Origin of the sequence: Lactobacillus sp. UMNPBX12 (assembly GCF_002553955.1) — a bacterium.
Classification (GTDB): Bacteria; Bacillota; Bacilli; order Lactobacillales; family Lactobacillaceae; genus Lactobacillus; species Lactobacillus crispatus.
On record NZ_PCYY01000004.1, the window covers coordinates 1 to 57,671 of the forward strand.

General features: G+C 36.6%; 49 protein-coding genes and 2 pseudogenes (1 of these 51 running past the window's edge). 37 read left to right on the forward strand and 14 right to left on the reverse strand.

The genetic code is table 11. The features are described from left to right. The first annotated feature begins 98 nt into the window (after window positions 1-98). The 6 genes and pseudogenes from CP363_RS02495 (at window position 99) to CP363_RS02520 (ending at window position 4,701) form a co-directional block, all read left to right on the forward strand. Complete coding sequence (locus tag CP363_RS02495) at window positions 99-692, forward strand: hypothetical protein (RefSeq protein WP_098035778.1); 594 nt, start codon at window positions 99-101, stop codon at window positions 690-692. A 115-nt stretch (window positions 693-807) separates the two neighbouring features. Next, the gene (locus CP363_RS02500) at window positions 808-1,407 is read left to right on the forward strand and encodes a hypothetical protein (protein ID WP_089147363.1); all 600 of its coding nucleotides are present in this window, start codon (window positions 808-810) and stop codon (window positions 1,405-1,407) included. After that, a complete protein-coding gene (locus CP363_RS02505; protein ID WP_089147362.1) occupies window positions 1,407-2,126 on the forward strand; it encodes an NEAT domain-containing protein in 720 nt (239 codons plus the stop codon). Before CP363_RS02500 ends, CP363_RS02505 begins: the two co-directional genes overlap by 1 nt. Next, the gene (gene isdE / locus CP363_RS02510) at window positions 2,123-3,004 is read left to right on the forward strand and encodes a heme ABC transporter substrate-binding protein IsdE (RefSeq protein ID WP_065989602.1); all 882 of its coding nucleotides are present in this window, start codon (window positions 2,123-2,125) and stop codon (window positions 3,002-3,004) included. Before CP363_RS02505 ends, isdE begins: the two co-directional genes overlap by 4 nt. Before the next feature lie 5 nt (window positions 3,005-3,009). Next, a pseudogene (locus CP363_RS02515) lies at window positions 3,010-3,935 on the forward strand (FecCD family ABC transporter permease). Beyond that, window positions 3,928-4,701: an ABC transporter ATP-binding protein gene (locus tag CP363_RS02520; RefSeq protein ID WP_089147361.1), complete on the forward strand. Its 774-nt coding sequence runs from the start codon at window positions 3,928-3,930 to the stop codon at window positions 4,699-4,701. The pseudogene CP363_RS02515 and the gene CP363_RS02520 overlap by 8 nt, the downstream one beginning before the upstream one ends. A gap of 45 nt (window positions 4,702-4,746) precedes the next feature. Here CP363_RS02520 and CP363_RS02525 read toward each other — a convergent pair whose 3' ends face one another. Continuing rightward, a complete protein-coding gene (locus CP363_RS02525) occupies window positions 4,747-5,031 on the reverse strand; it encodes an HU family DNA-binding protein (RefSeq protein ID WP_005719832.1) in 285 nt (94 codons plus the stop codon). A 523-nt stretch (window positions 5,032-5,554) separates the two neighbouring features. Between CP363_RS02525 and CP363_RS11120 the strand changes: the two genes are divergently transcribed. Further along, window positions 5,555-5,689 (forward strand): hypothetical protein, encoded by a 135-nt coding sequence (locus CP363_RS11120; protein ID WP_005719831.1) that lies wholly within the window; start codon window positions 5,555-5,557, stop codon window positions 5,687-5,689. 89 nt (window positions 5,690-5,778) lie between these two features. Here the strand turns inward: CP363_RS11120 and CP363_RS02530 are convergent, their stop codons facing one another. The 4 genes from CP363_RS02530 to CP363_RS02545 form a co-directional block, all read right to left on the reverse strand. Continuing rightward, complete coding sequence (locus CP363_RS02530) at window positions 5,779-6,072, reverse strand: type II toxin-antitoxin system YafQ family toxin (RefSeq protein ID WP_013086638.1); 294 nt, start codon at window positions 6,070-6,072, stop codon at window positions 5,779-5,781. 2 nt (window positions 6,073-6,074) lie between these two features. Then, window positions 6,075-6,323, reverse strand: a complete 249-nt coding sequence (locus CP363_RS02535; RefSeq protein ID WP_005719828.1) for a type II toxin-antitoxin system RelB/DinJ family antitoxin — start codon at window positions 6,321-6,323, stop codon at window positions 6,075-6,077. Window positions 6,324-6,579: 256 nt separating this feature from the next. Next, window positions 6,580-7,503 (reverse strand): N-acetylglucosamine kinase, encoded by a 924-nt coding sequence (locus CP363_RS02540; RefSeq protein WP_005719826.1) that lies wholly within the window; start codon window positions 7,501-7,503, stop codon window positions 6,580-6,582. Window positions 7,504-7,565: 62 nt separating this feature from the next. After that, window positions 7,566-10,202 carry a YfhO family protein gene (locus CP363_RS02545; protein WP_198995775.1) on the reverse strand — a complete coding sequence of 879 codons (2,637 nt, stop codon included), beginning with the start codon at window positions 10,200-10,202 and terminating at the stop codon, window positions 7,566-7,568. 90 nt (window positions 10,203-10,292) lie between these two features. Here CP363_RS02545 and CP363_RS02550 point away from each other — a divergent pair, with 90 nt between their 5' ends. From CP363_RS02550 to CP363_RS02600, 11 genes are all read left to right on the forward strand, one after another. After that, window positions 10,293-12,401, forward strand: coding sequence for a penicillin-binding protein 2 (locus CP363_RS02550; protein ID WP_098035780.1), 2,109 nt, complete (start codon window positions 10,293-10,295; stop codon window positions 12,399-12,401). 75 nt (window positions 12,402-12,476) lie between these two features. Beyond that, on the forward strand, window positions 12,477-12,626 hold the full coding sequence (rpmG, locus tag CP363_RS02555; RefSeq protein ID WP_003548272.1) for a 50S ribosomal protein L33: 150 nt from the start codon (window positions 12,477-12,479) through the stop codon (window positions 12,624-12,626). A gap of 54 nt (window positions 12,627-12,680) precedes the next feature. Next, window positions 12,681-13,244, forward strand: a complete 564-nt coding sequence (locus CP363_RS02560) for a 5-formyltetrahydrofolate cyclo-ligase (RefSeq protein WP_089147092.1) — start codon at window positions 12,681-12,683, stop codon at window positions 13,242-13,244. 33 nt (window positions 13,245-13,277) lie between these two features. Further along, a complete protein-coding gene (locus tag CP363_RS02565) occupies window positions 13,278-13,964 on the forward strand; it encodes a rhomboid family intramembrane serine protease (protein ID WP_089145494.1) in 687 nt (228 codons plus the stop codon). Beyond that, on the forward strand, window positions 13,964-14,203 hold the full coding sequence (locus tag CP363_RS02570; RefSeq protein WP_005719816.1) for a YqgQ family protein: 240 nt from the start codon (window positions 13,964-13,966) through the stop codon (window positions 14,201-14,203). Before CP363_RS02565 ends, CP363_RS02570 begins: the two co-directional genes overlap by 1 nt. Window positions 14,204-14,261: 58 nt before the next feature. After that, the gene (locus CP363_RS02575; RefSeq protein ID WP_005719815.1) at window positions 14,262-14,663 is read left to right on the forward strand and encodes a rhodanese-like domain-containing protein; all 402 of its coding nucleotides are present in this window, start codon (window positions 14,262-14,264) and stop codon (window positions 14,661-14,663) included. Between the two features lie 77 nt (window positions 14,664-14,740). Continuing rightward, the gene (gene miaA, locus CP363_RS02580; RefSeq protein ID WP_060462038.1) at window positions 14,741-15,661 is read left to right on the forward strand and encodes a tRNA (adenosine(37)-N6)-dimethylallyltransferase MiaA; all 921 of its coding nucleotides are present in this window, start codon (window positions 14,741-14,743) and stop codon (window positions 15,659-15,661) included. After that, window positions 15,654-16,904: an aminotransferase class V-fold PLP-dependent enzyme gene (locus CP363_RS02585; RefSeq protein ID WP_098035781.1), complete on the forward strand. Its 1,251-nt coding sequence runs from the start codon at window positions 15,654-15,656 to the stop codon at window positions 16,902-16,904. The genes miaA and CP363_RS02585 overlap by 8 nt, the downstream gene beginning before the upstream one ends. A gap of 135 nt (window positions 16,905-17,039) precedes the next feature. After that, window positions 17,040-18,377: a type I glutamate--ammonia ligase gene (gene glnA / locus CP363_RS02590; RefSeq protein WP_005719812.1), complete on the forward strand. Its 1,338-nt coding sequence runs from the start codon at window positions 17,040-17,042 to the stop codon at window positions 18,375-18,377. A 289-nt stretch (window positions 18,378-18,666) separates the two neighbouring features. After that, window positions 18,667-19,581 (forward strand): ABC transporter, encoded by a 915-nt coding sequence (locus CP363_RS02595; RefSeq protein ID WP_089147084.1) that lies wholly within the window; start codon window positions 18,667-18,669, stop codon window positions 19,579-19,581. A 144-nt stretch (window positions 19,582-19,725) separates the two neighbouring features. Then, window positions 19,726-20,715: a hypothetical protein gene (locus tag CP363_RS02600; protein WP_089147083.1), complete on the forward strand. Its 990-nt coding sequence runs from the start codon at window positions 19,726-19,728 to the stop codon at window positions 20,713-20,715. A 74-nt stretch (window positions 20,716-20,789) separates the two neighbouring features. On the opposite strand, the gene CP363_RS02605 is transcribed toward CP363_RS02600, so the two are convergent. The 3 genes from CP363_RS02605 to CP363_RS02615 form a co-directional block, all read right to left on the reverse strand. After that, window positions 20,790-22,070, reverse strand: coding sequence for an ISL3 family transposase (locus CP363_RS02605; protein WP_098035782.1), 1,281 nt, complete (start codon window positions 22,068-22,070; stop codon window positions 20,790-20,792). A 241-nt stretch (window positions 22,071-22,311) separates the two neighbouring features. Then, window positions 22,312-22,680: a hypothetical protein gene (locus CP363_RS02610; RefSeq protein WP_054833006.1), complete on the reverse strand. Its 369-nt coding sequence runs from the start codon at window positions 22,678-22,680 to the stop codon at window positions 22,312-22,314. Next, window positions 22,673-23,992, reverse strand: coding sequence for a nucleotidyltransferase (locus CP363_RS02615; protein WP_089146185.1), 1,320 nt, complete (start codon window positions 23,990-23,992; stop codon window positions 22,673-22,675). The genes CP363_RS02610 and CP363_RS02615 overlap by 8 nt, the downstream gene beginning before the upstream one ends. 269 nt (window positions 23,993-24,261) lie before the next feature. Between CP363_RS02615 and CP363_RS02620 the strand changes: the two are divergent. Further along, window positions 24,262-28,969 (forward strand): annotated as a pseudogene (locus CP363_RS02620) (S8 family serine peptidase). A gap of 302 nt (window positions 28,970-29,271) precedes the next feature. On the opposite strand, the gene CP363_RS02625 reads toward CP363_RS02620, so the two are convergent. The 3 genes from CP363_RS02625 to CP363_RS02635 are packed head-to-tail and all read right to left on the reverse strand — an operon-like array spanning window position 29,272 to window position 32,506. After that, window positions 29,272-30,723: a glycerol kinase gene (locus CP363_RS02625; protein WP_098035783.1), complete on the reverse strand. Its 1,452-nt coding sequence runs from the start codon at window positions 30,721-30,723 to the stop codon at window positions 29,272-29,274. 15 nt (window positions 30,724-30,738) lie between these two features. Beyond that, a complete protein-coding gene (locus tag CP363_RS02630; protein WP_098035784.1) occupies window positions 30,739-31,680 on the reverse strand; it encodes a transketolase family protein in 942 nt (313 codons plus the stop codon). Beyond that, window positions 31,673-32,506 carry a transketolase gene (locus CP363_RS02635; RefSeq protein WP_098035785.1) on the reverse strand — a complete coding sequence of 278 codons (834 nt, stop codon included), beginning with the start codon at window positions 32,504-32,506 and terminating at the stop codon, window positions 31,673-31,675. Before CP363_RS02635 ends, CP363_RS02630 begins: the two co-directional genes overlap by 8 nt. Window positions 32,507-32,639: 133 nt before the next feature. On the opposite strand from CP363_RS02635, the gene CP363_RS02640 reads away from it, so the two are divergent. The 9 genes from CP363_RS02640 to CP363_RS02680 all read left to right on the forward strand — a co-directional run bounded on the left by CP363_RS02640 (window position 32,640) and on the right by CP363_RS02680 (window position 42,220). Further along, window positions 32,640-33,647 carry a LacI family DNA-binding transcriptional regulator gene (locus CP363_RS02640; RefSeq protein WP_098035786.1) on the forward strand — a complete coding sequence of 336 codons (1,008 nt, stop codon included), beginning with the start codon at window positions 32,640-32,642 and terminating at the stop codon, window positions 33,645-33,647. A 115-nt stretch (window positions 33,648-33,762) separates the two neighbouring features. Next, window positions 33,763-35,217 carry an L-fucose/L-arabinose isomerase family protein gene (locus CP363_RS02645; RefSeq protein WP_098035787.1) on the forward strand — a complete coding sequence of 485 codons (1,455 nt, stop codon included), beginning with the start codon at window positions 33,763-33,765 and terminating at the stop codon, window positions 35,215-35,217. A gap of 161 nt (window positions 35,218-35,378) precedes the next feature. After that, the gene (locus tag CP363_RS02650) at window positions 35,379-36,665 is read left to right on the forward strand and encodes a PTS sugar transporter subunit IIC (RefSeq protein ID WP_098035788.1); all 1,287 of its coding nucleotides are present in this window, start codon (window positions 35,379-35,381) and stop codon (window positions 36,663-36,665) included. A 37-nt stretch (window positions 36,666-36,702) separates the two neighbouring features. Beyond that, the gene (locus CP363_RS02655; protein ID WP_098035789.1) at window positions 36,703-37,611 is read left to right on the forward strand and encodes an alpha/beta hydrolase; all 909 of its coding nucleotides are present in this window, start codon (window positions 36,703-36,705) and stop codon (window positions 37,609-37,611) included. Between the two features lie 80 nt (window positions 37,612-37,691). Continuing rightward, on the forward strand, window positions 37,692-38,981 hold the full coding sequence (locus tag CP363_RS02660) for a DUF4038 domain-containing protein (protein ID WP_098035790.1): 1,290 nt from the start codon (window positions 37,692-37,694) through the stop codon (window positions 38,979-38,981). A 13-nt stretch (window positions 38,982-38,994) separates the two neighbouring features. After that, complete coding sequence (locus CP363_RS02665) at window positions 38,995-40,284, forward strand: prolyl oligopeptidase family serine peptidase (RefSeq protein ID WP_098035791.1); 1,290 nt, start codon at window positions 38,995-38,997, stop codon at window positions 40,282-40,284. Between the two features lie 59 nt (window positions 40,285-40,343). Continuing rightward, on the forward strand, window positions 40,344-40,682 hold the full coding sequence (locus CP363_RS02670; protein WP_098035792.1) for a PTS sugar transporter subunit IIB: 339 nt from the start codon (window positions 40,344-40,346) through the stop codon (window positions 40,680-40,682). A gap of 40 nt (window positions 40,683-40,722) precedes the next feature. Continuing rightward, window positions 40,723-41,091 carry a PTS lactose/cellobiose transporter subunit IIA gene (locus CP363_RS02675; protein ID WP_098035793.1) on the forward strand — a complete coding sequence of 123 codons (369 nt, stop codon included), beginning with the start codon at window positions 40,723-40,725 and terminating at the stop codon, window positions 41,089-41,091. A gap of 253 nt (window positions 41,092-41,344) precedes the next feature. After that, window positions 41,345-42,220 carry an Rpn family recombination-promoting nuclease/putative transposase gene (locus CP363_RS02680; RefSeq protein ID WP_098035794.1) on the forward strand — a complete coding sequence of 292 codons (876 nt, stop codon included), beginning with the start codon at window positions 41,345-41,347 and terminating at the stop codon, window positions 42,218-42,220. Window positions 42,221-42,314: 94 nt separating this feature from the next. Here the strand turns inward: CP363_RS02680 and CP363_RS02685 are convergent, their stop codons facing one another. Genes CP363_RS02685 through CP363_RS02695 form a run of 3 tightly spaced genes read right to left on the reverse strand, consistent with a single transcriptional unit; the run spans window position 42,315 to window position 46,616 of the window. Next, a complete protein-coding gene (locus tag CP363_RS02685) occupies window positions 42,315-43,427 on the reverse strand; it encodes an ABC transporter ATP-binding protein (RefSeq protein ID WP_098035795.1) in 1,113 nt (370 codons plus the stop codon). 23 nt (window positions 43,428-43,450) lie between these two features. Next, a complete protein-coding gene (locus CP363_RS02690; protein ID WP_233187125.1) occupies window positions 43,451-45,679 on the reverse strand; it encodes an alpha-galactosidase in 2,229 nt (742 codons plus the stop codon). After that, window positions 45,672-46,616, reverse strand: coding sequence for an acetylxylan esterase (locus tag CP363_RS02695; RefSeq protein WP_098035797.1), 945 nt, complete (start codon window positions 46,614-46,616; stop codon window positions 45,672-45,674). The genes CP363_RS02690 and CP363_RS02695 overlap by 8 nt, the downstream gene beginning before the upstream one ends. 222 nt (window positions 46,617-46,838) lie before the next feature. Between CP363_RS02695 and CP363_RS02700 the strand changes: the two genes are divergently transcribed. The 9 genes from CP363_RS02700 to pglX all read left to right on the forward strand — a co-directional run. Next, window positions 46,839-48,143 (forward strand): ABC transporter substrate-binding protein, encoded by a 1,305-nt coding sequence (locus tag CP363_RS02700; RefSeq protein ID WP_098035798.1) that lies wholly within the window; start codon window positions 46,839-46,841, stop codon window positions 48,141-48,143. Between the two features lie 62 nt (window positions 48,144-48,205). After that, window positions 48,206-49,096, forward strand: a complete 891-nt coding sequence (locus CP363_RS02705; RefSeq protein WP_098035799.1) for a carbohydrate ABC transporter permease — start codon at window positions 48,206-48,208, stop codon at window positions 49,094-49,096. A 1-nt stretch (window position 49,097) separates the two neighbouring features. Continuing rightward, entirely contained in the window at window positions 49,098-50,021 is a 924-nt protein-coding gene (locus CP363_RS02710; protein WP_098035800.1) for a carbohydrate ABC transporter permease, read from the forward strand. 22 nt (window positions 50,022-50,043) lie between these two features. Continuing rightward, a complete protein-coding gene (locus CP363_RS02715; RefSeq protein ID WP_143468710.1) occupies window positions 50,044-50,652 on the forward strand; it encodes a hypothetical protein in 609 nt (202 codons plus the stop codon). Window positions 50,653-50,681: 29 nt separating this feature from the next. Continuing rightward, window positions 50,682-52,070 carry a glycoside hydrolase family 1 protein gene (locus tag CP363_RS02720; RefSeq protein ID WP_098035802.1) on the forward strand — a complete coding sequence of 463 codons (1,389 nt, stop codon included), beginning with the start codon at window positions 50,682-50,684 and terminating at the stop codon, window positions 52,068-52,070. A 222-nt stretch (window positions 52,071-52,292) separates the two neighbouring features. Continuing rightward, window positions 52,293-52,898, forward strand: a complete 606-nt coding sequence (locus CP363_RS02725; protein WP_098035803.1) for a DUF1819 family protein — start codon at window positions 52,293-52,295, stop codon at window positions 52,896-52,898. Further along, the gene (locus CP363_RS02730) at window positions 52,898-53,488 is read left to right on the forward strand and encodes a DUF1788 domain-containing protein (protein WP_098035804.1); all 591 of its coding nucleotides are present in this window, start codon (window positions 52,898-52,900) and stop codon (window positions 53,486-53,488) included. Before CP363_RS02725 ends, CP363_RS02730 begins: the two co-directional genes overlap by 1 nt. A gap of 11 nt (window positions 53,489-53,499) precedes the next feature. Next, complete coding sequence (gene brxC / locus CP363_RS02735; RefSeq protein ID WP_098035805.1) at window positions 53,500-57,225, forward strand: BREX system P-loop protein BrxC; 3,726 nt, start codon at window positions 53,500-53,502, stop codon at window positions 57,223-57,225. A gap of 117 nt (window positions 57,226-57,342) precedes the next feature. Beyond that, window positions 57,343-57,671: the start of a BREX-1 system adenine-specific DNA-methyltransferase PglX gene (gene pglX, locus CP363_RS02740; protein ID WP_098035806.1), read on the forward strand. The gene runs 3,271 nt beyond the window's last position; the window shows 329 of its 3,600 coding nt (coding positions 1-329); it begins with the start codon at window positions 57,343-57,345; the stop codon falls past the right edge of the window.

Consider the following 57,671-nt stretch of genomic DNA (forward strand, 5'->3'; position numbering starts at 1 on the left):
CTTAGAATCCTACTTTGATTAAATAAATAATTAAAAAATCAATTTACGAGAAAGATCTATTTACACAAAAGATTTGACAGTTTCAGAAGGATATTAGAATGAATAAAAAGTTACTTAAGTTAATCGCAAGTAGTTCGGTCGCAATGACTTTAATGGCACCTGGAGTGGCATTTATGCAAACTAATCCGGTTGTAATGGCCGCTGAACAAAGTCAAAAGACAGTGGGAATGACGGTTTACAAATACAGTAAAAATCACCGCAGCCATGCTAAGTCAATGGCTCAAGGTTTTGTGGGAGATAAGGTGCAATTAACAGTTAGTCAAAAGCATGTGACTAAGATGACAATCCATGTCGATGGTAAAAATAGTCCAATGGGCAAGGGGCAAAACGTAAATAAGATTGTAAAATCCCTCAAGATTAATGGCGTTAGCGGTAAAAAGGGAAATGTTTCCGCCGACAAATCTAGTTTTGACTTTGTTTTTGCAGGCAAAGCTTTCAAAAATAATGGTTGGGTCAAGATGCAAGTCACTATTGACTTTGGTGGTAAGATGACCGAACAAGCTTGGGTGAAGTATGACAAGGTTAGCGGTTTAACTACTAGCAAGAAAAAGACCGACAAGAAGCAAAAGAAGGCTAGTAAAAAGAGCGTCAAAAAAGTTAGTAAGAAAAGTACACACGGTCAGCGCAGATAAAAAGGTTCAAAATATCAATTATGCGGTCTATAAGGCGGATCGCAGTGGCGTTTCTGCAGCAAATAATTTTTACACGCATCATGCCAGGATTGAAAAAGTAAAGCAGGGCTATGTTATGACCTTAAAAGTTGAGGTAAAGCATGGGATGGTGACCAAATTTCAGCCGGTTTCACTGGGAATTGGTTCAATTTCAAACCTGCGTTTTACCAAACAAGCTGGCAAGGATATCTGGACTTATCAGGTCCACTTCAAGTCGCTAAATCAGTTGAAGAAGCAGGCTCAGGGGAGTCTGCGCTTGAGCGTACCAATTGCCAATATTCATGATCGTTTGTTTAAGGTCTGGTTTGCTTTTGGCGTAAAAAATGTGGCGCACAGTTCGACTGTAAGCAAGGCATTAACCGAAGCAAATAGTAGCACTGATTCAAGTAGTACTAGTGATGCTATTTCTGCAGCTAATGACGACAGTAGTAAAGATGCAGAAAATGCTACAAGTAGCGCTCAACCGCAGTCAAAGCCAGTTAAAAAGCAGCAGTCTTCTTCAAACTCTAGTGTAAAACCTGGGGCAAAGATGACACCCAAGAAGAAAAAGATGGCGACGATTGCAGCGGTGGAATATCCATTTTTGCCTGTGATCGCAGGCTTTTTAGCATTTGATGCTGCAATTATTGGTTTGGCCTTTTACTTAAGAAATAAAATTTTGAAGAGAAAGAAATAATGAAAAATATAGCTAAAATTATCTCTTTTCCTTTCTTGTTGATAACTTGTTTGTTTATTTTTGGTGTGACTGTTAGTGCACAAAGCGTGAGTTATCGTACTTACAAGTATGGCACGCATCAGACCTCGATGGCTGATGGCTACTATGCGCGTCCTGCTCAGGTTGTGGTAGACGACAATCAGTACCTGGTAACGATGACGATTCGCACTAAGAAAGATCTAAGTCCCTATCCGGTTCGGGTGTTAACGATTAATGGACAAGCACCGCTAAACGTAGTAAAAACGCGGCATGGCAGTGACTATGATTATCGCTATAGTTTTCGCACTAATAATTTAAAACGTGATATTTCTAGTCAAATTAAAATAGATGTGCCACATGTTTACCAAGCAACACACAATATTACATTTGCCTTTGACACTACGCAATTGCCTAAGTTAACAAATAAAAAAGAGCGAGCAAGTCATGCAGAAAGTGCGATAAAACGTAGCGCGCCACAGGTGAAAAACAAGAGTGTTAAGCCTAAGGAGCAATTGGCACAAAAGAAGCAAGCGGCAATAGCTAACAGGCAAATAGCACAGAATGCACGCAATCAACGTGCTAATCAACAAAGGCAGCGAAATTTTTATTATGTTATTTTGGCTGGAGTGCTTAGTTCGTTAATTTTAATTGGCGTTGCTGTTTTGATTGTCGTAAATGCCAAGGAAAGAAAAAGTAAATGAAAAAACGTAAAGGATTAATTATTGGTTTAATTATATTTTTAGTAGCAATCATCGGAGTGGCAATTGGTGCTAAACGATTGATTGATCAAAAAGTTGCCAATAATGAAAAGATTGTTGCCACAAGTGCAGCGATTACTGAAATTTTTGATAAATTGAACGTTAATTTAGCAGGGGTTCCAAAGACGCAGGCTAAGTTACCAGCACGCTATCAAAAGGTGCCCAAGATTGGGAGTCCAATGAAGCCAAGTGTTGAAAAGATTGCTTCTTTGAATCCCACTCGTGTCTATGCAGTCTCAACTTTAAAAGATCAGTATGATCAATCATTTAAAGAACAAGGCGTTAAAGTTACATATCTGAAGCTGGATTCAGTAGCTGACCTTGAAGCTACACTGAGTTCATTAGGCAAGCAGTATTACCGGCAGAGACAGGCTGATTATCAGATTGGCTTAATCAAAAAAGCCGTTAAAAAGGCTAAAGCACGTGTTCACGGTCGTAAGCCTAGAGTATTGATCTTGATGGGCTTGCCTGGCGCTAATTACATGATTCTAACTAATCGATCATATTTAGGTGATTTGGTCAGAATAACTGGTGGGGAAAATGTCTATCACTCTGATAGTCAGATTTATTTGTCACCAAGTAATGACTCGCTAGCTACTAAAAATCCAGATGTCATTTTGCGATTAGAACATGCTTTACCAAATGTAACTTTGCCACAATTTAAGCAAGAGTTTAAGAAAAATTCTGTTTGGAAGACGATGAAAGCCGTAAAGACAGGCAGAGTTTATGACCTACAGCAACCAGACTTTAATGCTTCAGCTAACATGAATGTTTCTCAAGCATTGAATAAATTAAGCAACTGGTTGTACCCTGGAAAGTGATCAAAATGAAGAAAAAGGTAATTTGGATAAACTTGATTTTAGCAGTTTTGTTAATCAGTACGATTTTCTTTGCATTAACTCACGGAGCAAGCAATTTTTCAATGCAAAAGATGACTAACAGCCAATTGAATATTTTGTTTAATATCCGTGTCCCGCGGATTATTTCGGCACTAGTAGCAGGAGCTAGCCTCTCTGTTAGTGGTGCCTTTTTTCAGGCAACTTTGCGCAATCCGATTGCAGAACCTGGAATTATGGGGATCTCTAGTGCAGCCAGTTTATGTCAATTGCTAGCGGTTATTATTTTGCCAGAAATTTTCTTTGGTAAAATTATTTTCGCGATTATTGGCGGACTGCTAGCGTTTGGGCTTCTTTTATTATTCCAAAAAAGATGACGCCTTATCAGTTAATTATCATCGGAGTGGCATTGAATGCGGTGTTCACGGGGATGCAGGAAGTTTTCACTAATAATCAAAATAGTGGCAGCAGCCTGGCCACAAGTAGTTGGGGATCAACAATGTATTTATTGGTTATTGGCATAATAGGGCTGATTTGCGCGATTTGTTTTATGAATTGGGCTAATTACTTAAAGATCAATGATGAAGAGCTGACGTCTTTAGGTGTTTCTGCTAAAACCCTGCGTTTAGTCTTGATGCTAATTGCAGTGGTTTTGGCCGCAACAACAACGGCTTGCATTGGTGTTTTAGCCTTTATCGGAATTATTGTGCCACAGGTTGCTCGTTTGCTTTTTGGATATGATTATCAAAAAATCATTCCATTTTCGATTTTTGCTGGAGCTTGGTTTTTATTGTTCGTTGACACCATCGGCCGGGTGATTACAGCGCCAAACGAGATTGCGGCTAATATTATTTTGGCTATTGTTGGTGGTCCAGTTATGATTTTAATTTTATGGAAGAGGCAGAAAAATGCTTAAAGCGTCGCAGATTGATTTTTCATATGGGTCAAAACAATTATTTAATCAATTCTCTCTGAGCCCGCAGGAGCACCAGATTACGACTTTAATTGGTCCTAATGGATCTGGCAAGTCAACCTTGTTTCGCTTGCTTACACGGGCAATAAGGCCGTCTGCGGGGACAATTACGCTAGATGGGCAAGATATCTGGCAGCTAGCTGCGAAGGATTTTGCCAAAAAGGTAGCAATTGTCCACCAGCAGAATCAATTGTATGATCAGATAACTGTCAAGGAACTGGTTAAAATGGGGCGTCTGCCGTATCATTCCTTGATGGAGGATGAAGAAAATGGATCTGCTCGCCTTCAACAGATTATGCAGGAGCTAGAGATTGCTGATTTGGCAGATAAGTTTATAGCGCAATTATCTGGCGGTCAGCAGCAGCGTGTGTGGCTTGCTACAGCACTGGCGCAAGAGCCGGAATATCTTTTTCTAGATGAACCAACAACATACTTGGATTTGCATTTTCAGTATCGCTTTTTGGATTTAGTGAAAAAATTGAATCGAAAGCAGAATTTGACGATTTGCATGATTTTGCACGATTTGAATCAGGCTTTGCAATATAGTAATCAGGTAATTTTGCTCAACCAAGGCAGGATTCAAAAGCAGGGCAGGCCAGAAGAGGTAATTACGGCGCAGGCGATTAGGCAAAACTTTGGCATAGATTGCGAGATGATCGAAACTGAGCAGGGAAAAGTCTTGTTAATGGCAGGTTCTGAGGCAAAATAAAAGACCACGAGAAAACTCGCGGTCTTTTTTTGTAATAATAAATTATTACTTGTTAACTTCATCCTTGAAGCTCTTACCTGGCTTGAATGCTGGAACGTTTGATGCAGCAATTTCAATTTCCTTACCAGTTTGTGGGTTACGACCCTTACGAGCAGCACGGTGACGAAGTTCGAAGGCACCGAAGCCAACCAATTGAACCTTGTTACCTTCAGCAACATTGCTCTTAACGACGTCGATGTAAGCGTCCAAAATAGTGTTAATGTCTGTCTTAGTAGCATCAGTCTTTGCAGCGATTTGATCTACTAATTGTTTCTTAGAAATAGTTTCCATGAAAAATACCTCTTTTAATATAAACTACGATTACTTATTTTAACAGTAATCCGCGTATTTACAAGGGGAAACAGCCTCTTTAAAGAATTTTTTTAAAAAGGAAAGAAATTCTATGTATTTGAAGCGAAAAATATTGTATTCGCTATCAAAAATGTAGTTCATGTAATGATTCTTTTGTTTTGATTTGAAAAATTAACTTTTTTCAAAAAATTTAGACATTTTTTGCGTAATAAATGATGGGAGACAAGCCTAAATTTTGAATTCCAAATTTTGTACAGTGATGGAATATATAAGAGAGGTGAATAATCTTTAATTACACAAATCACATCCTCGAAATATGCTTAAACAATATCAATTAAGAACGTTGAAGAATGGATTAAGAATGGCAGGTATAAGACTATGAGCCTACTAACTTATAAAGGTTACCAAGGTACTTATCGAAGTTGAAAATGATACTTTATTTGGCGAAGTCTTAGGTCTAGAAAATACTTTTATTTCTTATGAAGGAAATTCTCTGGCAGAGTTGAAGAAAGATTTCAAAGCGGGTATTGATGATTATCTTGAGAATTGTCAATTGAATCATGAGCAACCAGAACAGGCTAACCAAGATGCAGCTAAGTTACAGTTGCAAAAATTATTATTAACATCATTAGCGTGATTGGAACAAAATAAAGCTCGAAACTTCTACAAATTGTAGTAACTTCGAGCTCTGCATTAATCTGTTTTTGTTCAATACAACGCATGCTATTACATATTGGCAAATCGATCTAGTTCATCATGTGTTCCTAATGCAACCAAAACTAGGATTAGTTCATGTGTTTCTTTATCAATCCGGTAGTACAATAGCCAATCGTCATTATATTGACGATTAACGTGCATTTCGCGATTTTTTCCTACAGGGTGATCTTTATGTTTGGCTAGAAATTCTTTGTCATTGGTTAATATTGCTTCAACACAATCATCAACATAATCCATTGGATAATGTTTTCTTTCATATCTCTTGTAAGCGCGGTAGTAGCGCTTGGTAGGATTAACTTGCATGATTATTTCCGCATGGCCTTTTTGTATTCTTCAAAAGAGCTATAACTTCCATGATAAATGTGATTATCAGCTTCATAGTTTGCTTCATCTAGTTCTGTCATGGGTCTTAGTTCTAAAGGAATGCCATTACTTCTAACAATAGCTTTGAAATACATTCTAATTCCTGTTGATATATCAACCCCATATGAAGCAAGAATATCTTGAGCTTCTTTTTTTAATTTATCATCGATTTTTACACTAATTTGAGCCATAGTACAACCTCTATTCACAAAATGTATTACTTTATCTATATAGTACTATATACTATAAATACAAAATATCAATTTTTAGCGTTTGCTTTTAAAAGATTATAGGTAGTCTTATTATGAATACTAGGGGAAAAAACTAAAAGTGACATTTATATCTTTAATCGTAATACACCAGCAGAAATTTAAACATAAACAAAGCTCGAAGCTTCTACAAATTGTAGTAACTTCGAGCTTTTTGTAACTATTCAGAAAAGATAATTTAGCGGTCTTCGTGGTTAGTGAAGTAACGGTAGTCCTTACTCTTGTCGAACAATACGGCACGAGCGTTTTCACCGTTGGAGATTGAGAAGATAGCGTCAGGGTACTTGTTCTTAACTTCATCTTCTACCAATCCTCTAAGCATTTCGTTGTTAGCTAAAACTGAACCGGTTAAAGCAATCTTCATTGGCTTAGGATCTTCGTAACGGTCAAGACCGATGATGATGTCACGGGCTAACAGATGAGCTTGTTTCTTAATAACTTTGATTGCATCATCGCTGCCTTCATCAGCAAGTTGTGCAACGTGAACAGCCATTCCTGCAACTTCTGGGTTAGACATCTTGTAGAATTTAGCGTTACATTCATCCATGTGTTCAACGCCAAATAATTTAGTAAACATTTGAATCAAAGCGTTGTCTTCACGCTTGTCCCAGCTAAGAAGAGCAGATTGCATTGCTGAACGAGCAATTGCGTAACCTGAGCCTTCATCACCTAAGATGTTGCCGTAGCCACCAACTGCGATTAAGTGGCCGTTTTGTAAACCGTTGTAAACTGAGCCAGTACCGGCAATTACTAAGGCACCGTCATCACCTTCAAGACCAGCGTAAAGTGCTAAAAGTGAATCAGTAATAGCACGAGTAGGTAAGTTGTTAATTCTTGATGAAATAGTTGCGGCAACTTCTGGAGCATTACCGACAACTGAAAGACCGGCAATACCAACAAGAACGCGCATGCAGTCACCATCAACCTTGTCGATCAATTCGTTGATAGTGTCAGAGATATTCTTAATTCCGCCTTCGTAGTCAGCGTTAATTTGGCCTGGGCCGCCTTCTGCACGACCGATTTCCTTGCCAGTTTCGTCATATGCGATTGCAGTTGAGTGGGTACCACCTGCATCAACACCAATTTGGTATTTAAGAGCCATGTTGTAAATCTTCTTTCTATATTAATTTATCCGAATGATAACGTATACATTGTATTATATTTTTATACAGTAGGTCTAGTAAAAGTTTTGCTGTTAGCGCTAACAGCGGCTTTTTTCTTGCAAATTAATAAAATTGTTAAACTAATTAAGCTAACCAACATCCCCAGTAGAAGAACCCATGGTACATAAATTAATGTAATTTGATATTTTCCTGGATTCAACTTGAAGTTTAAAAAAGCATTCATGAACAAGGTTTTATTCTTGTTAATTATTTTGCCATTATCTAAAACTAACCAGTTAATGTTATTAGGAATAGTTGACGCCAATGTCATCATCTTCTTCGTTGTGAAATGATTAGATTTGATGATCAAAGCAGATGTTTGTTTAAAGTTTGGTTGTTTTTGCTTAAAACGATGTATAATCTGCTCGAGCTTTTGTGTGTTTAAGCGCCAGAAGTGAATGCCACTAAAGTCGAGTTTATCTTTTTTTAGTTCAAAAGTAACTTGCAACCGTTGACCACGCTGGTGGCTACCTAGATTAATGAGACGGGCATTTTGATCACGTACTGCCAGATTAATATTAGCACCATTAACTGTCATTGAAATGGCATTATCATCGATCTCACCGGGCATTTCAATGTAGTAAGAATCATCAGTCTGTGGTTTGAAATTGAAAATGATGCGTGCGATTTGCTTATTGTTTTTACGATTATATTGTAGTTGATCGTTTTTCATACTAGTTACATTAATTAATTTTGCTTTAGGCCAATTGATCTGCTTAAACAGCTGCACTTTTGCCCCTGTAACTGCTTGAAAGAATTTGGTTTGATTACTAGTAATATCTAGAGAGTTAAAATTGATTTTTTGCGTTTTTTGTGATGTTAAAAAGAGTAGGGGCAAAGCGGCATTATTTTTCACTAGATATAGTTGGGCAAAGCGTTTTTGCAAATGATAATCGCTGGCATCAACGCGGTGGTTGGAATTGTCATACTTCATTTGCTTACCAGACTTGATCGTTGTGATTTCATCATTGGGCAAAAGATAATATTTGATTCCAAGTAAATCATCTGTCAAAGTAGTTCCGCCAAAATTAGTGTAGGAATTACTATTGTTTAGAAATCCAAGATTGTTGATCAGGTTGAGTACTTTTTGATCAGAAATCGAATTAAAATTACTTAAACCGTAATAACCAGCGCTAAAAGGATCATCATCAGAACGATAGAAAGTCTTTTCAGTTCGGTAAAATCCAGAATCATGTTGATTTGCGTATTGTACTGCTTGGCTGACATTAGTGGTAAAGTTCTGATAATCGCTATTTTTTTGATAAGCTAAATTGCCTAGACATAGTACTAGGTTGACGATTAACTCAAGCTCGATAACTAAATAGAAAAATGGCGCGGCAAAACTGTGTTGATGATAAATAAAGCCAATAAACAAGATTCCGAGGGCTAGAAAAGCTCCCGTGGCAATCTGCGCATCTTCAGTTAGAAAGTCAAAATGTGAGGCATTAAATACTATATAAATAATTAAACCTAAAGAAAATAGAGTCAGAAGTCCGGTCTGCCAATAAGCTATACGTTCTTTTTGTTCTAATGCAATAACGCCTAGATTTAGCGCAAAAAAGATCAACACAAAGCTGAAACGACCAGGATACCAGACAGGGAATTGGCCTAAATGCCAGAGTAAAACCAGTGGTGTCCAAAAAAGAGAAGCAATTAAGAAAATGAGTAAAATTCCGTTTGCTAATTTACGCTGCCAGTTAATCTTTTTACTTAAAAAATATAAAATTGTCAGCAACAAGAAAGGCATTGTCAGATAAATGTTGGGCATCCCTTCCTGCATTTCATGAAAGTTATAGGCCCCTTCGGCTAACTTAGTCAGCTGTTCAACTGGAGAAAACTGCCAGCCCAAATTCCAGGAGGCAGTAGAACTAGCCTTGCCTTGCAACATTTCAACCAGAACGGGGAAGAGCATAAAGGCATTTAAAAATGAACCAGCGATACTTTTTCTTAAATAAATCCAGTTAAGGCGTAGGCGCTCCTGCTTATTAATGAAGAAAATTTTGCTTAACAGATAAAGCAAACCAAAGGCTAATGCCATAAATCCGGTATAAAAATTAGTGAACCAAAGCAAAAAGGTAATTAAAATTAACTTATTTTTTCGTTGGGCCAGCAAGCGGTCGATGGCATTAATCAATAAAGGAAGCAAAATCACAGAATCAAGCCACATCAGATTATAGTGATTGCCAATAACGTAGCCTGAAAGGGCATAAGCCGAACTAGCCGCTAAAGCGTAAAAGTGATTAGTGATTTTTTGCTTCCAATAGTAGTAGGAAGATAGTCCCGCCGCTCCAATTTTTAATGCGATAATAATTAAAATTGCTTGTGGCAAAAAATGTTGCGGAAATAAAAATAAGAGTAGATTGAAAGGACTGCAGAGATAATAGGCATCAGTTGCTAGCATTGAACCGCCTAAACCATTAGAAAAGGAATAGATTAAGCGCAAGGGATGGGAGAACAAATTTCGCCTGAAGAAGGCAAGAAAATCAACATATTGTTGACCTAAGTCGACAGTGAGCACTCCATTTTTGCTGTAGAAAAAGTAACTCAAGAAAATCAAAGCCGGTAGCAAAAAACTAAGCCAGAAAAAAATATTTTTACGATTAATTGCAATGTGTCGTGAGTTAAGAAATTTAAGCATCATTAAAAATTATATAAGCTCCCTTATGAATTGTAGAATTGATGTTTACTTTTTGTTAAAATACATCTAGTTTTAATAAAGGTGATTTACGTGAATTATTTTAGAAAAAATAGTGGGACTGGCTCAAACAAGCATTCCTCAACTCCAATTAGAATGCGAATCATTCTAGGGGTAATTTTAGTCCTCTTTGCCATGTTAATTGGGCAATTGGCTTATTTGCAACTAGTTTATGGTTCACGTTTCAAGGCAGAAGTGCAAAAAACTGATTCAACTGTTGTTTTGCATCAAGTGCCACGTGGTGTCATGTATGACTCCAAAGGCCGCGTTTTAGTAGGTAATAAAGCAACCAATGCTATTACTTATACTAAGAGTGCCTCGACTACAACAGCAGATATTTACAAGATATCTAATGCCTTGAGTAATTATATCAAGATTAGCGATGAAAAGCCGACAAAGCAAATGGCAGCAGATTATTATTTAGCTAATGAAGATAATAATACTAAGATATCTAATGCTTTGCCGAAGTCAGCCAAGATTGATGCTGATGGCAATAAGAAGACTTCAGCTGAAATCTATCAAGCGGAATTGGCTTATGTTGAAAAAATGAATCCTCAACTAACCACTCGGCAAAAAACAGCGGCTTTAATCTTTAATAAGATTTCAGGGGCTTATACTTTATCCACGATTTATATCAAGAATAAAGGCTTAACCGATCGTGAAATTGCCCAAGTAGGTGAGCACTTATCAGAGCTTCCTGGTGTGGGTATCGGAACTGACTGGCAAAGATCTTATCCAAATGGTTCATCTATTCAAAGTATCATTGGTTCGGTTTCAACTGAAAAATCTGGTTTACCAAGTGATAGCTTGCAGTACTACTTAAGAAATGGTTACTCACGTAACGACCGGGTAGGTACTTCATATCTTGAAAAAGAATATGAACCACTTTTGAAGGGAACTAAGTCGACTAACCAGGTTATTACTAAATCGAATGGTAATATCCAGCAGACTAAGACTGTTTATAATGGTCAAGCCGGTGCCAGCTTAATGTTAACGATTGACGCTAAGTATCAAAAGCAAGTACAGGCTACTTTGAAACGGGTTTACAGTACAGCTGTTGGTAACGGTGCAGCAAGATACTCTAATGGTGCCTATGCCGTGGCGATGAATCCTCAGACTGGTGCTTTGCTAGCTGTAGCCGGGATTAATAGAAACACGAACACTGGTAAAACGACTGATAATGCTTTAGGTGTAATTAACCAATCCTTTGTTATGGGATCAGTTGTTAAGGGGGCTACTGTTGGTGGTGGATTAATTAATAAGGTTATTACTCCCGAAAACAATACTTTGCCTGATACGGCAATTTATTTGCCAGGTTCACCAGTTAAAAAGTCAGTTTATCCAGTTGGTACTTTCAGTTCATTGGATGCTGAAACAGCGCTGGAAGTCTCCAGTAATATTTACATGATGCACTTAGCAATGAAATGGGTTAAGGCTAGTTATGTACCGAAGAGCTACATTCGTATGCCAAACGATGCCTTTGACATTTTACGGCGTAATTTTGCTATGTTTGGCTTAGGTCAAAAGACAGGCGTTGACCTACCTGGTGAAGTGTCAGGAATTGAAGGTAAGTCATTTAATGACAAGGGTAATATTCTTTCCGGTTCTGTACTTGACCTAGCTTATGGTAACTATGATGCTTATACACCAATTCAATTAGCTCAATATGTGTCAACTATTGCTAATGGTGGTAAGAGATTGCAACCTTATATTGTGCAATCAGTTGGTAAAACTAGCAAAGATGGCAAGAAGATTTACATTAGCTACAATAAGAAGCCAAATGTCCAACAAGTAATTCCTTGGACGCTTGCGGAACTTAATGTGGTTCAAACAGGGTTCTATCGTGTTGTTCACGGTACGAATGGTTGGGGAACTGCTCACCCATTGAAGAATGTTAAGCCATCAATTTCTGGTAAGACTGGTACTGCACAAACTTTCTACTATGATGCTGAACACCCTAATAGAAAGCACAATATCGAATTGATTAACGCAACCTTTATTGGCTATGCTCCATCGAAAAATCCAAAATTAGCAGTGGCGGTTGTTTTCCCAGGATTAGACCCTGATGGTGAAGGAACATACACATTGCAAGTTGCCAAAGCAATGGTACAAGATTATTTCAAACTTCATTCAACAAAATAAAGAATAATACTGGTCAAACAGCTTGAAAAATGCTATTCTAGTACAGTCAGAATAAAAGTGTAGGTGGTGAAAAAAATGGCAGATAACATCATTTTAGAATGCACCGAATGTGGCGATAGAAGTTACTTATCTAAGAAGAACAAGCGTAAGCATCCGGAACGTTTATCCTTAAAGAAGTATTGCCCAGTTGAAAGACGCGCAACACTTCACCGTGAAACTAAGTAATAAACCAAGATAGCAGGCTACGTGCCTGCTATTTTTTGTTTTTTGGACAAAAAGATGGAAAAATCAGAATTAAGAAAAGAACAAATCAGTAAATTAAAAGAATTTGCCAATACTAAAGAAAAAAGAGCAGAAGATGCGATTTTATTAGAGAAATTAATGTCGACAGATCTAATTAGAAGAAGTCAGACGATTGGGGTAACTGCTTCTTTACCACTAGAAGTAGATACTTCTGAATTAATTGCTTGTTTGTGGGATAAAGGAAAAGAAGTTTATCTGGCAAAGGCACGAGGCGATCAAAATCATACTTTAGACTTTTTACGCTATACGTATATGAGCAAATTGGTAAAATCTAAATTCGGTGTGGAAGAAGTCGCCGATGAAGATGCGAAAATCAATAATGATTTGGATTTAGTCATTGTGCCAGGTTTAGCCTTTGCCTTAGATTCGCATGTTCGACTTGGCTTTGGTGGAGGTTATTATGATCGCTTTTTGGCTAAGCATGATCCTAAAACTGTTGCTTTAGCCAATAGCAAGATGACGTTCGATACTAGCATTTGGCCTATCGAAAAAACCGATATTCCGGTTCAAACAATTGTTACTCCTGATAAAATTTATTAAAATAGTCACAATGACGAAGATAAGGGGGATTAAATGAATACTCAACGAAAAATTAACCTCTCACAATCATTTGTGACTTTAGGAATTTTAGTAGTTTTATTAATAATCTTTTTAGTTGAAGTGTTTTTAGGTGGCTCAGAGAATACCAATGTCTTGATGAAAATGGGAGCCATGAATAATTTTGCCGTGGTGGCTGGACACCAATGGTGGCGCCTATTTACGGCCCAGTTTTTGCATATTGGCATCATGCATTTGGTTTCTAATGCCATTATTATTTACTACATGGGGCAGTATATAGAGCCATTAATGGGACATGTGCGCTTTTTAGTAACTTATCTTTTAGCTGGGGTCGGCGGCAATCTAATGAGCTTGGCTTTCAGTGCTGATCGCGGCTTAAGTGCTGGTGCCTCAACAGCCTTATTTGGTTTGTTTGGAGCCATGACTGCCATTGGCTTGCGCAATTTGCATAATCCAATGATTGCTTTTTTAGGTCGACAAGCCTTTGTCTTAGCATTGATTAACTTAGCGCTTGATATTTTTGTGCCTGGAATTGATATCTGGGGTCATATTGGTGGCTTAATTGCCGGCTTCTTATTAGCGATTATCTTGGGCGATCGTGTAATGAAGACCTACAATCCTAAGTGGCGCGTATTGGCTGCTGCAGTGTTAGTCGTATATGTTGTTTGGACGGTTAGAACAGGAATGATAATTAATTTCTAATGAAAACTCTCTACGATGTACAACAATTATTAGAAAAATACGGAATTTTGGTTCATGTTGGCAAAAGAATTTGGGATATTGAATTAATGGCTTTAGAGCTCGACAATATCAATCGTGCAGGTCTGATTGACCAACATGATTATTTGATTGCCAAGATGATTTTGAGTCGAGAACATCGAATTGAAGTCAAAAATGAACAAAAAAAGGCGCTCAAAGATCCGAAAAATGATAGCCAGTAAATTAGTTTAGCGGTATCATAATAGATGTAAGTTTTTTATGAAAGGGCAGATTTAGTTTATGTCGAGTTTTTTAATTGTCTTAGATTTAGTTTTATTAGTCATTATTTTAGTCATGGTTGGTATCTGGGCTTGGAATAAAATTCAAGCTAAATCAATCGGTGGCGAATTGACTAATGAAGAATTTAAAGAAGGCATGCGTAAGGCACAAATTATTGATCTGCGTGAAAAAGAACCGTTTAAACGCAAGCATATTGATGGCGCTCGCAACTTGCCATATACCATGCTTAAGTATCAATATACTGAGCTTAGAAGCGACTTGCCAGTTTATCTTTACTCAGATTCAAAGACCATTACTTTGAGAGCTGCCCGTTTTTTAAAGAAAAAGGGTTTTGTTTCTATCCATTGGCTTAAAGATGGCTTTGAAGCTTGGGATGGTCGAACTAAGAAGTCAAAATATTAAATGAAAAGAAGACGCATTTGGAGGGGGTAACTCTAATGCGCTCTTTTTTTGTATCAAAATTAAGAAAGGTGATGGGGATGAAAAAGGTACTAGCGATTGTAGGACCAACAGCTATTGGTAAGACAGACTTGGCGATTGATTTAGCTAAAAGGTTGAACGGCGAGATTATTTCTGGCGATTCCATGCAAGTTTACCAAGAAGTGGCAGTGGGAACTGCAAAGGCAACTGCAGAAGAACAAGCGCAAGTGAAACACTACTTAGTTGATACGCAATCCGTTTTTGACGAGTATTCAGTTAAAGATTTTGTGGATCAAGCAACAAAAGCGATTGAAGAGATTAGCCAAAAAGGTAAGTTACCGATTATTGCAGGCGGGACAGGTTTTTATGTTAATGCTTTATTGAATAAGATGCAGCTAGGCGAGAAAACTCCAGAAGAGCGTAGCGTTTCGCAAAAGTGGGAAAACTACCTCAAGGAAAAAGGCGCAGAAAAATTGTGGCAGGTCTTGAATGAGCAAGATCCTAAGGCGGCAGAAAAAATACCAGTAGCCAATAGTCGCAGAACTATGCGAGCATTGACTGTGATTGAGCGTACAGGCAAAAAGTTTTCAGAGCAACAAAAGCAGATCGAGCCACGTTATGATTACTTGATTATTGGCTTGAATTCTGACCGTCAAGAGATATATCGCAGGATTAATTTGCGTGTTGATAAGATGATGGAGCAAGGGATGCTCGATGAAGCAAAATTTATTTATCAAAATCGAGCACGAGAGTATCAGGTCTTGCAAGCAATTGCGTATAAGGAATTTTTCCCTTATTTTGAAGGGCAAGAGACGCTAGAGCATTGCATTGAAGATTTAAAGACAGCTTCGCGCCGCTATGCTAAACGTCAATTGACTTATTTTAGAAATAAATTACCAGTAGTTTGGTTTGATCCGTTAGATGATCCGGGTTGCGAACAAAAGATATTGAAGAAAGTCAAGGAATGGAAAAATGAATAATTTGCCAGAAAAATTACAAAAAATTGTTAAAGAAGTTGATCAACAGATCGCACCTAAACTGGCTGAGATTGAAGATCAAATTGTTTATAATACGGCTAAAGTTTTGGCGGCTTACCAAGCTAATGATGTCGCTGAAGCTGACTTGAATGGGGCTAATGGCTATGGCGACGATGATATGGGAAGAGATAAGCTAGATAAGATCTATGCTCAAGTTTTTCAAACTGAAGATGCGGTAGTTCGGCCTCAATTTGTTTCAGGCACGCACACTTTGTTCGTAGCTCTAGCAGGTAACTTGAAGTACGGCGATACGCTAACTTATTTAACTGGACAGCCTTACGATACTTTGCAAAAAGTGATTGGCTTGACTGATGATAAGCGTGGTACTTTAGTCGAGCGCGGCGTGCATTTTTCATATGTGCCGTTAACCGATGATGGGTTAGTTGATTATGACGAGGCTGAAAAGGTTCTTAAACGTGATCAACCTAAGATCGTTGCCATTCAACGTTCACGTGGCTACTCCACCAGAAAGACCTTTACAGTTGATCAGATTAAGGACATGATTGCCTTTGTTAAACGGGTCAGCCCTAAGAGTATTGTCTTTATTGACAATTGTTATGGCGAATTTTCGGAAAAACATGAGCCAACTGAGTATGGTGCTGACTTAATGGCAGGATCGCTGATTAAGAATGCTGGTGGTGGTCTAGCTAAGACCGGTGGTTATATTGTTGGTAAAAAAGACCTGGTTGAAAATGCAAAACTTGCATTGACTGCTCCAGGCTGCACCGATGAGGGCGCCACTATTGGCAATTTGCATGACTTTTATGAAGGCTTTTTCTTGGCTCCTAATGTTACCGGTATGGCTGAAAAGGGAATGATTTTTGCGGCTGTTTTGTTTGCCAAAATGGGCTTGAATGTTACCCCAGCTTGGGATGAGAAGCGAAGCGATATTATTGAGACAATTATTTTTGGTGATCCTGATAAGATGGTTAAATTTGTGCAAGAAGTACAGAAAAACTCACCGATTGATTCCTTTGTAACGCCTGAAGCTGTGCATATGGAGGGCTACGAAGATAAGATTATTATGGCTGCTGGTAATTTCGTTTCCGGTTCAACTATTGAATTTTCAGCGGATGGTCCAATTAGACCACCTTATGCGGTTTATATGCAGGGTGGCTTGACTTATGCGCATGACAAAGTAGCTATTATTAACGCGGTTCGTGATACATTTTTTAACAAAAAATAAAATTAAAAAATAATCACTAGACCAATTTGACTTTTTTAAATTGGTCTGCTATTGTATTAAACAGTTCTAGGAGATAAGAATAAATCATAGGACCATACCAATTTAATATTTTTTGTTTTTATAGGTGAATTAACTATGAGTAAACAATATACTGCAGAAGAAATTAAGCAAGAAGTTGAAGACAAGGACGTTAGATTTTTACGCTTGGCCTTCACTGATATTAACGGTACTGAAAAGGCCGTTGAAGTACCTAAGAGTCAATTAGATAAAGTTTTGACTAATGACATTCGCTTTGATGGTTCTTCAATTGATGGCTTTGTTCGTCTTGAAGAAAGTGACATGGTTTTATATCCAGACTTCTCAACTTGGACAGTATTGCCATGGGGTGACGAACACGGTGGTAAGATTGGTCGTTTGATTTGTTCAGTTCACACCACTGATGGCAAGCCATTTGCTGGTGATCCAAGAAATAACTTGAAGCGTGTTCTTGGTGAAATGAATGAAGCTGGATTCGACACTTTTGATATTGGTTTTGAAATGGAATTCCATCTTTTCAAGTTAGACGAAGATGGCAATTGGACTACTGAAGTTCCAGATCATGCTTCATACTTTGACATGACTTCAGACGATGAAGGTGCAAGATGCCGTCGTGAAATCGTTGAAACTCTTGAGGGCATGGGCTTTGAAGTTGAAGCAGCTCACCACGAAGTAGGTGATGGTCAACAAGAAATCGACTTTAGATTCGATGATGCTTTGACTACTGCTGACAGATGCCAAACCTTTAAGATGGTAACGCGTGCAATTGCTAGAAAGCACGGTTTGTTTGCAAGCTTTATGGCTAAGCCTGTTCAAGGTCAAGCTGGTAACGGGATGCACAACAACATGTCATTATTTAAGAATGGCAAGAACGTCTTTTATGACAAGGATGGCGAATTCCACCTTTCAAATACTGCTCTTTACTTCTTGAATGGTATTTTGGAACATGCTCGTGCTATTACTGCAATTGGTAACCCAACCGTTAACTCATACAAGCGTTTAATTCCAGGTTTTGAAGCTCCAGTTTACATTGCTTGGGCTGCTAAGAACCGTTCACCACTTGTACGTATTCCAAGTGCTGGTGAAATCAATACTCGTTTGGAAATGCGTTCAGCTGATCCAACTGCTAACCCATACTTGTTACTTGCTGCATGTTTAACTGCTGGTTTGAATGGTATTAAAGAACAAAAGATGCCAATGAAGCCAGTTGAAGAAAACATCTTTGAAATGACTGAAGAAGAAAGAGCAGAACATGGTATTAAGCCATTACCAACTACTCTTCACAACGCAATTAAGGCCTTCAAGAAAGATGATTTAATTAAGAGCTCATTAGGTGATCACTTAATGCACAGCTTCATTGAATCAAAGGAATTAGAATGGTCTAAGTACTCACAATCAGTTTCAGATTGGGAACGTCAACGTTACATGAACTGGTAAAAATAAATAAGTAATTGGAAAATCTCGTGGTGATTGAGGCCACGAGATTTTTTTGTAAAGTATAGATTTTTCCAAAGCATATCTAATCGTAATTAGTCTAATTACGATTAGATAAGTGAACTTATGGATAAGTTTTTAAATCTAGTAGGATAAACTTTTACCAAAAATCAAAAAATATTCTCTTCAAAGAAGAGCAAACTGCTATATAATTGTAATAATGACCGGACTGGTATCCCTAATTAGTTTAGGGATACTTTTGTGTTAATGAGAATGTATTGGAGTCGATGGAATGAGAAATAAGACATTAGTAGCATTTTGTTTGATAGCTGCAATGATCAATTTAACTGCTTGCCAATCGCAAAAGCAGACTAATAATCGCCAAACTATTGAAAAATCTGGTGTGACTCAGAAACAGACTCCCAAAAGATTAATTGTTAAGAGTATGTCAGATACTGAAAAATCTAGTGCAATCTCAATTTATGGATCGATGAAATATGGGGATGCATGGAAGACTGCATATAGTGATGCCAAGAAAAATCGTTTGAGCATTAGTGTAAAAAATCGAACTGGTTTTAATTGGATAAAAAAAGGTAGAGGCTACATTTATGAAGTAACTGGCAATGGTCAAGAAAATAATGCTTTTTATACAATGAAAAGTGAAACCGTATATTTTTATAATCAGAAGAAAAATTTAGGTGTAGCAAGTTTATCTGAAATAGCTTCATATTTAAATGAACATAATCAAGTAAAAGCTGTAGAAAAATTAGCAACTAAGACTACTTTGGCTGCTGAAGTTACATCTGACAAATATGGGGTTAAGGGTGACGATGGCCTAGCATTAGTTCCAACGAGACTTTGGGGTACTTGGTACAACTATAAAGGAAAGAAGTTAGTAATTACTGATCATACTGTTAATGGTGAAGAAATTCATCATATTTCTAATTCTGGTGTAGCAGCAGAATCCTTAGATCAAACGGAAAAGTGGGCTAGAGCTCGGATCGAAAATATTAATGGATTAAATTGCTATCATGTTCAAACATTGAATGCCCAAGATTTTGGCTTACTTTATTCTGCCCAAAAAGATAATTGCAATACGGCAGTAGTAACTTATAGCGTTGATACAGGTCATTATACGGCTACCTATTGGAAGAGCACCAAGATAGCCAAGGAACACCGAAATGCAGAATTTAAGACTTTAAATTAATATTTGTAAAGAAGTATTAAAATAATTGCAATGAACAAGAAGTATAATTTTTGTAAAATAATCGTGTAAGAAGTTGGCGGATCGTATTTTTTATAATACTATTAAGCAAAGAGATAGAATTATTGAAAGAAAAGGGGATTCCTTTTGAAAAGTAAATTAACTGTTTTGGTTGCAATTTCAGCTGCTTTAACTTTAGCAGGATGTAGCCAAAGTACACAAGGTAATAGTAATTCACAATCACAGTCAGAAAAATCAAGTCAAGTTTCTAAGAGTAACTCAGAAAAAACTGGCACCTCAGAATCAAGTAACAGTCAAAACTCAGCAAAATTATCTGCTGAGAATATGGACTATAAGACGCAGGTTAGTGCAATCTCTGTCTATGCTGCACAAAAGTATGGCGACACTTGGGAAATTGCAGTTAATGCTGCCAAAAATGGTAATTTAGGTGTTGCGTTCAGAACCAAAGCCGCAACAGGTATTACTTCTGATAACTCAGGATATGTTTATGAGGTCTCCGGTACCGGTAAAAGCAGTAATGCTCGTTACATGCTAAACGGAGATGGAGCACAAAAGAAAATTACTATTTTTGTTAAGCAAAGAAACCTTGGTACTGTAACTTTACAAGATGTAGTTGATTACATTAATAAAAATAATGATGTTGATCTAGTTCAAAGCTTGGCTAAAAATGCCAAACTAAATGTTAAACTTGAAGGCGATAATGACAATGCAGCTGGTGCTAAGGAATCTGCTAGTGCCGTAATTCCATCAAGCTTGCAAGGTACTTGGTACACTGCAGATACTGGCAATGGCAATATCGATACTTTGACTGTAACTGCTAATAAGATCAATGATGAAGCTGGTTTTAGCATGGATGTAAAGGCTAAAAATTCAGGTTCTTCAACTAGTTCAGGCTATATGAAACAAGCTACTATTAATGGAATTAATTTCTATAGTTTCACTAATATGGGTCAGGAGCCAGGTCAAGGTAGTACATACTTAGCACCGCATACTGAAAATGGTCAAAGCGTAATTGTTTCAGCTAACTCTAAGGGAACAACTAATGCTGTCTACTGGAAGAGCGAAGCCTTGGCTAAGCAAAACTCCAACAAGCAATTTAGCGATCTACAGTATTAAAAGTGAATAAAATAGGCTCTTTGTCAAATGGTGTTGATAAAAGTCAATTAAAAATTAAATAATAGGGAAAGGCATTAGGCTGCTAAATAGTAGTCTGATGCTTTTTCTTTAATAATGGCATCCTTTTCTTCTAGCTTGATTCTGGTTACTAGATGATTGAAGTTAGCGTAACCGTAGGCAGTACGTTCAATCTGTTTAATCTTACGGTTGGTTCCTTCAAGGCAATCGTTTGATTCATCGAACTTAGCAGCGTTGAGAATATCATGTAGATTACGTTTGAAAGTATTTAAAGTGGTGTGCATCATATTGCCAACATGATCTTTGCTTTGAATTAGGCTTCGTAACTTCTTGGTATCTCTATCTTTTAAAGCTTTACTGATATCTTGCATAAGGTTATAAGTATTTTCAAGCTCATTGTTTAAAGAAAGCCCATCAGCCACGATTTGTTCTTGAGTTAGGGTATCTTTTAATCTGGATTGATAGCACGGCTTAACTTTTTCCAGGTCATCAAAAGGCTTAAGATAAAGTTTCCAGTAATATTTAAGCAGGTTGTATTCCCATGAACCTTTTTTGTGCTTCTTCATTTCTTGAATGCGACAGGAATTAAAGGAACGGTTAAGCATCTGAACGATATGGAAACGGTCGAGGATTACTTGAGCATTAGGAAAAAGCTCCTTAGCCATAATGTCATAATAGTAATTAAGATCCATAGTTACAGTCTTAACCTTGTTTCTTACGGTTATTGGGAAACGTTTAAAGTAATTGATAATATCTTTTTTTAATCTGGTAGGCAGTACCTTAACTATTTTATGCGTGTGACCATCAATGGCAATAAAGTGCAGCTGTCTGCCAACGCCTCTGAATTCATCAAAAGCCAGGTATTCCGGCAGCCAGTCGGTATCTTCAAAGGAAGACGGACTATATTTCTCTAGTACGCGTTGCACAGTATTGGTTGAAGTTGAAGTTTGTCTGGCAATGCTCTTCATGGACCAGTCTTCGGTTAAAGAGCCAATAATTTTACGCTTGGTGGCATTAGAAATACAGCAGTATTTATCTACTAGTTCCGTTTGAGCCATCGAATTCGTCTGACAATTACGGCAGATAATTCTTTCTTTAGCTATTCTGATAAAGACAGGAAGACTAGCATCTAAAGCAGGATAACGCACATTTGAATATAGGTGACCATTATGTACGATGTTATCTGAGCCGCAGTTTAAGCAATGGTCTAAATGTACAATAGCGTGGTAGAACTTGGCTTCACGATTACGATATTTGCCAGTTGAGATATCCAAAAATTCTAACAAAGGGTCTTTAATATTCAGAGAAAATTTAATACAATCATTACAAGAGGACATAAGTAATTCACCTTAATTTCTAAAGAGTGGTATCAAAGGACATTATGCAGTGAGGCTTGTGCCTCTTTTTTAATGCAAAAAATCCTATTGATAGAATATCATAGAAATCTATCAACAGGATTTATCATAGAACCAAAAATTCTAACTACGATGCAGTAGTAAAGTCACATCGCAATATCGATCAACTAAGAAAGCCAGTGTAGGTAAGTTAACCTATGCTGGTTTTTGGTTTGCTAATATTTTAGCTAATAATTTGCACATGATTTATTGCTTCCAAAGGCAACTTAGATCCTGATACAATAATTGTTTCTTGATCGTAATAACCTTCCACAAAGCCTTTAATATCAGGTGATAAATTACCATTTTCATCTAGGTCTTTTAGTTGAAGTGAGATCAGTCTATGATTACAAAAGGAATCTAGCAGAATTTCACTAATTTTATCGACAGTCATTTCAGACTTTTTAAAATAATTAGTATTTCTTTCAATATTGCTCTTGCTAATTTTTACAGTATGATCACTCAAAAAGAAACCAGACCATTTCTTCATGCCAGAATCCTGATAATTACGAAAGAACTCATCTAGTTTTTGGTCGAATGCATTTTTATTCATAAGCATTACCACCATTATGTCCACCAACTAATTTGCTACGCTGGATAGCTGTTGCACCTTTGGATAGACTGGATGCTTTAACTACTGCGGAAAAGCCGTACTTTTTACGCAATTTGTCTACTACATGGTCAAGCTTGTATCTTTTGATCTGTAGTTCTGGATCTTCCAGGATATTTAACTGCATACTGTGGTCGGGAACGAGCTCGCTATAGCTAACGCCAATACAGCGTACAGCTTCACCTCGCCAATTTTTTCTAAAAATAGCTAGTAAAGTTTGTACAAGTTCATGATTAACATTAGTTGGAGTGATTTTTCTTTGAACATTAAAACCATCGCGATCATTATCATAATCTAGTTCTGAAAGGGAGAAGCCAATATAAAGACTGACCTTGCCTGCACACAAATTATGTGCTCGAATTCTAGCTCCAACTTGTTCGCCGATTTCTCGAATGACAATTTCGATTTCTCGTTGCTGAGAATAGTCTCTTTGTAAAACCTGTGAGTTGCCATAGCTTTTAGTTTTTGGGTGATACTTATGACTGATAATACTGCGATCAACGCCCCAGCTTTCCGCAAATAGCTGCTCACCAATAATACCAAATTCTTTCTTGAGAATGGCTGGATCAGTGTGCGCCAGTTGGTAGACATTATTAATGCCAATTCTACGTAAATGATTAGCAGTGCGAGTATTAATGCCCCAAACGTCTTCTAATTTTGGAATACGCCAGATCGTATCTGGAACATCGATGTAATGCCAGAAGGCAACCATAGATTTATTGTGCTTAGCCTCATTGTCCATGGCAAGTTTAGCTAATAAGGGATTTTCACCAATACCACAAGTTGTATAAAGCCCTAGAGTATCGTGAATATCTTTTTGAATTTTATGAGCAACATTATATGGATCATTACCAAATAGTTTCCAAGAGGTTGTCATATCAATCATGCCTTCGTCGATTGAGTACATATGAATATCTTCATCAGCTGCATATTTACGAAAAATATCGAGTACCTGCATGCTGCGTTTGATATAAAGATTCATATGTGGATCAACTAGCATTAAGTCTGGTGCTTCTTTTTTAGAGGGTAAGTTTCTAGCTCTCATGACATTGTGTAGGTTATATTTTTTCTTAGCTAGAGGAGAAGCAGCCATAATCAAGCCTGATCCCCAGGGAGCATCTGGCTGTCTTGAAATAACCACTAGGCAAGCTTTCATAGGATTAAGGCCTAATCGTAGGGCTTCGCATGATGCGAAAAAGCTTTTGTTATCAATCATAAAAATAATACGATGAGGTTCGTACTTGAAATCATACATAATACCGTCCGCCTTTAGTAAACTGCACGAACTAACGTGCGCACATTTATATTATATAAACTTTTGTTCGTGCGAACAAGTGGGCATTTTAGAAAAGTCAATAAATCAACAATTTAATGATATTGTTGATTGTTGGCTTTTTTGTTATTTTAGTAAAATTAAAAAAATATAAAATAAATATTGCTTATCTAAAAAATAGATGATATTATTTGTTAAATTTCTTTAACGAGATTTAATAAAACTTACAAAATTAGATAGGGGATGCAAGTATGAGCAATTTAACAAATCCAAATGATCATAAAGATCTGTCGTTTTTATTTAAATCAGTGGATCGATTGGCAGCTTTAGAAACACAAAAGAAGGCCGATACGATTATTAGTGTTCGCAAGAAGTGGGTAGCTGCTGCCATGATTGCTCTTGCTTCTGGATCTACCGTTTTATTAACTAGTAATACTGCTAATGCTGCAACTTCAGATGCTAACTCTGAAGTGCAGGTAACAGCACAAAATCAAAACACAACAGAGAATAAGACGCAAGCTAGAGATACAGCTAATAGCCATGATACTGAACAAAATGCTACAGTGCAGGCTAATTCATCTCAACAAAGTAATCAAGAAACTAATACAACTGATCAGAACAATACACCGGAAAATAATAATCAAGTACAAGCACCGGCCAATCAGGCTGATCATGTTAAAGGAAATGTTCAATCTGCATGGGACCAAGGGTATAAAGGTCAAGGTACTGTCGTAGCTGTTATTGACTCAGGAGCTGATCCAAGCCATTTCAAACAATGCCTGAAAATCCTAAGCTTTCAAAGGATGATATTCAAAAAAAGATTGAACAGCAGGGGTATGGGAAGTACGTAAATGAAAAGTTCCCATATGTTTATAACTATGCTGATAGAGACAATGATTACATTACTTCTGATGACACTAACTCAAATGATTCTCCTCACGGTCAACACGTTTCAGGTATCATTGCTGCTGATGGAAAACCAGATGGTAATAAAGAATACGTTGTCGGTGTTGCTCCAGAAGCTCAATTGATGCAATTGCGTGTTTTCGGTCAGTTCTCAGATGAAAAAACTGATGATATTGCTAAGGCTATTTACGATGCTACTAATTTAGGTGCGGATGTAATTCAAATGTCCCTTGGTCAAGGGGTTGCAGATCAGCAATTAACTAATATTGAACAAAAAGCTGTTCAATATGCAATTGATCATGGTGTGTTTGTTTCAATTTCTGCATCAAATAATGGTCATTCAGGTTCAGTTGATAATACAAGTAATGTGACTTCTGTAGAAAGTTATGAATCTGGAAGTGCAGATGGTAATTATGAACCACTTAATTCAAGTACAGTGGCCAATCCTGGTGCCTCTAAAAATGCATTAACAGTTGCTGCAGAGACTTCAGCTACTGGTAAAGATAGTGACATGGCTGGATTTTCATCTTGGGGACCGGTACAAGACTTTACTTTAAAACCTGATTTGGCTGCTCCAGGGTATCAAGTTGTTTCTACCGTCAACAATAATAATTACCAAACAATGAGTGGAACCTCAATGGCTGGTCCATTCGCAGCAGCAAGTGCTGCACTGGTAATGCAACGGCTAAAGAAAACTAATCCTGAATTAAAAGGAGCGCAGTTGGTTGCTGCTACTAAAGCTCTTTTAATGAACAGTGCTAAACCTCAAACGCAAAATGGGTATACTACACCTGTTTCTCCACGTAGACAGGGTGCCGGACAAATCGATGTTGGTGCTGCGACTTCGAATCCAGTTTATGTAATTACTGATGATGGAACAAGTTCAGTCTCACTTCATCAAGTTAAAGAAAACACTCCATTTACTTTAACTTTCCATAATCTAACAGATCAAGAACAAGTTTATACTTTTGATGATTTTGGTGGTGGGTATACTGAGCAAAGGGATAGCGATACTGGAGTTTATCATGATATTCAATTAGCGGGTGCACGTGTTTATGGTGAAAACTCATTTAGTTTAGCTCCTAAAGAAACTAAACAGGTTACGTATTCCTTAAATCTAAATGGCTTAAACAACAATCAATTAGTAGAAGGATTTTTAAGATTCACCAATACTAATGATAAATCTACAGTTTCAGTACCATATTTAGCTTACTATGGTGACTTAACCAGTGAAAATATTTTTGATCAAAATGCTAATGAAGAACACCCCGACATCCAGGGAAATCGATTCGTTAATGAACAAAATTATCCTCGTGGTGTTGCTGATCAAGAATCATTAAAGCAACTTGTTAATGTAGAAGGAGATTACAACTGGCAAGAAGTTGCAAAATTGTATGAAAGCGGAAAGGTAGCCTTCTCACCAAATAACGACAATAAGAGTGATCTTCTTAAACCATATACTTATTTGAAACAAAATGTTAAGGATTTAAAAGCTGTGTCCTTGACGCTCAAGGTAATGTCGTAAGAGTTGTTGCAGATGTGCAAGGTGTAGATAAGTCTTATGATGAAAACGGAGTAACTAAAGATACAAGCTTATCAGTTTCAATGAGAGATAATCCTGATGCGTTTGAATGGGACGGCAAGGTATATAATAGTAAAACTGGTCAAATGGAAGTTGCTAAAGATGGTAATTATACTTATAGATTAGTAGCTACACTTTGGAATGAAGGACCTCATCAAGTGCAAACTGCAGATTTCCCTGTAGTAATTGATACTGTTGCACCAACATTGTCTAATGTGAAATATGATGAAGCCACGAATACTTTAAGCGGTGAATACCAAGATACTGGGGCTGGCTTTACTAATTATTCATATGCGACAGTTACAGTTAACGATAAAGTCTTCGGCTATAAACTTAGTGATAGCCAGTCGGCTTTTGATAATGCTGAAAAGACAAAAGGACATTTCAGTTTTACTTTGGACAAGAATGCGGTTGCTGCGTTATCAAACGCTGAAAATAAGGTAAGTGTTGCCTTGAGTGATGTGGCTGATAATACTGCAGTTTACAGTGTTGATGTAGCAGGAAAAGATATTAATGAACCTGCAGTTAGTGTTTGGAATGCTACTAATGGATTAGCATTTGATCAAAATTCTACTAGTTACAATAATGATACTAAGACTTACACGTTAATTGGTGGAGCAAATCAAGATTTCTATTTGAATGGTAAATTAGTTCAGGTTCAAAATGGTCAGTATTCTGTTCCTGTTGATGTCAATTCAACTAACTTGGTATTTAGCACTGATGCTACTGGTAAAAATGTGTTAAAGAATTTCTCAACTGTAACTCCAAAAGCATTCTTTAATTGGCAAGTTACTGACACTTTTGCAGGTAACTTTGGTGTTTCAATCAACTCTGTTGAAACTAATCGAAAAGATGATGTAGTTGTTCAAGCTGCTGTACCTAAAGGTGAAAATGTCCAAGCTTTTGCTAAAGATTACTTTACAGGTGAATTATATACAGGTGAAGTTAATGATGGGGTAGCTACATTCCATGTACATACTTCAATTAATGGTGGCAAGCGTGCATTATTAACTGGTTGGACTGTTGTTAATGGACCATCTTACAATGATAAGCAAGAAACTAGTCAAAGAGGCGTAGCAAGTTCAAATCACCTGGGTGTTTACTATGAAGTAGATGCAGCTGATCGTCCAGTTTATACTAACCGTGATCAGTTAGGTGTTGAAGTAAAAGACGAGGCAGCAAATGTGGATGCATTTGGTCCAGGAGCATATCCAGGACATGCCCCATCTGATTTGACGACTAGAACAGCTCCTAATCCAAACATTCATTTTGATTATATGAATGATAATGATACTACTCGTTTTGGTCAAAACGCAGTATTAAAGGGTTACTATGATCCCACTACAATGAAGTTTACGGTAACTGGTAATGTAGACGATAATGTAACTAGCTTAACTGTCTTGAGTGATAGTTCCAATGAAAATGACCCTGCAAATCAAGTTAAACTATATCAAAATGGTAAGTTTAGCTTTGCCGTGACTGCAAATAGTACTGGTCAACGTCCAATTGCTTATCTTTATAGGACGAAGGACGGTCAAACTGTTCGTGGTACATTAAATCTTATCTTAGACACAGTAAAACCAACTCTTGAAGTCAACCAAGTTAATGGTAATGAACTTGAGCTTTGGACTAATAATCCTAAATTTGTTTTATCAGGTAAGGTAAATGATAACTTGGATGGTTATAGACTCTACGTTAATGATAATAACATTTATCGTGAATTCTTAAACTCAGGTTATAATCGTTTAGAAGGTTTGAATACTGATACAGAGTTGACAAATCCATATGGCGATCATGAATTTGAGCAAGTTGAAAATCTTAACGATAATAATGATCAACCGACTACTCATATCTTTACTGTTAATGTAGTAGATCAGGCTGGAAACACCGTCACCAAGAAGCTAACTGTGCATTTTGATCCTAACTATGTTGTACCTACAGACAATACAAATGTAGTAGTTGACACTAGCACGAGTGACACAGATGGAGTTACTGAAACAAAACCAATTGATCCTTTAGTAGGTAAATCATTTAAATTATTGCATAATGCATATCTTTATGATCAAAATGGTGAAGTTGTTTTGACTGATGTTGAGAATGCTAAGAGCTTGCTCAAAAAAGGACAGACAATCGTTGCATTGGATAATGCTAAAGTAACATTTATCAATGGCGTTAAGTTTTATAGAGTAGGCAACAATACTTTTGTTAAAACGGCAAATACTGTTCTTCAAGCACCTAAGAGACTCAAGCTGACTCACAATGCTTATGTTTACGATCAAAAAGGTAATGTTGTCAAAAAACATGGCAAGAAAGTTTTACTTAAGAAGAATCAATGGATTAGTGCATTGAACAATGCAGATAAATATGTAATCAAGGGTAGGTTATATTACAAATTAGCTGATGGTCAATTTGTAAAAGTGGCTAATACTGTTACTAAAGTTGTTAAATTGAAGAAAACAGTATTAAGCTAGAAGTAAATAGTCAAAAAAGCGAACAACTATTGCAAAGATTCTTTAAAGAGCGGCACATACGGAAAGCGGTATGTGCCGCTTTTTTACATGAAAATAATTACATCAGAGTATAAGTTTGATTAAAGCGGAAATTTAGAATTATGGAATAAATAGTTAAGCATAGTAGAGGATAATTTTTATGACTAAAAAAGAGATCAAGTAGAAAATATATGCTACTTGATCTCTTTTAAAGTTTTAATGACATATTTGATACAAGGAGAATTACCAATTATGATTTTATTTCAAAATTAGAGAGGGGAAATCTAAGCTAATTTATTGATCCATTTTTTCCATTCATTACGGTAATTACCTGCAGCTTCAGATGTCATTCTAGGATCATATGATTTAGAAGATTTAGTACCATTCATGTGATCCAGTGCATTCATGGCACTGCCTAAAGCACTGAGTTCAGAAATATCAGCAATTTTAACATTTCTTTGAGTTATATTACTAAGATACTGCATTAAATATTTATTGTGAATCATACCACCATCGGTATGAATTTCATGATTCAACTTAGGATATAATTGTTTAAATTCAGTCAAAATATCAGCAATCTGGTAAACTAAAGAATTTAATGTTGCTCTAATTAGTTCTTTTTTACTAGTAGTTGCTGTCATATTGACGAAGGCTGCTTTCATATCGGGTTTCCAGTAAGGTGCACCTAGCCCAGCAAAAGCTGGAATTAATATAGTATGGTCTTGAGGATTTGCTGTAAGAGCTAGATCAGCCGTTTCTTCAGGAGTATTGATTAATTTTAAGTTATTCTTTAGCCAGGTGATACAAGCACCAGCATAGTTGATATTACCTTCAAGAACATAGGAAGTTTTTCCATTTAGAGACCAGGCGATGGAAGTATTAAGTTTATTGTTGATATTTTGAGGAAGATTATTACCAATATTAAGCATTACAGATGAGCCAGTTCCAAAGGTGACTTTAAAATCACCAGGTTTAAAACAACCATGTGCAAATAAAGCAGCCTGAGAGTCGCCTAAAATACTCAAAATAGGAATTGGATTTGGTAGTAAACCAAAAAGATCGGTATCACCAAAATGTGCATTTGAATCAACAATCTCGGGTAAATTGTCAATATCTACACCAAATATTTCACCCAATTCAGGATCCCATTTACCAGTGTGGATATTCATTAATTGGGTTCTACATGCGTTGGAAGGCTCTGTTTTAAAGGCTTGACCGTTGGTTAATTGATAAACTAACCAACTATCCATAGTACCTAAACAGAGATCATTGTTTTCATGCGCTTGAATAACACGAGATTCATTGAGCAGCATCCAGCCCCATTTAGCACCCGTAAAGTATGGTGAAAGGGCCAAGCCAGTCTTATTTTTAACAATATTTGTTAACTCTGGATATGAAATCTTTTTAATTAAATTTTCGGCTCGATTATCCTGCCAAACAATTGTATGACAAAGGGGTTCACCGGTTTTACGAGACCAAGCAGCGGCTGATTCTCTCTGATTAGTGATAGCTAAAGCTTCAATTTGATCAGGAGTTACCTGATTAAGACATGATTTAAATAATTCGAATAAATTATGTCTTATTTCAGACAGATCATGGCTAACCCAACCTTGGCTATTGATAATTTGTTTGTGAGGGAGTGAAGTTTTCCAAGAAATTTGGTCGTGATGATCTATTAGAATTGCTTTAGTTCCTTGTGTACTTTGATCAATTGCTAGGATGTATTTTTCTGGCATAAAAATCACCTAGACTTACTTTAAAATTTCTGCAACAGACTTCGTAATACCTTCAGCATCAAGACCATAATAGTGAAATACTTCATCTTGAGTACCTTGAATAGCTGGCTTGTCTGGAAAACCTAAAACTTGGAGTTTAGCATGACCATATTTTGCTACTTCAGTCGCTACAGCAGCACCAATACCATTAATTACATCATGTTCTTCAACAGTTACAATTTGATCAAATTGTTGTGCTAATTTGCTGATCAGTTCTCTGTCTAATGGCTTAATGGATACTAAGTCCACAACTTCTGCACTAATACCTTTTTCTGCTAATTTTTCCGCTGCTTTAAGAGCAAAGTAGAGAGTTTCACCAGTAGAAATTAAGCAGATATCTTTACCTTCACGAATAATGTTTGCTTTACCAGGTACGAAATCCATGTCTTCATGATAAACATTGTCAAGCTTACGCTTACCAATACGAACATAAGCTGGTTTATCTGATTTTACTAAGTATTCAAATAAAGCTTTAGTTTGGTATTTATCACATGGTTGATAAACTTCTAAGTCTGGAATTGCACGTGTGATAGCTACATCATTAAGTGAATGGTGAGTGTTACCTAGCCAAGTGTAAGAGTTACCTCCTGAAATACCAATTAATTTAACATTATTTTTATTAAATGCGACATCAACTTTAACTTGTTCAATCGAACGCATTGCTAAAAATGAAGCAGGAGAGAAGACAAAGGGATGCTTACCTTCATGAGCCATACCAGCTGCAACAGTTACAGCATTTTGTTCAGCAATCCCCATTTCAATAGTACGATCCGGATGAGCATTACAAAATGGTACTAAACCAGCAGAACCACGTGAGTCACATGTGACAACTAATAAGTTAGGGTCTGTTGCAGTAGCTTTATCTAAAGTGTCAGCAATAACAGCATTTGCAGTTAATTTTTCATCAGTGTTAGTCATTGTTAAGAGCCTCCATTTGTGCATCTAGTTCACGTAATCCTTCTTGATATTCTGCTTCGGTTGGAATCTTGTGGTGCCAATCTGCACGATTCTCTGCAGCAGTAATTCCTTTGCCTTTTACAGTATTGGCGACGATCAATCTAGGTTTGTTTGTGTTGTTAGGCTTAGTCAAAATATCTACTAAAGCAGCAAGATCATTTCCGTCTACTTCTTGGACATCCCAGCCAAAAGCACGATATTTATCACTGATAGGATTTGAACGCATTACTGAATCAGTAGTCCCAGTAATTTGCAAATCATTATGGTCGACAATTGCAGTCAAATTATCAAGACTATAATTTGCTGCTGACATTGCGGCTTCCCAAACGGAACCTTCGGCTTGTTCACCATCACCCATTAAGACGTAGGTATGCTTAGGAGAATTATCCATCTTTGCAGCCAAAGCAACACCGACCCCTAGTCCTAAGCCGTGACCTAATGAACCAGTGTGAAATTCCATTCCTTTGACATCAGTTGTAGGGTGACCAATGTATGGGCTATTAAAAGTTGAATATCTTTTTTCTAGGTCATCACGATCAATGTAACCTCTGTCTGCTAATACTTCATACCAAATCTCAACAGCGTGACCTTTACTTTGGATATATGTATCAACATCTTTTTGATCAAAATTATCAGCATTTTGGTTCATTACACTATAATAGAGTGCAACTAGAATGTCAGCACAAGATAAATCTGAACCTGTGTGACCATTTTTATGATTATAAATTAATTGCCAAGTTCTTTTTCTTAGCTCAACAGCCTTTTTCTTTAATTCAAGAGTATCCATAAAAAACACCTCATTTGATAAATCACTTGTAAAAGCTTACAAAATGAGAGTATCATGTTTATAAAGAGTTTAGTTATGTTAATTATTTAGTTTAGCTTAAGTTAGCGAATTTTATTTAAGAAAGAAAACCAAAATGAAGTTAAAAATGAGTGATATTGCGCGACTAGCTGGTGTTTCTAAAGCTGCGGTTTCGTTTGCTTTGAACGGTAAACCTGGTGTTAGTGAAGAAACAAGAAAGAAAATCTTTCAAGTAATTAAAGAACAAGGTTATGAACCATTGCGAAAGCACAAACCGGGTGGTGTAAGAAAATTAGCTAGTATCAGTTTAGTTATTATTAGAGACCAATCAGGTATGATGAATCGGAATTATGGTAGTTTGCCATTTTTTGATACTCTAGTTTCTTCACTATCACAATATGTTGGTGGTTTTGGTGGTCAGATGCAAATTGTAAATCTCAATATAAATCATTTGAGCACTGATTTAAGCAATAGTGAAGTGCTTCGACAATCTCAAGCAGCTATTGTTTTAGCAACTGATTTAAAAAAAGAACATGTTAAATTGTTAAATCAGAGAATTCATAATGCAATTTTTATTGATAATTACTTTGAAGATATAGACACTGATTTTGTTTCAATTGACAATTTACAAGGAGCTTATACAGCTGGAAAATACATTATTGATCGGGGTTATCGCGAGATCGGTTATGTTGCCTCAGAGCACGTAATTTCTAACTTTTTGCAAAGAAGAGCAGGATTTAGAAAAGCGATGAAAGAAGCAAATATACAAATTCCGCCTGAATATGTTTTTAGCCTAAATCCGACGGAATTGATGGGAACACTTCCCGAATTAAAGAATAAATTACCCCAAGCTATTTTTTGTGAAGATGATTATATGGCTTTGCGTCTGCTTAAAGAATTGACTAGACAAGGAATCAAGGTCCCCGAGGATGTCGCAATTATAGGATTTGATGATATTTCTGAGGATACTATGGTTACACCAGAATTAACAACTATTCATGTGCCTATCGCTCAAATTGTTACACAAGCTATTAATCAACTACAAAGTAAGGTTTCGGAACGTGATTGGCTAGCGCAAAAATGTTTTATATCAACTAAGCTGATAAAACGAGAATCATTATAAATAATTAGTTAAGCTTAATTAAGTAAAAACTACATTGAACAAGTCTTTATTTTAGTTTATATTTTTAACTGTAAGCGAATACAAGAATATAAACTGAATTGGAGGCTATTTTTATATGGTTGATAAGAAGAGCTTGAGACAAATAAAAATTGGCTTTGCTTCTACGAGAAGAAATATTTTTTCTGCTACAGCTGCAATTGAATTTGCGGATAAAACTCGTCAGAAGCTGGATGAATTAGGTGTAAACTACGTCGATATTAAAGATGTAAATGACGATGGTCTTCTTTATGACGATGCAGGACTGGAAAAAATTACTAAAAAATTTAAAGAAGAACAAATTGATGGTTTGTTTATTGCTAATGAGAACTTCGGTACTGAATATGAAGTCGCTCGATTAGCTGCTAAATTTAATGTTCCTGTTCTTCTTTGGGGGCCAAGGGATGAGGCTCCTGCACCAGATGGTTCACGAAGACGTGATACCCAATGTGGCTTGTTCGCAATTGGCAAAGTTTTACGTCATTTTAACGTTCCATTTACTTATATCAGAAATAGTGATATTGATGATCCATCATTTAGTCGTGGAGTAATCGATTTTATTAAGGTATGTAATGTTGTAAAGACATTTAGAAATACTAGAATCTTACAAATTGGTACTCGTCCATTTGATTTCTGGTCAGTAATTGTTAATGAAGGTGAGTTGCTTGAAAAGTTTGGCATTCAACTTTCACCAATTCCATTGGGTGAACTTACTTCTTACATGAATGATTTGATTGAGAAGAATGATCCACGGATTGAAGAAACTAAGGATGTTTACCGTAAGTGGGCTGATATTAAGATTAAAGATGAAGATTTTACCAAGGTCGCTGCATTGAAACTTGCTATGCAAGATAAGATGAAAGAGTATGGCTGTAATGCTGGTACTATTCAGTGTTGGACTGAATTACAGCGTGAAATTGGTATCTTGCCTTATGCTTCTGAAGCACTTCTTCAAACTGAAGGGATGCCAGTAACTTGTGAAACTGATATTAACGGTGCTATTTCAGAAGTTTTGGCAGAAGCAGCAACATTAGGGGATGAAAGAGCATTATTTGCGGATGTAAACTGTCGCCATCCTGAAAATGAAAATGGTGAATTGCTTCAACACTTAGGAACTTTTGCTTTCCAAACTGCTAAGAATCGTCCAGTTTTACCACCATCTCACTTTGTTTTTGATTATCCTGGCTCAGCAGCCTTCCAAGTTAAGGATGGTACCTATACTTTAGTCAGATTTGATGGTGATCATGGCAAGTATTCAATGCTGATTGGTAATGCAAAAACCTGTGAAGGCCCGTACGAACAAGGTACATATGCATGGTTCCAATTCAAGGACTTGAATAGATTTGAAGCTAAGTACGTCTATGGTCCATATATTCACCACATGGCAGGTGTTCGTGCCGATGTTGTGCCAATTTTGGCTGAAGCAGGTAAATATATTAACGTTAAGCCGGATTACTTCGATCCAATTGAAAACAAGGTAGCAGAATATTGGTATGGTGACCTTGATACTATCTTGGATGATGATCAGAAGTAAAAATAATATTCATATATAGTCATTTATAAAGAATTTTAGTTAAGCCTAATTAATTAAATCTACAATTTAATTTAGAATAGAATTTGTTATTCTATAGTTGCAAAAGGAAATGCTTTATATTTTTATACAGTTGTAAATTACTATTTTTAGGAGGAAGAAAAATGAGCTCTGCTAAAAAGTTAAATGGTAAAGAGAAATTACAAAAAGTAATTTCAACCATTCAGGGTAATAGGTATTTACAATCAGTTACTAGTGGTTTGGCATCTACTCTAGCCATTATGGTTATTGGTGCTTTTAGTTCATTGCTGGGATCAATGAACATCGGTGATTATCAAAAATGGATAGCACCTATTAGATCTTATATTGAATTACCTGTTAATTTTACTACAAATTTAGTGGCCGTTTATGCAGCTTTTACTATTGGCTATAGTTTAACCAAGAGTTTCAAGTTAAATGGGATGCAAGGGGGATTAACTTCATTGCTTTCATTTATGTTAGTTACACCAGTTGCAAATGTTACCATCTCCAAAAATCCAACTACAGTTTTACCATTCCAATGGTTAGGTGCAGCAGGATTATTCGCTGCAATTATAGTAGGATTAATTTCAGCTAGATTATATGTTTATATCGTACAACACAACTGGACATTAAAAATGCCAGCAGGTGTACCACCGATGATTTCTAATTCATTTGCCGCTCTGGTCCCTACTATTATTGTTGCGATACTTTTTACTATTGTTGCGATAATCTTTAGTAAAACACCTTTTGGTAGTTTGCATCAAGCAGTATATGGGTTAATTCAGACTCCACTTACACATTTGGGTAATACACTTACTGCGACTATGATTGTTATTTTTATGATGCAACTGCTTTGGGTATTGGGTATTCATGGTGGAATGGTAGGAATATCAATTATGAGTCCTATCTGGACTGCAATGACTTTAGCAAATTTAAAGGCATTTAGAGCAGGTCAACCTAGACCTTATATAATTGGCGGTTTATCATCATTTGTTATGATTACTCCTATGTTGGGATTAGTGATTTGCCTTCTTTTCTTTGTTAAGAGTCGACAATTAAAAACTGTTGGTAAACTAGGCGCTCCAGGAGCCTTGTTTGGGATACATGAACCTTTGATTTTTGGGCTACCAATAGTTCTTAATGCATATTTAGCAGTACCGTATATTTTAGCACCTTTAGCATGTTTATTAATTTCATATATTTCTGTTAGAACTGGGCTAATTCCTGTTGATATGGGAATGCAGGTGCCGTTTGGAACACCAGTAATTTTGGATCAACTCTTACGAGGCAGTTGGAAGTATGTCGTTCTTGAATTAGCACTGATTCCGGTATGTACTTTGATTTATTATCCATTTGTAAGAGCATACGATAAATTATTGCTTGCAAATGAGAAAAAGGCTGTTGAAGCTGAAGAGAAAAACAAAAATTAATTAATTTAAATTGTATTTGATAGTGTGGTGAATAAATATGAAGTATTTTAAAAGAGAGATTGGGGATAAAGGCGCGAGTGCTACTTTTTATCTCCAAGAGCCTAATAAAGAAATAGATATAAATCGAAAATCTCCCGTAATGATTATTGTCCCTGGTGGTGCATATATGTGGACATCATGGCGTGAGGAAGAGCCGATTGCACTGGAATTTCTTGGTAAAGGATTTTCATGTATCGTTGCCGAGTATGCTACAGAGGGCTTAAGTTTTTATGATGGCAAACATGATTACACAAAGGAGCCAGTAACAACTTTCCCTAACCCGTTAGTTGATTTGGCAAGAACTATTGCATACGTGAGAGAACATGCAAATGAATGGTCTTTAGATACTGACAGTATAAATGTTATTGGCTTTTCTGCCGGTGGAAATTTGACCGCTCAGCTAGGCGTATATTGGAATACAGAATGGCTTGAAAAGTTAGTAAAGAAGCCTAGAAAAGAATATCAGCCTAATTCTATTTGCCTCTCATATGGTGCACCACACATGGCAAAAACTCCTGAAAAAGACCGATATCAGCAAACTAAAAAGTTTGCAGGACCAGGATTAATAGATTATGCGACATTAGGAAATGATCGTTCAGAATCACGAGTAAAAATGGTAAATATGGTTGATGCTGTTACAAAAGATACGCCTCCTGTTTTTATTTGGCACACAATGGAGGATCCGTATGTGCCTGTGGCTAGTGCCTTAGAATTTGCAAGTCAATTAGAGAAAGAAATGGTTCCTTTTGAATTGCATATTTATCAAAAAGGAAAACATGGATTAGCTTTGGCAGATTTAAGGACTGATAGTAAAAAGGATCGAAGCCAAAGCAATGAGCAAGCTGCAACTTGGAAAAGACTTTATTTAGGGTGGTTAACAGAAAATCACTTAATCCATTTATTTTAAATGATGTAAAAATTGTAAGATTCGTTCTTGGAAAGTGTAATTTAATTGCGGATCTTGCATTTTTATTATGAGGTAGAGCTATGTTACAAACAAAAGGAAAATATTTGTACAAGAATGGAAAAAGAATATTCTATTTGGCCGACACATGTTGGGGGGCTTTTGGCAGTATAGAAATGCCTGATTGGCGTTACTATCTTGATACTCGTAAAACTGAAGGGTTTAATGCCATTCAAATCAATATTTTACGTCAATGGGACTCTAGTGCCCCGATTAAGAATCGCGAACCGTTTGCAATTGCTAACTATAAAGATGGTAGTTATAAATATGATTTTTCGAAAATTAATGAAGAATATTTTGACAATGCTGCCAAGATGTTGGAAGAAATGAAAAAGCGTGATATGATTCCTGTTTTGGTTTTATTATGGGGTAATTTTGTTCCGGATACTTGGATGAGTAATTTTGTAAAAAACAATACAATGAGATTTGAACAAATTAAACCATATATTACTTATGTGGTGAATAGATTTAAGAGATTTAATCCAATTTGGTTTGTTAGCGGAGATGTTGGATTTACTGACAATGGTAAGCAAAAACCTAGTCTAGCGATCAAATATTATCGTGAAGTATTAAAGACTGCTAAGGCGATAGATCCAAATAATATTTATGCATTTCATATTAATGGTGAAAGTCATGATCTACCTGAAGAATTTGTTAATCAAATTAGCTTTTATGGCTATCAATCAGGACATGGATATACTGGCCAAGCAAGTGCTTATACGATTCCACAGGCATTGCGAAATGAGCAAAATTATCGAGGCCCAATTATTGACACTGAACTTTGTTATGAAGGACTGACAAAAATGAAATGTCCTGTTCCAGAACGCTATAGTGCATTTGACGTTCGAAAAGCCGCTTGGCGTGCAGTTCTATCAGGAGCAGATGCTGGATTAGGTTATGGAACCTTTGGAATTTGGCCTTGGAATGATACTGCACGTCCTGAAATAAAGTTGGAAACAAACTTTAACGTTCAATTAGTGCCATATGACTGGCGCGATTGTTTACAATTTCGTGGTGCCAAAGATATGGGGTTCTTGAAGAATTTCATCATGCAGTACGCGAAGAGTGGCTTAACTCCAATTAATGAACCAGTTAAAAGCAATAAAACTATTCGAGCAGCCGAGAATGAAAAATATCTTTTTATTTATTTACCAACAGCAGGAATCATTAATTTTGATGAATTAGGAATAAAGGTTAAAAAATGCAGAGTAATTGATTTGAATAGCCAAAGAATTTTAACGGGTAGAATTAAAGAGAACACTTTGTGTTTATTGCCAGTAATTGAGGACGAATTGGTGATTATTGAGAAATAGAAGGAAAACTATTATGGGTAGAATTTATTATCAAAAAATTGAGATAACTGATTTTGGACCATATGTGACTAAAATTATTTTGCCCCTTAATCGGAGGATAACTTTTAAGTCGCTCAACAAGAATCAATTTTTTGTTTATGTACAAATCTGTGATAAAAATGGTGAATTGGTCAAAAAACCGCTGCATAGAATGGATCCCAATTCTACATTAATTGAACAAAAGGGATACCGATCAATTAAAGAAGTCTATCCATCGGATATAAGAGGAAATCGATTAAAAGAAGGCAATTTTATTACACTTTCTCTTAATTATGGCCCTTTAGTAAATCTAAGTTCGGCTATTAGTGCTGATTTTTCAACACCGGGGATGTTAGAATACTATACTGTCCATGATTATATGATTACTCAAACAGCAGATATTCAAACAGAAAATGGAATTTTATCAGGCTTGGTATTTGATCATTGCGCTGAAACTTTTAATGATGCAAAAAGTCGCTTTGTTCAAGTTAAATTTAATGATAAAAATGAATTGAATTATGGCTACTTCATTCCACAACGTAAAGGAAGCAAGAAACCATTAATTGTATTTTTACATGGTGCTGGTGAAGGTGGACAAGATTTGCCAATAGCGTATTCTGGGAATAAAGTTACGGCTTTAACTGAAAAACATATTCAAGATATTTTTGATGGAGCATATGTCTTAGTGCCACAGTGTCCAACAGTCTGGATGAATGATGGTCAAGAGCAAATGGGTAAATCCGGACAATCTATTTATGTTGAATCTTTGATGAAAGTAATTAAAAAGTTTATTGCCAATAACTCAGAAGGAATTGACATGGATCGAATTTATATTGGTGGAGATTCCAATGGTGGTTTTATGACTCTTAGAATGTTGATTGATTACCCAGATTTCTTTACAGCAGGATTTCCGATTTGCGAGGCCTTATATGATAAGTCAATTTCAGATCAAGAAATTGATACTCTTAAGGATATTCCGCTGTGGTTTGTTCATGCCAAGAATGATCCAATTGTTATTCCTGAAGAATATGTTTTGCCGACTTATCGCCGTTTGAAAAAGGCTGGGGCTAAGAATTTACATTTCACTTTTTGGAATAAAATTGTTGATATGCATGGTATGTTCAAAGACAAAGATGGTAATCCGTATGAATATTTGGGCCATTTTGCTTGGATACCTGTTTTCAATGATGACTGTAAAAATGATTTTGATGGCATGCCAGTAATAGAAAATAATAAAGAGGTCAGTTTGTTTGAGTGGCTGGCAATGCAGACAAAAAATAAATAATAGCCAAGTATCTGGAAAATACGTAAATAAAGAATTAAAATTCATGAGGATTTTATATTATGGCTGAACAAACTATTATGTTAAATTGTAGTGCAGGTATGAGTACTTCACTTTTGGTAACTAAGATGCAAGCTGCTGCTAAGGAACAAGGCATTGACGCTGAGATTTTTGCTTGCCCAGCTTCAGAAGCAGACGACAAGATGTCACAACAACAAATCGACTGTGTACTTCTTGGGCCTCAAGTAAGCTACATGAAGGGTGACTTCGAAAACAAGGTTAAAGGCAAGGGCAAAGATGGTAAGGACATTCCTTTGGACGTTATTAACATGCAAGACTACGGCATGATGAATGGTGCTAACGTTTTAGCTCAAGCAGAAAAATTGATCAAAGGTGAATAATTAATTAGCTAAAATAGCTAAGGAAAGTGAGACAGATTTTATGGCAGAAGAAAAGAAAACTCCAGAACAAAAAGAACAAGAAACTTTAATGGCCGCTATGGGTTTAATTGCAAATGGTGGTAATGCTAAAAGTTTAGCGTTTGAAGCAATTCGCTTGGCTAAAAAGGGCGATATTGAGGGTGCTCGTACGAAGTTGAAGGAAAGCGACAAGTCCTTACTTGAAGCACATAATTCTCAAACCAGCATGTTAACCAAGGAAGCACAAGGCGACCATATGCACGTCACTTTGTTGGTAGTACACTCACAAGACCACTTGATGAATGCTATTACATTTAGAGATTTAGCTGGAGAAATGGTAGATCTTTACGAAAAGCTATATAAATCTGGCTTTCTTAAAAAAGAGAAATAGTAAAAATTAGATTGACCTCGATGAAACCATTGAAGATTTTGATCAAGAGATTACTAATGACCATAAATTCCATCTAGCAAGAAAGCCTTGGCAAGCATTATTGCTAACAGAAGAATAAAGTGATAGAAAACCAGCGATATCAATTCGCTGGCTTTTTTGTAAAAAATTCAACTTTCCAAAAAATATTAGCCCTTTTTTGCGTAATAAATAGTAGAGGGTAAATATCCTCAAACTATTTTTAGGAGGGCTTTGCATGAGCAAAGAGAAAGAGCTAAACGTGTCTGAAGCATTGGGTTTCACCGATGATCTGATGTTTCAGAATGTCATGAAGGATCCAGTCGCCTGCCGCATGTTGTTACAGGAGGTTTTCCCCGAACTGGACATCCAGATTCTAAATGTCAGTACACAGGAGAGAATTGCTTTGAACACGAATGAAAAATTCTCTGTGTTAGATGTTTTAGTCAAGGATGAGCAAGGAAGACGCTATGACATGGAAATGCAGGTAGCACGCAAAGAAGACATGGATAAGCGAGCAAGGTATTACTTGTTCAAGATGATGGAAGATGGCTTTTTACGTCAAGGGGAGGAGTATGAAAATCTAACTGCTGCCTATGTGATTTTCATTCTGCCGTTTGACCCTAAAGGTAAAGGGCTTAAACGATACAGTTTTGTTTATACGGCTAGAGAAGATCCAACAGTTGAACTAAACGATGGATCTGAGATAATATACTTAAACACAAAGGGCACGAAAGGAAAAATTCGCCCAGGTCTTAATGACCTTTACCGAATGATCGAGGGCAAGCCAACCTCGAATGGCAAATTCATCAAGTATATCAAGAAGTCGATGGATAGCTATCGTAAAACAGTAGAATGGAGGAAGCACGTTATGAACACGGAAGAAGTAGCAGAGGCTGCTAAGCAGCTAGGCATGGAGAAGGGCTTAGAAGAGGGCCGTAAAAAAGGCATGGAAGAAGGCAGAAAAGAAGGCTTGATCACTGGAATCTTTGATCTGATCTCGGTCTTAAAGGACTATGGGGAAACGAATCAAGGTATCTTGCAACACCTTAAGCAGAAGTATGGCAATACTTTTTCAGATGATCAGCTGGAAAGCTTTTTAAAGCAAAGCTAGTTTTTAGATAAAGCTAAAATGCGATAGCACCAACAATTATGGTACTATCGCATTTTTTGGATTGTTTTGATTTAGAGGGAAAGCAAGTAATTAATTAGTTATCTAAAGTCATGGTGGTTTCTGGATCAAAGAAGTGAGCCTTGTTCATTTCGAAGCCCATTTGAACAGTAGCACCAGGTTTAGTGAAGTCACGAGCATCAACCTTGGATACTAAGTCAGTGTCACCCACCTTGCAGTAAAGCTGGGTTTCTGCACCTAACAGCTCGGAAACAACAACCTTAGCAGTTACTACTTGTTCAGGGAAACTTTGTAAGAAGACCTCTTCAGTATGCACGTCTTCTGGACGAATACCGAAGATTAACTTCTTGCCATCATAGCCCTTATCCTTTAGGATCTTGAGTTTACCTTCTGGAACTGGGATTTCGAAGTCATGGTGGTCTTCATCAATGATCTTCCCATCTTTCAAAGTTACGTTAAAGAAGTTCATGGCAGGTGAACCGATAAATCCGGCAACAAACTTATTTGCTGGGTGGTTGTATACTTCCATTGGAGTGCCGACTTGCTGTTGAACACCATCCTTGATGACAACGATTCTGTCAGCTAAGGTCATCGCTTCGGTTTGGTCGTGGGTTACGTAGATCGTGGTGGTCTTCAATTGTTGGTGCAATTTAGCAATTTCAGCACGCATGGTAACACGCAACTTAGCATCCAAGTTTGACAAAGGCTCGTCCATCAAAAAGATTGGCGCATCCCGCACAATCGCACGTCCCAAGGCTACACGCTGACGTTGACCACCAGAAAGGGCAGCAGGCTTACGCTTCAGATATTGCTTCAAGCCCAAGATTTCTGCGGCTCTTTGGACCTTCTTATCAATTTCTGCTTTATCAGTATGACGCAGTTTCAACCCAAAGGCCATGTTGTCGTAAACAGTCATGTGAGGATATAGGGCGTAGTTCTGGAAAACCATGGCAATGTCACGGTTCTTTGGCGCAACATCATTCATAACTTTGCCGCCGATCTTCAAAGTACCTTTTGAAATATCTTCAAGTCCAGCGATCATTCTCAAGGTAGTTGACTTACCACAACCAGATGGCCCGACAAAGACGATGAATTCTTGATCATCAATGTGTAAATTGAAGTCTGAAACAGAGTATTTGTCGTTACCTTTGTACATCTTATAAACGTGATCCAAATCTACTTTAACCATTTTTATTTCTCCATTCTCATTCGTTAATCATTAATTGCTTTTAGTTCAAAAATCTTAGTATCAAAATCAACTCTTTGCTTTGACCAATATTCAGCTTCACGTCCGCGATAATCTTCAGTTAGCGGTAAGCCAATATTCATTAATTCGTCACCAAATAATTTGCGCTGACCATTAATTTCATAAAGCTGATTTGGATCAAGACCAGCAAGTTTAACGTGGTAATATCCATTATTCGGTTCACTTAAGCCATAGTAATAACAGATAACCGCATGCTTTTTATCCTTAGAATTTACTTCCCAGGCACCATGTCCAGGATGGCTCGGCTCTAAGCGGTAGAAGTCACCGTTGAAGATTAAGTCGTGGAAATGATGGAATTGCTCAGTTCCTTTCTTTAACTCGTCTTTTTCTTTCTGGGTTAACTTGGTTAGGTCAAATTCGTAGCCGTAAGTCCCAAACATAGCAATGTTAACGCGTGAATGTAGTGGAGTGACACGGCCTGTTTGGTGATTTGGCACAATTGATACATGAGCTCCCATCACAGCAGGTGGATAAACATAAGAGGTACCGGTTTGAATTTGCCAGCGTTCATTGGCATCTGTGTCATCACTGGTCCAAGCTTGTGGGGCGTAGTAAAACATAGCTAAGTCATAGCGACCACCACCGCCCGCACAGGATTCAAACAAAATCTTAGGATATTTGTCCGTTAGTAGTTGATAAAGTTTGTAGACACCTAAGATATAGCGATGAAAGACCTCGCCTTGTTGATCTTTGGGTAAATAATTTGAATAGGGTTCAGTAATATTGCGATTCATATCCCACTTAATGTAGTCAGGATGAATTTGGTCAATAATTTTGCTGATCTTTTTAAATAAAAAGTTAACTGCGGCTGGATTAGTGAAATCGACTAAGTATTGATTTCGACCTTGTGACAGATGTTTTTTACTATTGCCTAGAAGCCAAGAAGGATGCTCTTGATATAGTTTGGTATCCATTGATAAAGCTTCTGGCTCAAACCATAGCCCGAATTTCATGTCTAAATCATGAATTTTTTGAACTAAATGATCCAATCCTTGTGGCAATTTCTTTTTGTCCACTTCCCAGTCACCCATCGAGCCAGCATCACTTGTGCGGTGACCAAACCAGCCATCATCTAAGACAAAGAGGTCACAGCCAATATCTTTAGCTTCTTTGGCTAAGTTGACCAGTTTTTTCTCATCAAAATCATAGTAGGTAGCTTCCCAGTTGTTGATCAAGACAGGACGCTCAGGTTTTTGCCAGTGCTGATTAAGAATATGTTCACGAATTAAATCATGATAATTGTGACTTAATCCATTAAAGCCTTGATCTGAAAAGCTAAGTACGGCTTGTGGGGTAACGAAGTTAGACATCGGCTCCAAAATCCAGTCAAAGTCGGCATCACTAATTCCAGTCATTACACGAGTTACACCATAAGCGTTAACATCAATTGTTTCTTGATGATTGCCCGAATACATTAGGGTCATTCCAATAACATTGCCTTGATTTTGACTAGTATTTTTGTCAGCTAAAGCAATGAAAGGATCATGAATGTGACCAGTAGTACCACGGACAGAGCCGATCTCTTGAATGCCAGGACGCAGTGGCGTGCGGTTGACGTGACGTTCACGTGCCCAAGCACCATTTAATGTAATTAGATCATAATTGGCAGTTGACAAATCAAAGCTGGCACTCTTTGCGGACAACAGGTGATAACTATTTTTACCAGGATTAAAGAACTCAGCATTTCTAACGATAATATCTAGATCGGCAAAGATTGTGTAGTTAAGCTTTAATTTTAGCTCGCTATACTCGTCTTTAAGCAAGATAACTAAAGTTTTGGCATCATCGTCGGCATAACGAACATGAGGAAGCTCATCATAGTATGGCGCTCCATTTAATATTTGATAGCTGTAATATTGAAAATTGCTGATCTTATCTCCGTCATCATATTTGATTTCAAAAGCAGGCTTTCTAAAATCAGTTGTGCCATAAGTAGGATATTCTTGCCGTCTATGTTCAAGAGAAGCAATTCCTGTTTGGGCAAAGAGCTGACAACCAGATCCTGGCTCATATTCGTCTAAATTAGACAAATCTTCTCTGACGTGAACGGCTTTACCAAAATAAATCGATTCAAGTTGCTTTATTTTAGGCATCACCCGAAAAATATAAGAAATGCAACCGTTTGTTAAATGAAATTCCAACTTTTCTTTGTTGATATAAATTAAATTACTCAATGAAAAAACTCCTTGTTTCATCACCCAAGTGTGGAAGATACTCGTGACCGTATTCAGGTTCAACATAAAGTTGCTTCTTTGATTTAATCCGATTGTATGCGGCCATTTGTGTTTCTGGCGGCACTAATTGATCGCTACCACCGATTTCCCATATAACTTGAGCCTTAATATTTTCTGCTAAATATTTAATATCGATGTAATCTAATAGGTTAAAGAAATCCTTTTCCTTCTTATGAAGAGGATCGCGATACTTAAACCAGTAGCTTAGCTCACTAAATGCAGTGTCAGGACCATATTGGTATGCTTTGCGATAGTCTGACAGGAAAGGATAGGCAACTTGAACTTTGTAAATTTCTGGTACCAGACCAGCGCAGGCAATTGAAAGACCACCACCTTGTGAAGCACCCTGGCACCAGATCTTCTTTTCATCAACGTGTTCCATTGACATTAAAATGTGCGCTGCTTGATAGAGATCAAGAAATTGACGATAGTAGTAAAGTTTTTTAGGATCCCATTCTTCGACGCCTCTGATGATTAATCCTTGTAAGATATCACCTTTGACAGGAACATTATCTTCTGACAATCCACCTTGCCCGCGGCAGTCAAGTGCTAAGGAAACAAAACCTTCAGCGGCCCAGCCAACCTTATCTTGAAAATCACCACTGTCGCAGTGATAACCATGAAATAGGAGAACGCCAGGATGTTTTCCTTCTATCTTTTTTGGAGTTACGAGTTGAGCATGGACTCGAGCACCACTAATTCCTTTGAAGTATAGATGATAAAAATTAGCGACATGAGAAGGGAGGTTCACTTGTTTCAACTCATAAGTATTACCTAATTTATCTACTTCTTTTTTTCCTTTATTCCAAAATTCATCAAAATCTTTTGGTTTTTTACCAAGACCTAAATAGTCTTTAAAATTGTTTACGTTTACCATTTTATTCTCCATAATCAACATAATTTACTTTGTATTCGCTTTCATCATTAGAATAAGCCTTGCATTAGGTAAAAGTAAACACGTAATAAGGTTCTTGTTAAGTTAAAGACTTTACATACACTAATCAAGGTATTTACTTTTGATTTCAAAGATTTATATTATAAGTGTCAAGTAATGAAAGCGCTTTTAAAGAGCTGGATGATTTTATGAGGAGTTTAGATTATGAATAGAGGAAAAATTAAGGCAGTACGTACTGGTGTTGCTTCATTGACAGCTATCACTGCTGTTGCAGTTGGTCTTACAGGATGTTCAAATAATGGTAAGAAAGAAACGATTACTTTTATTAACCACAAGACTGACTTTAAACAAGATGGTACTTGGGATCGCTACGTAAAAGAATTCCAAAAGACTCACCCTAATATTGAAGTTAAAGTTCAAGCATTGAGTGATTATGCCACTAATATGAAGACGCGCATGAATTCAAATAATTATGGGGATGTATTCATGCTTCCAGATTCGGTAAATGCTAAGGACTACTCTCATTTTGTTGAGCCATTTGGGAAATTAAGTACATTATCTAAGAAATATTACGGTGTCAATGCCAAGCAATATCATGGTACGGTTTACGGCCTTCCTTCTGATATGAATGGTCAAGGCATGGTGGTAAATATGGAAGTCTTCAGAAAAGCTGGTTATAAGACTTTTCCTAAAACCCCAGAAAAATTTATTGCTGCTTTGAAAGCAATTAAGGCTAAAGAAAAAGGAGTCACACCACTGTACACCAACTATCACTCAGGCTGGGCTTTGTCTAACTGGGACTATCAAGTCTCTGCAGCGGCTGGTGATCCAAACTACTTAAATGAAATGATGAAAATGAAGAGCCCATTTGCTAAGGGAAAGCCAATGAACACCATTTACAACATTCTTTATACTGCATGTAAAGATAAGTTAGTTGAAGGTGACCCAACCACTTCAGACTGGGAACAATGTAAGCAAGACATGGCTGACAACAAGATTGGTGCCATGGAACTAGGTTCATTTGCTGTTCTACAAATTCAACAAAAGAATAAGAAAAATGCTAATAACATTAAATTTGAAGCATTTCCGATGACACCAAAGAGTGGTCAACAAATGGTAACTATCGGTGCAGACTATTGTTATGCAATTAGTAAACACAGTAAGCACAAGAAGGCAGCTAGAGAATTTGTTGATTGGTTAGTTAATAAGTCAGATTATGCTAAGGACTGTGGTGCTATTCCAACTCCTAAAGGCAAGCAAATGCCAGCAATTTTTGATTCATTGAAGAAAAACGATGTTAAATTAGTTCAAAACACTCAAGCTCCTAAGGGTGAGGAAGACTTGCTTCAAAAGGTTAACAACGATGCCGAAGTCGGCTTCCAAACTACTGAAGATTACAAACAAAAGATTATTGATGCCGGCGTTGGTAACAACAAGGAAAGCTTTGAATCAATTATGAATGATATGAATAGTAGATGGAACAAAGCAGTTGCTAAAAACGTTAAATAATTATTAAAAAATGCTGGAATCAATTGAGTTTGATCCCAGTATTTTATTAAGGAGCATGTTTTATGAAAGGTGCAATAGAAAAGTTTAGGACAAATTATCGTCTGCAAAAGAAACTTGTTATCGTAATGTTTACGATTATTCCAGTTACTTTACTATTAGTATTTTCATATTTACCTTTAGTAAAAATGATACAGTATTCGGTAACTAATTGGGATGGAATTAGTGCACATAGTGATTTTGTAGGACTAGAAAACTATAAAACAGTGTTAACTAATCCACAATATGTTCAAGTATTTAAAGTAAGTTTCTATTACTTTGCAGTATCAATTTTGCAATTATCGTTAGCTATGCTACTTGCAGTAATGCTGTCATTTAAAGTTAAGTTTCCAAATTTATGGAAAGGATTAATTTTCTTCCCATACTTGATTAACGGTGTTGCTATTGGCTTTATCTTCCTGTACTTCTATAAGCAGAATGGTACTTTAGATACAATTATGAAGTTCTTTGGTTTAAATAGTTGGATTAAGCTTTGGATGGGTAATCGTTCAACTAATAATTGGGCTATCGCGTTGACTTCATTATGGCGGTATACAGGTTATAACTTCTTATTATTCTTTGGTGCTATTCAATCAGTAGATCCTGAAATTTATGAAGCAGCCGAAATGGATGGCGCTAACAAATGGCAACAATTTAAATATATTATGTTTCCAGCCATTCAAACTATTTTCCTAGTTAATGTAATTTTGAGTGTTAGCGGTTCATTGAGCGCATTCGATACACCATATATTATGACTGGTGGTGCTAACGGTACTTCAACGTTTGTTATTCAAACTATTAATACTGCCTTTAAGTTTAATAAACTAGGATTAGCCTCAGCGATGGCAATTATCTTGTTAGTTATTATCTTAGTTGTTACTGCTGTTCAGAAATTAGCAACAAGAGAGAGGGATTAACATGAATCAAAATCAAAATAGGTTAGAAAAAGAGTATGCCTCAGAAATTATTGATGAAACAGCTAAAAAGCCAAAGCAATCCACAGGACATCATAAACGTTATTCTGGACATGATATTTTCTTTAAGATCTTGAAATATCTTATCTTGATCTTGGTGGCTTTAGGGGCATTAATTCCAATTGTTGTTGTATTTTTAGGTTCATTTAAGACTCAAGCAGAATTCTTAAACGGTGGCGTGTTTGATTTGCCTAAAACTTGGAGCTTAGTTAATTATAAGACTGCCTTTGTTGATGGAGATATGCTTGAAGGTTTTAAGAACACGGCATTTATCTTAGTTGTATCAATGGCAGGTAAAATCATCTTGGGAGCAATGTTTGCATATGCTGTTAATCGATTTGATTTTGCTTTGAAAAAGCCAATTATGGCTTTGTTCCTTGTGGCAATGTTAATTCCAGCTATTGCTAGTCAGGTTGCTACTTTCCAGATTATTAATAAACTTGGCTTGTTTGACACTATTTGGTCAGTTATTATTTTGAATTTAGGTACTGATGCAATGTCTATTTATATTTTCTTACAGTACTTAAATGAGATTCCTTATTCATTAGATGAAGCAGCTTATCTAGAAGGTGCAACATACTTCCAAATCTTCCGTAAAGTTATCTTACCGTTGCTTAAAGCACCGATTGTAACAATTTTAATTATTTCTGGTGTGGGTATTTACAATGACTTTTACAACCCATTACTTTACATGCCAGATGATAGTTTGAAAGTAATTTCAACTGCCTTGTATGCGTTCAAAGGCCCTTATGGTACTAATTGGCCAGTAATCCTTGCAGGCGTAATTATTGTTATGTTACCAATCCTAATCTTGTTTTTGACTTGTCAAAAGTACATTTACAATGGTGTAGCTGGTGCTGTTAAATAAAAATAGAAATGAATGATTAATTTTGCGTAGTCGAACAATTAAAGCGGTTCAATGGTTTTATTTATGTGTAATGATGTCTATAAAATTTTGGTGGGTTTTGATTAAAAAATTTATCGTTTATGGACTTACAGATGCAATTTCAAGTGTCATTCTTTATTATGCTACGGATCCTAAAGACCGTGATCTTCATCAAAAATTTAAATATGATAATCATTTTGAATTAAAAGGATCTAAGATACTGTCTATTATCGCTGCTTTTATGATTTCTTTATGGATAGCTTTGGCAGTTATAGTTGTTAGGACAAGAGCTAATAATGTTGTAATTAGTCTTTGTTTTTGGATAATTGCAATTTGGACAATTATTCTATTAACTTACATAGTTGAATTAACTTTAGTGAAGGCAAAAGAACAGGCGATGAATACTAAAAACTATTACTTAAAAGCTTTATTCATGTTATTTCATTGTCCACAAATAACGATTACTACAATTACATTATTAGTTACAATTACTTTACTTTTTATCAAAAATGCAGTGATAGCTGTATTAATAATGCCTGGAGTAATAGCGGCATGTGTGTGTCATACTTATAATCTTTTAATTGAAAAGGAAAAAGAAAAATTAACAAAATAGATTACGTAAAAAACGAAAGTGCAAAAAATATGATTAAATTTCCAAAAGATTTTGCTTGGGGTGCGGCGACTTCTGGGCCACAGTCCGAGGGTTGCTTTAAGAAAAAGCACCAAAACGTTTTTGACTATTGGTACTCAATCGATCCTGAAGCTTTCTATAATGGTGTAGGTCCTGATACTGCATCAAACTTTTATAATGACTATAAGTCAGACTTAAAGTTAATGCGTGAAGCAGGAATCAAAAACCTTAGAACCTCGATTCAGTGGTCACGTTTGATTGATGATTTTGAAAAAGCAACTGTTAATCAGGATGCGGTCGATTTTTACAATAATGTCATCGATGAAATGATTAAAGATGGCATTACACCATACATTAACTTGTGCCACTTCGATATGCCAATTGAATTGCAGAAGAAATATGGTGGATTTGAATCAAAGCATGTCACTGACCTTTATGCTAAGTATGCTGACAAGTGTTTTGAGTTGTTTGGTGACCGTGTTCAGCACTGGTTCACTTTTAATGAGCCTAAAGTAATTATTGATGGTGGTTATCTGTATAAGTTCCATTATCCATTGAAAGTCGATGGCCCGCTAGCGGTACAAGTTGCCTATAACATTAACTTGGCATCAGCTAAAGCGATTAAGAAGTTTCATGAGCGTTTTGCTGATGGCAAGAACAAGATTGGCATTATCCTAAATTTGACACCTGCTTATCCTGCATCAGAAAATGAAGCTGATTTAGTAGCTGCCCGTTTTGCCAACCTTTGGGACAATAATATGTTCCTTGATCCAGCTATCTTGGGACATTATCACAAAGAATTAGTGGATGTTTTGACTGATGCTGGTGTGTTGTGGGATGCAACAGATGATGAACTTAGTTTGATCAAGCAAAATACAATTGATGAACTTGGCGTTAACTTTTACCATCCTGAAAGAGTACAGGCACCGCAAGTTTCTCCTAAGAGTTTACAGGACTGGATGCCGGATATTTACTTTGATAATTATGAGATGCCAGGTCGGGTAATGAATGTAGATAAGGGCTGGGAGATTTATCCTAAAACTTTGTATGACATTGCGATCAATATTCGCGATAATTATGGCAATATTGATTGGTTTGTCTCAGAAAACGGAATGGGTGTCTCCCGCGAAGAACGCTTTATCAAAGATGGCGTGGTTCAAGATGAGTATCGAATCAAGTTTATCAAGGACCACCTATTAGAACTACATAAGGGTATTGAAGCAGGATCGAATTGTCACGGCTACTTTGTATGGACTGGGATTGATTGCTGGTCATGGATGAATGCCTATCGTAACCGTTATGGGTTAATTCGTGATAATATTCATACTCAAATTAAAACTCTTAAAAAGTCGGGCCATTGGTATCGCAAGTTAAGTGATAATAATGGCTTTGAAGAATAGCTTAATTAAATAATAATTTCTCTCCCTCTAGATAAAATTAAGTTAAATAAGCCTCGAAAGTTATGTGCTTCCGGGGCTTTTCTTGTTTGTATGTAGTCAGATAAGGAGTCACAGAAAAAACTATAATTCTCTTTTCTATTATAAAACAACATATATAATAAATAAGGTAGAATTACATGTTGATATAAACGTGTAAGCAATTAACGAAAATGGGGAAAAATCATGTCACACAATTATAATGGTGGGATTGCTTCATATGCAATTTGGTTGCCAGAATTTACGCAATTTATTCAACTTTATCAATCTGGCAAGAGTGTTAATGAAATAAAGAAACTTAGTGATGACGAAAATATTTTTCAAATGTCGACAAAAGCGCGTGCTAAGCGCTGTTCAAGAAACCTAGCTATCAGGATAACAGCCTTACCTGAGCCAATGATCGATGCTTTTTCGCATCTAAATACTACTAATCAAAAATTGGTTTCATTAATTTCAGTGATGTTAACGAGTCGGATTCTTGATGAATTTGTCTATGACGTTTATCGGCCAAAAGTTACGATGCACGAAACTACTTTGCAGGATTACGAAGTTGAAGCATTTCTTAATCAAAAGCGAATCGAAAGTCCTGAAATAGCAAAATGGTCCTTGAATACGTTTAAGCGGCTTAAGGGTGCGCTCAAAACTTTTTTGCGGGACGCTGGGTTAATGGAAATCAATCCCGAAAATAAAAAAGAAGATAAATTGCTTTACCCATTAATTGACACACAAGTAGCCTTAATTATGAAAAATGCCAAGTTAGATTATGAATTGGCTGCTTTAGGAGGAATATAATGACTGAAGATATCAATCTTAGATTCAGCCATCTGAAGGAAAAAATGGTTGATCCTAAGTTTCAACATAATGAAGGATTATCCAATGAAGTCGGCTATTGGATCTTTGATTATCCAGCTGACCAAGAGCTGGAAGTGCACAAGCAAATTGCCAAAATAAGTGACAGTCCTTTAGCCTCCAGAGTGAATTTGCGTGTTTTTGATATTTATGATGTCATGATGAAGTTACTCAGAGAGCAAGAAGAATATACTGGTGCAGATCCCATTCCCATTCTTGAAAATATTGAAAAAAAGCAAGGCTTTGATGTACTGATTGAACAAATCAACAATATTCTTGAAATGAGCGAAAATAATAATTTGATTGTTCAATATATCCAGTCAAGATTGCCAGAGCAATGTATTATTTTCTTAGACGGACTGGGCAAAGTTTATCCGATTATTAGAGCACATAAGATTCTTAACACGATGCATCAAGTTTTGGATAAAAATCCCGTTGTAATGTTCTATCCAGGCAATTATGATGAAATGAGCCTAAGAGCCTTCGGTGAAGTAAAAGATCAAAATTATTACAGAGCATTTAGAGTAGATTAAGGAATATAGATATGACACAAATTAAAGACATCTTCCAAAAAGATATCAACCGTGATATCCGCGGTGTTATTAAGATTGGTCAAGACAGTGAAGCAATCAAGAAACAAGAATTAGAAGAATATGTTGTAACTAACGAGTTGAAGAATAATTTCACCAGATTTTTTGATGCTTATGACAAGAGTATTAATAATCCAACTGATGAGATGGGTGCATGGATTAGTGGGTTCTTCGGTTCCGGTAAATCTCACTTCTTAAAGATTCTTTCCTATTTATTAGAAAATGATACAGTTGCTGGTCGTAAGGCAATTGATTATTTCTTGGAAGACGGCAAGTTTGATGATGACCATTTAGCTGATTCTATTAACCAGGCAACTAGTGTCCCAACAGATGTGGCTTTGTTTAACATTGATTCAAAAGCTGATTCTAATGCGGCTAATGATAGTAACGCGATCCTTAATGTTTTTCTTAAGGTTTTCAATGAACAATTAGGTTACTCACCGATTGCGGAAATTGCGGATATGGAACGCTGGCTTGATAATGCAGGTAAGTATGAAGCCTTTAAGGAAGCTTTCCAGAAACTTGATATCAAACATAATTCAACTTGGGAAGCTACTCGCAGAAACTATGCCATTATGACCACTCGTATTCAAAATGCGCTTATTAATAGTGGTGCCTTAAATGAAGTGGATGCTAAGAATTATGTTGATGGCTTGCAAAGTAAGAAGTTCAGTATTGATGCTATTGGCTTTGCCAGTTTAGTGAAGGATTATCTTGATAAAAAAGGTAACGATCACCACATCGTCTTCCTAGCTGATGAAGTAGGTCAATTCATTGGTGACGATGATAATCGTATGCTTAACTTGCAAACGATTGTTGAACAATTGGGTGTTCAATGCCAAGGCCGCGCGTGGGTTGTCGTAACTTCGCAGCAGCAAATGGATGAAGTTACTGGTAATTTCTCCAAGCACGAGCGTGACTTTTCTAAGATTCAAGGTCGTTTCAATACTTTAATTACGATGAGTTCTGCTAACGCTGATGAAGTTATTCGTAAACGTTTGCTTGCTAAGACTCCATTAGCTAAGGAAGAACTAGAAGATTTATTCACGCAGAAGGAATACAGCATCAATAATAAGATTAACTTTAGTGATGCGATTAAGCGTGAAAAATATGAAAGTGCGCAATCTTTCGTTGATAATTACCCATTTGTGCCATATCAATTCGGTTTATTAAAGGATGTCTTGTCTGCAGTTCGTAAAAAGGGTGCAAACGGGAGTCACATGTCTGATGGTGAGCGTTCAATGCTTGCAACATTCCAAGAAGCTACTAGAAGATATGAGAATGATAATTTGGGTAAGTTAGTACCCTTCTCTGCCTTCTTCATTGGGATGAAAGAATTCCTTAGTCATGACCACCAAGTTGTATTTGATAAGGCAATTGGCGATAAATATGTTAACGGTGATCATGGTGATTACGGCTTTAATATTCAAGTTTTAGCCGTCTTATTCATGGTTCGTTATGTTGATAATTATCCATCAACTTTAGAAAACATCGTAACGCTGCTCTTAGATGATATTAACGAAGATCGTCAAGCATTGACTGCTAAGGTTAAAGATGCCCTTCACGTTTTGCTTAGACAGAACTACATCCAAAAGAAGATGGACACTTATGAATTCTTGACCGACTCTGAACAAGAAGTTAACGAAGCAATTAATGCGATTGAAGTCGATGACCGCCGCGTTGCGCGTGATATTGGTGCCTACTTATTTACTTCAGGGTTGATTGATTCTAAGTACACGTATCCAAAGATGAAGAATCAATATATCTTTGAATTTAACATGTATATTGATGATATGGGGCTTAATCCATTACGTAATGACCTCAATATCCAGATTGTGTCACCATTACTTGAGGGCAGTTATCGTGATATTGACTTTAAACAACAAGCCAGTGATGGTAAGCATATTATCATTGTCTTGAAAGATGATGATCGTTATATTGAAAACTATCGAGAAATCGAAAAAGTTAATGAATTCATGCAGAAACCTGAGAGTCATTCTGATACAAAGAAGACCTTAATTGCAACAAGTCGCCATGCGGAAGAAATTCAGGTTGAAAAAGCTACACAGAAGTTGCTTAAGGATGGGTTAATTGATGCGGATATTTACGTCTTAGATGATGTTCTTACTAAAGGCAGTAACTTTGAAGCTCGTTTAGAACAAGCTAAGAAAGAGATCATTGATAACAGTTACCGCAACTTGCAATACTTAGCTTCAGTTAAATCTGATCAAGATGTACTTGATATCTTAAAGGGTAAGAGTGATGTTACCTTATTTAAGGAAAATGCCCACGCTGTTGATGAAGTAGTTAACTACGTTGGCGTTCAAGCAGGCTCAATGAACAATGTTTCCTTTGCTAGTGTGGTTAGTCACTTTAACAATATCCCATACGGTTATAAGCAAATCGATGTTGCATGGATGGTTGCTGAGGCCTTTGCTGACGGAAGATTGAAGCTTTACTTCAATAATTCACAAATTTCTTTGAATGATGCTCATCAAGATCCCAAGACAGTTCAGCGTTACTTCATTAGTAAAAACAATATCTCTAAATTGACGATTAAGCCAGTTAGAGAAATTTCAATGCGTGAAAAGAGAGATGCGCGTGAATTCGTTAGCGATGTTCTTGAAGCACAATTGAATTTGTCTGAGGATGCAACTTCTGAGCAAATGGCTGATGAAATTCAAAAGAAGACTGCGGTAGCGGTAAACATTCTGGAGAATTTACTTAAGACACAAAAGTATAACTTCAATACACCATATCCAGGCTATGAATTATTGCAAAAAGGAATTAACGAATTAAGCCGAATTACTAAAGTTGATGATAGTGATCGTGTCTTCCAAGTTATTTCAGATCATTTAGATGACTTTGAAGATTGGCGTGATGACATAGATGATCGATCTATCTTGCAGTTCTACGGCGATGTTGAAGGACAGAGCAGCCAAGAGAGAATCTGGAATAGATCACATGATTACCTTGATCGCTTCAATCATGCGAAGGGCTTTGTCAATGATAATGAGCTAAAAGATATAGCTAACGATCTTGATAAATACTTGGCAATGGATGAATTTAATAAATCAATTCCAAAGTTGAGTGAATTAAATTCTGCCTTTGCAGAGCGTTATAACGATGATATGCAAAAAGCATATGACGAAATTGATGCGCAGATTAAGGAAAATACGCAAGTCTTTAAGCAACAAGTAACGGAGACTGGCTTCCCAGAAAAAGAAACCAAGTTGTTAAATGACGAGATCGATAATAAATTTAATTCTTTATCAGCTCAAGCACAAGGCTATAGCGAGAGTAATGATGGGGATGCCTACTTAAACTTAATTGGGTTAAAGAGTAAGATCAACGGTATTAATCGTGAATTAAAAGAGCGGATCTCCGAAGTTAGTCGTGAATTAGCAGAGAGACCTACGCAAAACACTCAACCAATTCCTGCTAAACCTGCTCAGAATGATGAGGATACTAAACCATCAGTAACTCCAATTGCACCGCAACCAACTGAACCAGTTGTTAAACCAAAGAGAACAACCTTTAAAAACATTAATGATTTAGTTACTGAAGGATCTTGGAAGATTGAAAGTGAAGAAGATATCGATAAGTATCTTGAACAATTGAGAGCTAAATTAAAAGCTGAATTGAAGGATACCGATATCTTGAATGTCGATTTTAAATAAAAGAAGCAAATATTAAAAAGACTGACGAAAAATCAGTCTTTTTTGCTAAGGAACACAAATAATGAAAGTCTCTTGTTATAATTAGTAGGTATGTTTAGACAATGGAGAGATAATCTCATGGACAAAAATAAAATTAAAAAGTTTGCGATTAATGCAAGACACCACTTAAGAGATACGGTTGAAGTTAAATTAGCTGGCTTAGGCATCACAGCCAATAAGATTAACAATGAATTGCCGATCTCAACCACTGATAAGAAATACTACGTTGATGACAATGAAAACAACGCATTAACAGGTGCACAAATTGGTTGGCGCAGAGATATTGTTAATGAGTTGAATAATTGTGATTATGACAGTGACCCTAAGACTGCTTTTGATGATTTCGTTGAAGAAGTTGCTTATACATGGTTTAACCGGATTATTGCGCTTCGCTTCATGGAAGTTAA

Excerpts from the sequence above, each read along its gene's own strand:
- rpmG (WP_003548272.1), top strand. The coding sequence starts at position 12,477 with ATGGCAGATAACATCATTTTAGAATGCACCGAATGTGGCGATAGAAGT.
- CP363_RS02530 (WP_013086638.1), bottom strand. The coding sequence starts at position 6,072 with ATGCAAGTTAATCCTACCAAGCGCTACTACCGCGCTTACAAGAGATAT.
- CP363_RS02645 (WP_098035787.1), top strand. The coding sequence starts at position 33,763 with ATGGTTGATAAGAAGAGCTTGAGACAAATAAAAATTGGCTTTGCTTCT.
- CP363_RS02545 (WP_198995775.1), bottom strand. The coding sequence starts at position 10,202 with ATGCTTAAATTTCTTAACTCACGACACATTGCAATTAATCGTAAAAAT.
- brxC (WP_098035805.1), top strand. The coding sequence starts at position 53,500 with ATGACACAAATTAAAGACATCTTCCAAAAAGATATCAACCGTGATATC.
- CP363_RS02700 (WP_098035798.1), top strand. The coding sequence starts at position 46,839 with ATGAATAGAGGAAAAATTAAGGCAGTACGTACTGGTGTTGCTTCATTG.
- CP363_RS02680 (WP_098035794.1), top strand. The coding sequence starts at position 41,345 with ATGAGCAAAGAGAAAGAGCTAAACGTGTCTGAAGCATTGGGTTTCACC.
- CP363_RS02720 (WP_098035802.1), top strand. The coding sequence starts at position 50,682 with ATGATTAAATTTCCAAAAGATTTTGCTTGGGGTGCGGCGACTTCTGGG.
- CP363_RS02520 (WP_089147361.1), top strand. The coding sequence starts at position 3,928 with ATGCTTAAAGCGTCGCAGATTGATTTTTCATATGGGTCAAAACAATTA.
- CP363_RS02660 (WP_098035790.1), top strand. The coding sequence starts at position 37,692 with ATGTTACAAACAAAAGGAAAATATTTGTACAAGAATGGAAAAAGAATA.
- CP363_RS02570 (WP_005719816.1), top strand. The coding sequence starts at position 13,964 with ATGAAAACTCTCTACGATGTACAACAATTATTAGAAAAATACGGAATT.
- CP363_RS02655 (WP_098035789.1), top strand. The coding sequence starts at position 36,703 with ATGAAGTATTTTAAAAGAGAGATTGGGGATAAAGGCGCGAGTGCTACT.
- CP363_RS02675 (WP_098035793.1), top strand. The coding sequence starts at position 40,723 with ATGGCAGAAGAAAAGAAAACTCCAGAACAAAAAGAACAAGAAACTTTA.
- CP363_RS02560 (WP_089147092.1), top strand. The coding sequence starts at position 12,681 with ATGGAAAAATCAGAATTAAGAAAAGAACAAATCAGTAAATTAAAAGAA.
- CP363_RS02615 (WP_089146185.1), bottom strand. The coding sequence starts at position 23,992 with ATGTATGATTTCAAGTACGAACCTCATCGTATTATTTTTATGATTGAT.
- CP363_RS02705 (WP_098035799.1), top strand. The coding sequence starts at position 48,206 with ATGAAAGGTGCAATAGAAAAGTTTAGGACAAATTATCGTCTGCAAAAG.
- CP363_RS02670 (WP_098035792.1), top strand. The coding sequence starts at position 40,344 with ATGGCTGAACAAACTATTATGTTAAATTGTAGTGCAGGTATGAGTACT.
- CP363_RS02540 (WP_005719826.1), bottom strand. The coding sequence starts at position 7,503 with ATGGCTCTTAAATACCAAATTGGTGTTGATGCAGGTGGTACCCACTCA.
- CP363_RS02605 (WP_098035782.1), bottom strand. The coding sequence starts at position 22,070 with ATGTCCTCTTGTAATGATTGTATTAAATTTTCTCTGAATATTAAAGAC.
- isdE (WP_065989602.1), top strand. The coding sequence starts at position 2,123 with ATGAAAAAACGTAAAGGATTAATTATTGGTTTAATTATATTTTTAGTA.
- CP363_RS02650 (WP_098035788.1), top strand. The coding sequence starts at position 35,379 with ATGAGCTCTGCTAAAAAGTTAAATGGTAAAGAGAAATTACAAAAAGTA.
- CP363_RS02565 (WP_089145494.1), top strand. The coding sequence starts at position 13,278 with ATGAATACTCAACGAAAAATTAACCTCTCACAATCATTTGTGACTTTA.
- CP363_RS02535 (WP_005719828.1), bottom strand. The coding sequence starts at position 6,323 with ATGGCTCAAATTAGTGTAAAAATCGATGATAAATTAAAAAAAGAAGCT.
- CP363_RS02665 (WP_098035791.1), top strand. The coding sequence starts at position 38,995 with ATGGGTAGAATTTATTATCAAAAAATTGAGATAACTGATTTTGGACCA.
- CP363_RS02505 (WP_089147362.1), top strand. The coding sequence starts at position 1,407 with ATGAAAAATATAGCTAAAATTATCTCTTTTCCTTTCTTGTTGATAACT.
- glnA (WP_005719812.1), top strand. The coding sequence starts at position 17,040 with ATGAGTAAACAATATACTGCAGAAGAAATTAAGCAAGAAGTTGAAGAC.
- CP363_RS02585 (WP_098035781.1), top strand. The coding sequence starts at position 15,654 with ATGAATAATTTGCCAGAAAAATTACAAAAAATTGTTAAAGAAGTTGAT.
- CP363_RS02500 (WP_089147363.1), top strand. The coding sequence starts at position 808 with ATGACCTTAAAAGTTGAGGTAAAGCATGGGATGGTGACCAAATTTCAG.
- CP363_RS02525 (WP_005719832.1), bottom strand. The coding sequence starts at position 5,031 with ATGGAAACTATTTCTAAGAAACAATTAGTAGATCAAATCGCTGCAAAG.
- CP363_RS02610 (WP_054833006.1), bottom strand. The coding sequence starts at position 22,680 with ATGAATAAAAATGCATTCGACCAAAAACTAGATGAGTTCTTTCGTAAT.
- CP363_RS02685 (WP_098035795.1), bottom strand. The coding sequence starts at position 43,427 with ATGGTTAAAGTAGATTTGGATCACGTTTATAAGATGTACAAAGGTAAC.
- CP363_RS02730 (WP_098035804.1), top strand. The coding sequence starts at position 52,898 with ATGACTGAAGATATCAATCTTAGATTCAGCCATCTGAAGGAAAAAATG.
- CP363_RS02710 (WP_098035800.1), top strand. The coding sequence starts at position 49,098 with ATGAATCAAAATCAAAATAGGTTAGAAAAAGAGTATGCCTCAGAAATT.
- CP363_RS02495 (WP_098035778.1), top strand. The coding sequence starts at position 99 with ATGAATAAAAAGTTACTTAAGTTAATCGCAAGTAGTTCGGTCGCAATG.
- CP363_RS02695 (WP_098035797.1), bottom strand. The coding sequence starts at position 46,616 with ATGGTAAACGTAAACAATTTTAAAGACTATTTAGGTCTTGGTAAAAAA.
- CP363_RS02595 (WP_089147084.1), top strand. The coding sequence starts at position 18,667 with ATGAGAAATAAGACATTAGTAGCATTTTGTTTGATAGCTGCAATGATC.
- CP363_RS02625 (WP_098035783.1), bottom strand. The coding sequence starts at position 30,723 with ATGCCAGAAAAATACATCCTAGCAATTGATCAAAGTACACAAGGAACT.
- CP363_RS02640 (WP_098035786.1), top strand. The coding sequence starts at position 32,640 with ATGAAGTTAAAAATGAGTGATATTGCGCGACTAGCTGGTGTTTCTAAA.
- CP363_RS02575 (WP_005719815.1), top strand. The coding sequence starts at position 14,262 with ATGTCGAGTTTTTTAATTGTCTTAGATTTAGTTTTATTAGTCATTATT.
- miaA (WP_060462038.1), top strand. The coding sequence starts at position 14,741 with ATGAAAAAGGTACTAGCGATTGTAGGACCAACAGCTATTGGTAAGACA.
- CP363_RS02630 (WP_098035784.1), bottom strand. The coding sequence starts at position 31,680 with ATGACTAACACTGATGAAAAATTAACTGCAAATGCTGTTATTGCTGAC.
- CP363_RS02725 (WP_098035803.1), top strand. The coding sequence starts at position 52,293 with ATGTCACACAATTATAATGGTGGGATTGCTTCATATGCAATTTGGTTG.
- CP363_RS02635 (WP_098035785.1), bottom strand. The coding sequence starts at position 32,506 with ATGGATACTCTTGAATTAAAGAAAAAGGCTGTTGAGCTAAGAAAAAGA.